This is a genomic window from Neobacillus sp. GCM10023253, from assembly GCF_042653105.1.
Lineage (GTDB): Bacteria > Bacillota > Bacilli > Bacillales > Cytobacillaceae > Neobacillus > Neobacillus citreus.
In genome coordinates this window covers 519,045-576,715 of sequence record NZ_JBHSHV010000003.1, presented here as the reverse complement: position 1 = coordinate 576,715, position 57,671 = coordinate 519,045, and the positions used below count along the sequence as shown (strand labels likewise).

The 57,671-nt window shown below is 39.3% G+C and carries 52 protein-coding genes, 1 tRNA gene and 1 pseudogene (2 of these 54 cut by a window edge); 13 read left to right on the top strand and 41 right to left on the bottom strand.

Features of this window, described 5'->3' with window-relative positions; translation table 11 throughout:
• From ACFPA1_RS03235 to ACFPA1_RS03195, 9 genes and pseudogenes are all read right to left on the bottom strand, one after another.
• A protein-coding gene (locus ACFPA1_RS03235) for a (2Fe-2S)-binding protein (RefSeq protein WP_378581238.1) crosses the window boundary here: on the bottom strand, positions 1–285 show its 5' portion. The gene continues 192 nt to the left of window position 1, outside the view; only the first 285 of its 477 coding nucleotides appear in the window; its start codon is at positions 283–285; its stop codon lies off the left edge, out of view.
• A gap of 20 nt (positions 286–305) precedes the next feature.
• A complete protein-coding gene (locus ACFPA1_RS03230; RefSeq protein WP_378581236.1) occupies positions 306–2,444 on the bottom strand; it encodes a xanthine dehydrogenase family protein molybdopterin-binding subunit in 2,139 nt (712 codons plus the stop codon).
• A 100-nt stretch (positions 2,445–2,544) separates the two neighbouring features.
• Complete coding sequence (locus tag ACFPA1_RS03225; protein WP_378581234.1) at positions 2,545–3,156, bottom strand: nucleotidyltransferase family protein; 612 nt, start codon at positions 3,154–3,156, stop codon at positions 2,545–2,547.
• 60 nt (positions 3,157–3,216) lie between these two features.
• Positions 3,217–4,545 carry a nucleobase:cation symporter-2 family protein gene (locus ACFPA1_RS03220; RefSeq protein WP_378581232.1) on the bottom strand — a complete coding sequence of 443 codons (1,329 nt, stop codon included), beginning with the start codon at positions 4,543–4,545 and terminating at the stop codon, positions 3,217–3,219.
• A 219-nt stretch (positions 4,546–4,764) separates the two neighbouring features.
• Entirely contained in the window at positions 4,765–5,832 is a 1,068-nt protein-coding gene (locus tag ACFPA1_RS03215; protein ID WP_213140629.1) for a Ger(x)C family spore germination protein, read from the bottom strand.
• Positions 5,829–6,944, bottom strand: a complete 1,116-nt coding sequence (locus tag ACFPA1_RS03210; RefSeq protein WP_378581230.1) for a GerAB/ArcD/ProY family transporter — start codon at positions 6,942–6,944, stop codon at positions 5,829–5,831. The genes ACFPA1_RS03215 and ACFPA1_RS03210 overlap by 4 nt, the downstream gene beginning before the upstream one ends.
• On the bottom strand, positions 6,937–8,493 hold the full coding sequence (locus ACFPA1_RS03205; RefSeq protein WP_213116181.1) for a spore germination protein: 1,557 nt from the start codon (positions 8,491–8,493) through the stop codon (positions 6,937–6,939). Before ACFPA1_RS03205 ends, ACFPA1_RS03210 begins: the two co-directional genes overlap by 8 nt.
• Positions 8,494–8,806: 313 nt before the next feature.
• Positions 8,807–8,899, bottom strand: a pseudogene (locus ACFPA1_RS03200) (DNA replication protein DnaD); the annotation flags it as partial.
• A gap of 177 nt (positions 8,900–9,076) precedes the next feature.
• Positions 9,077–9,880 (bottom strand): enoyl-CoA hydratase/isomerase family protein, encoded by an 804-nt coding sequence (locus tag ACFPA1_RS03195; protein ID WP_378581228.1) that lies wholly within the window; start codon positions 9,878–9,880, stop codon positions 9,077–9,079.
• 457 nt (positions 9,881–10,337) lie between these two features.
• On the opposite strand from ACFPA1_RS03195, the gene ACFPA1_RS03190 reads away from it, so the two are divergent.
• The 3 genes from ACFPA1_RS03190 to ACFPA1_RS03180 are packed head-to-tail and all read left to right on the top strand — an operon-like array spanning position 10,338 to position 12,262.
• A complete protein-coding gene (locus ACFPA1_RS03190) occupies positions 10,338–11,258 on the top strand; it encodes a hypothetical protein (RefSeq protein ID WP_378581226.1) in 921 nt (306 codons plus the stop codon).
• Positions 11,259–11,263: 5 nt separating this feature from the next.
• Positions 11,264–11,998 carry an SH3 domain-containing protein gene (locus ACFPA1_RS03185; protein WP_378581224.1) on the top strand — a complete coding sequence of 245 codons (735 nt, stop codon included), beginning with the start codon at positions 11,264–11,266 and terminating at the stop codon, positions 11,996–11,998.
• 57 nt (positions 11,999–12,055) lie between these two features.
• Positions 12,056–12,262, top strand: a complete 207-nt coding sequence (locus ACFPA1_RS03180; protein WP_378581223.1) for a hypothetical protein — start codon at positions 12,056–12,058, stop codon at positions 12,260–12,262.
• On the opposite strand, the gene ACFPA1_RS03175 is transcribed toward ACFPA1_RS03180, so the two are convergent.
• The 3 genes from ACFPA1_RS03175 to ACFPA1_RS03165 form a co-directional block, all read right to left on the bottom strand.
• Complete coding sequence (locus ACFPA1_RS03175) at positions 12,246–12,680, bottom strand: DMT family transporter (protein ID WP_378581222.1); 435 nt, start codon at positions 12,678–12,680, stop codon at positions 12,246–12,248. The genes ACFPA1_RS03180 and ACFPA1_RS03175 overlap by 17 nt on opposite strands.
• A 129-nt stretch (positions 12,681–12,809) precedes the next feature.
• Positions 12,810–13,328 (bottom strand): GNAT family N-acetyltransferase, encoded by a 519-nt coding sequence (locus ACFPA1_RS03170; protein WP_378581221.1) that lies wholly within the window; start codon positions 13,326–13,328, stop codon positions 12,810–12,812.
• A gap of 17 nt (positions 13,329–13,345) precedes the next feature.
• Positions 13,346–13,798 carry a MarR family winged helix-turn-helix transcriptional regulator gene (locus ACFPA1_RS03165; RefSeq protein ID WP_378581220.1) on the bottom strand — a complete coding sequence of 151 codons (453 nt, stop codon included), beginning with the start codon at positions 13,796–13,798 and terminating at the stop codon, positions 13,346–13,348.
• Positions 13,799–13,913: 115 nt separating this feature from the next.
• On the opposite strand from ACFPA1_RS03165, the gene ACFPA1_RS03160 reads away from it, so the two are divergent.
• The gene (locus ACFPA1_RS03160; protein WP_378581219.1) at positions 13,914–14,357 is read left to right on the top strand and encodes a GNAT family N-acetyltransferase; all 444 of its coding nucleotides are present in this window, start codon (positions 13,914–13,916) and stop codon (positions 14,355–14,357) included.
• Complete coding sequence (locus ACFPA1_RS03155; RefSeq protein WP_378581218.1) at positions 14,354–14,995, top strand: YczE/YyaS/YitT family protein; 642 nt, start codon at positions 14,354–14,356, stop codon at positions 14,993–14,995. Before ACFPA1_RS03160 ends, ACFPA1_RS03155 begins: the two co-directional genes overlap by 4 nt.
• A gap of 71 nt (positions 14,996–15,066) precedes the next feature.
• On the opposite strand, the gene ACFPA1_RS03150 is transcribed toward ACFPA1_RS03155, so the two are convergent.
• Positions 15,067–15,999 (bottom strand): LysR family transcriptional regulator, encoded by a 933-nt coding sequence (locus ACFPA1_RS03150; RefSeq protein WP_378581217.1) that lies wholly within the window; start codon positions 15,997–15,999, stop codon positions 15,067–15,069.
• Positions 16,000–16,206: 207 nt separating this feature from the next.
• On the opposite strand from ACFPA1_RS03150, the gene ACFPA1_RS03145 reads away from it, so the two are divergent.
• Positions 16,207–17,463: an MFS transporter gene (locus ACFPA1_RS03145; protein ID WP_378581216.1), complete on the top strand. Its 1,257-nt coding sequence runs from the start codon at positions 16,207–16,209 to the stop codon at positions 17,461–17,463.
• A gap of 81 nt (positions 17,464–17,544) precedes the next feature.
• Here the strand turns inward: ACFPA1_RS03145 and ACFPA1_RS03140 are convergent, their stop codons facing one another.
• From ACFPA1_RS03140 to ACFPA1_RS03110, 7 genes are all read right to left on the bottom strand, one after another.
• On the bottom strand, positions 17,545–19,032 hold the full coding sequence (locus ACFPA1_RS03140) for a class I adenylate-forming enzyme family protein (protein ID WP_378581215.1): 1,488 nt from the start codon (positions 19,030–19,032) through the stop codon (positions 17,545–17,547).
• Positions 19,033–19,947: 915 nt separating this feature from the next.
• Positions 19,948–20,400 carry a S1 domain-containing RNA-binding protein gene (locus tag ACFPA1_RS03135; RefSeq protein ID WP_213140637.1) on the bottom strand — a complete coding sequence of 151 codons (453 nt, stop codon included), beginning with the start codon at positions 20,398–20,400 and terminating at the stop codon, positions 19,948–19,950.
• Positions 20,401–20,533: 133 nt separating this feature from the next.
• Positions 20,534–25,003: a hypothetical protein gene (locus ACFPA1_RS03130; RefSeq protein WP_378581214.1), complete on the bottom strand. Its 4,470-nt coding sequence runs from the start codon at positions 25,001–25,003 to the stop codon at positions 20,534–20,536.
• Complete coding sequence (locus ACFPA1_RS03125) at positions 24,981–25,727, bottom strand: DUF6063 family protein (protein WP_213140639.1); 747 nt, start codon at positions 25,725–25,727, stop codon at positions 24,981–24,983. Before ACFPA1_RS03125 ends, ACFPA1_RS03130 begins: the two co-directional genes overlap by 23 nt.
• Complete coding sequence (locus tag ACFPA1_RS03120; protein ID WP_378581213.1) at positions 25,724–27,238, bottom strand: hypothetical protein; 1,515 nt, start codon at positions 27,236–27,238, stop codon at positions 25,724–25,726. The genes ACFPA1_RS03125 and ACFPA1_RS03120 overlap by 4 nt, the downstream gene beginning before the upstream one ends.
• Positions 27,229–28,302 (bottom strand): Wadjet anti-phage system protein JetD domain-containing protein, encoded by a 1,074-nt coding sequence (locus tag ACFPA1_RS03115; RefSeq protein ID WP_213140641.1) that lies wholly within the window; start codon positions 28,300–28,302, stop codon positions 27,229–27,231. Before ACFPA1_RS03115 ends, ACFPA1_RS03120 begins: the two co-directional genes overlap by 10 nt.
• Before the next feature lie 225 nt (positions 28,303–28,527).
• The gene (locus ACFPA1_RS03110) at positions 28,528–29,973 is read right to left on the bottom strand and encodes a DEAD/DEAH box helicase (RefSeq protein WP_213140642.1); all 1,446 of its coding nucleotides are present in this window, start codon (positions 29,971–29,973) and stop codon (positions 28,528–28,530) included.
• Positions 29,974–30,281: 308 nt separating this feature from the next.
• Here ACFPA1_RS03110 and ACFPA1_RS03105 point away from each other — a divergent pair, with 308 nt between their 5' ends.
• Entirely contained in the window at positions 30,282–31,184 is a 903-nt protein-coding gene (locus tag ACFPA1_RS03105) for a LysR family transcriptional regulator (RefSeq protein WP_213140643.1), read from the top strand.
• 93 nt (positions 31,185–31,277) lie between these two features.
• On the opposite strand, the gene ACFPA1_RS03100 is transcribed toward ACFPA1_RS03105, so the two are convergent.
• From ACFPA1_RS03100 to ACFPA1_RS03060, 9 genes are all read right to left on the bottom strand, one after another.
• Positions 31,278–32,558 carry a TRAP transporter large permease gene (locus tag ACFPA1_RS03100; RefSeq protein ID WP_378581212.1) on the bottom strand — a complete coding sequence of 427 codons (1,281 nt, stop codon included), beginning with the start codon at positions 32,556–32,558 and terminating at the stop codon, positions 31,278–31,280.
• Between the two features lies 1 nt (position 32,559).
• Positions 32,560–33,066: a TRAP transporter small permease gene (locus ACFPA1_RS03095; protein ID WP_213140645.1), complete on the bottom strand. Its 507-nt coding sequence runs from the start codon at positions 33,064–33,066 to the stop codon at positions 32,560–32,562.
• A 94-nt stretch (positions 33,067–33,160) separates the two neighbouring features.
• Positions 33,161–34,201: a TRAP transporter substrate-binding protein gene (locus ACFPA1_RS03090; RefSeq protein ID WP_378581211.1), complete on the bottom strand. Its 1,041-nt coding sequence runs from the start codon at positions 34,199–34,201 to the stop codon at positions 33,161–33,163.
• Between the two features lie 11 nt (positions 34,202–34,212).
• On the bottom strand, positions 34,213–35,631 hold the full coding sequence (locus ACFPA1_RS03085) for an MmgE/PrpD family protein (RefSeq protein ID WP_378581210.1): 1,419 nt from the start codon (positions 35,629–35,631) through the stop codon (positions 34,213–34,215).
• 12 nt (positions 35,632–35,643) lie between these two features.
• Positions 35,644–36,429, bottom strand: coding sequence for an enoyl-CoA hydratase/isomerase family protein (locus tag ACFPA1_RS03080; protein ID WP_378581209.1), 786 nt, complete (start codon positions 36,427–36,429; stop codon positions 35,644–35,646).
• Between the two features lie 27 nt (positions 36,430–36,456).
• A complete protein-coding gene (locus tag ACFPA1_RS03075; RefSeq protein ID WP_378581208.1) occupies positions 36,457–37,617 on the bottom strand; it encodes an acyl-CoA dehydrogenase family protein in 1,161 nt (386 codons plus the stop codon).
• Positions 37,618–37,661: 44 nt separating this feature from the next.
• Positions 37,662–38,594, bottom strand: a complete 933-nt coding sequence (locus ACFPA1_RS03070) for a hydroxymethylglutaryl-CoA lyase (RefSeq protein WP_378581207.1) — start codon at positions 38,592–38,594, stop codon at positions 37,662–37,664.
• A gap of 15 nt (positions 38,595–38,609) precedes the next feature.
• Positions 38,610–39,866, bottom strand: a complete 1,257-nt coding sequence (locus ACFPA1_RS03065) for a CaiB/BaiF CoA transferase family protein (RefSeq protein ID WP_213140651.1) — start codon at positions 39,864–39,866, stop codon at positions 38,610–38,612.
• Between the two features lie 729 nt (positions 39,867–40,595).
• The gene (locus ACFPA1_RS03060) at positions 40,596–41,279 is read right to left on the bottom strand and encodes a hypothetical protein (protein ID WP_378581206.1); all 684 of its coding nucleotides are present in this window, start codon (positions 41,277–41,279) and stop codon (positions 40,596–40,598) included.
• Between the two features lie 419 nt (positions 41,280–41,698).
• On the opposite strand from ACFPA1_RS03060, the gene ACFPA1_RS03055 reads away from it, so the two are divergent.
• From ACFPA1_RS03055 to ACFPA1_RS03040, 4 genes are all read left to right on the top strand, one after another.
• Positions 41,699–42,274 carry an NAD(P)H-dependent oxidoreductase gene (locus ACFPA1_RS03055; RefSeq protein ID WP_213118725.1) on the top strand — a complete coding sequence of 192 codons (576 nt, stop codon included), beginning with the start codon at positions 41,699–41,701 and terminating at the stop codon, positions 42,272–42,274.
• Between the two features lie 179 nt (positions 42,275–42,453).
• Positions 42,454–44,325, top strand: a complete 1,872-nt coding sequence (gene shc / locus ACFPA1_RS03050) for a squalene--hopene cyclase (RefSeq protein ID WP_378581204.1) — start codon at positions 42,454–42,456, stop codon at positions 44,323–44,325.
• A gap of 133 nt (positions 44,326–44,458) precedes the next feature.
• Positions 44,459–45,004: an HXXEE domain-containing protein gene (locus ACFPA1_RS03045; RefSeq protein WP_378581202.1), complete on the top strand. Its 546-nt coding sequence runs from the start codon at positions 44,459–44,461 to the stop codon at positions 45,002–45,004.
• Between the two features lie 120 nt (positions 45,005–45,124).
• Complete coding sequence (locus ACFPA1_RS03040) at positions 45,125–46,030, top strand: TIGR01777 family oxidoreductase (protein ID WP_378581200.1); 906 nt, start codon at positions 45,125–45,127, stop codon at positions 46,028–46,030.
• Between the two features lie 170 nt (positions 46,031–46,200).
• Here ACFPA1_RS03040 and ACFPA1_RS03035 read toward each other — a convergent pair.
• Positions 46,201–46,297, bottom strand: a tRNA-Sec gene (locus ACFPA1_RS03035).
• 242 nt (positions 46,298–46,539) lie between these two features.
• On the opposite strand from ACFPA1_RS03035, the gene ACFPA1_RS03030 reads away from it, so the two are divergent.
• Positions 46,540–46,971: a DUF2621 domain-containing protein gene (locus tag ACFPA1_RS03030; protein ID WP_378581198.1), complete on the top strand. Its 432-nt coding sequence runs from the start codon at positions 46,540–46,542 to the stop codon at positions 46,969–46,971.
• Positions 46,972–47,211: 240 nt separating this feature from the next.
• Here ACFPA1_RS03030 and ACFPA1_RS03025 read toward each other — a convergent pair whose 3' ends face one another.
• The gene (locus ACFPA1_RS03025; RefSeq protein WP_378581196.1) at positions 47,212–47,691 is read right to left on the bottom strand and encodes a CcdC family protein; all 480 of its coding nucleotides are present in this window, start codon (positions 47,689–47,691) and stop codon (positions 47,212–47,214) included.
• Positions 47,692–47,858: 167 nt separating this feature from the next.
• Positions 47,859–48,566, bottom strand: a complete 708-nt coding sequence (locus ACFPA1_RS03020; protein WP_378581194.1) for a cytochrome c biogenesis CcdA family protein — start codon at positions 48,564–48,566, stop codon at positions 47,859–47,861.
• A 254-nt stretch (positions 48,567–48,820) separates the two neighbouring features.
• Between ACFPA1_RS03020 and ACFPA1_RS03015 the strand changes: the two genes are divergently transcribed.
• Entirely contained in the window at positions 48,821–49,003 is a 183-nt protein-coding gene (locus tag ACFPA1_RS03015; RefSeq protein ID WP_213140660.1) for a Spo0E family sporulation regulatory protein-aspartic acid phosphatase, read from the top strand.
• Between the two features lie 56 nt (positions 49,004–49,059).
• On the opposite strand, the gene ACFPA1_RS03010 is transcribed toward ACFPA1_RS03015, so the two are convergent.
• The 9 genes from ACFPA1_RS03010 to ACFPA1_RS02970 all read right to left on the bottom strand — a co-directional run.
• Positions 49,060–50,853, bottom strand: a complete 1,794-nt coding sequence (locus tag ACFPA1_RS03010; protein ID WP_378581191.1) for an ABC transporter ATP-binding protein — start codon at positions 50,851–50,853, stop codon at positions 49,060–49,062.
• Position 50,854: 1 nt separating this feature from the next.
• Positions 50,855–52,606, bottom strand: a complete 1,752-nt coding sequence (locus ACFPA1_RS03005; protein ID WP_213140662.1) for an ABC transporter transmembrane domain-containing protein — start codon at positions 52,604–52,606, stop codon at positions 50,855–50,857.
• A 329-nt stretch (positions 52,607–52,935) separates the two neighbouring features.
• Positions 52,936–53,136: a cold-shock protein gene (locus ACFPA1_RS03000; RefSeq protein WP_213116216.1), complete on the bottom strand. Its 201-nt coding sequence runs from the start codon at positions 53,134–53,136 to the stop codon at positions 52,936–52,938.
• A gap of 426 nt (positions 53,137–53,562) precedes the next feature.
• The gene (locus ACFPA1_RS02995; protein ID WP_213116217.1) at positions 53,563–53,775 is read right to left on the bottom strand and encodes a YneF family protein; all 213 of its coding nucleotides are present in this window, start codon (positions 53,773–53,775) and stop codon (positions 53,563–53,565) included.
• A 79-nt stretch (positions 53,776–53,854) separates the two neighbouring features.
• Positions 53,855–54,295 carry a sporulation inhibitor of replication protein SirA gene (gene sirA, locus ACFPA1_RS02990; protein ID WP_213140663.1) on the bottom strand — a complete coding sequence of 147 codons (441 nt, stop codon included), beginning with the start codon at positions 54,293–54,295 and terminating at the stop codon, positions 53,855–53,857.
• A 204-nt stretch (positions 54,296–54,499) separates the two neighbouring features.
• Complete coding sequence (tkt, locus tag ACFPA1_RS02985; protein WP_213140664.1) at positions 54,500–56,506, bottom strand: transketolase; 2,007 nt, start codon at positions 56,504–56,506, stop codon at positions 54,500–54,502.
• 178 nt (positions 56,507–56,684) lie between these two features.
• Positions 56,685–56,915, bottom strand: coding sequence for a DUF896 domain-containing protein (locus tag ACFPA1_RS02980; RefSeq protein WP_213140665.1), 231 nt, complete (start codon positions 56,913–56,915; stop codon positions 56,685–56,687).
• An 82-nt stretch (positions 56,916–56,997) separates the two neighbouring features.
• The gene (locus ACFPA1_RS02975; protein WP_378581187.1) at positions 56,998–57,645 is read right to left on the bottom strand and encodes a YneB family resolvase-like protein; all 648 of its coding nucleotides are present in this window, start codon (positions 57,643–57,645) and stop codon (positions 56,998–57,000) included.
• Between the two features lie 14 nt (positions 57,646–57,659).
• Positions 57,660–57,671 carry the 3' portion of a cell division suppressor protein YneA gene (locus tag ACFPA1_RS02970; protein ID WP_378581185.1) on the bottom strand. The gene runs 312 nt beyond the window's last position, so only the last 12 of its 324 coding nucleotides appear in the window; the start codon falls outside the window, past its right edge — the gene reads right to left on this strand; the stop codon is at positions 57,660–57,662.

Genomic DNA, 57,671 nt, shown 5'->3' with positions numbered 1-57,671 from the left:
CACGCCTCCGGCACTGGAATAGCTCTCATCCAAAATCTTAAATTGTTCCGATTCCATGATCCCTTCTATCGTTACAATATCAGCTCCATCAATCGAACCAATTGGAATAAGGCAGCTGTTTTGCAGAAGATTATTGACAAACACACTGCAGGCCCCGCATTCTCCTTCACCGCAGCCTTCCTTTGTTCCGATTAACGCAAACTCATCTCTAATAAAATCTAGTAATCTTGCTGTGGGAGGAGCATCCGTTTCTACCAATCTTCCATTAAGCGTAAATTTTATCAACCTTGTTCACCTGCTCTCATTCATAGACTTTCGATTATGACTTCCGGTGTAATGGGAATTTGCTGAAAAGACGTTTGCAGTGCATCCTCGATCGCCGCTTGAACCGCTGGAGCGCCGCCGATTAACGTCAATTCTCCTGCACCCTTCGCCCCGTACGGACCATCTGCATAAGGATTATCAAAGACCTTACTTTCGATAGAAACCACGTCCATGGAAGTCGGCGGTCCATAATCCGAAATGCTTTTTTGTTGGATTCTTCCTTCCTTTGACGTCATCTTTTCTAAATACCCGTACGCTAACCCTTGAGCCAAGCCGCCGTCAATTTGGCCTTTCAAAATCCGGTTATCAATGGCTTTACCCACTTCATAACTGCCGTATACTTTTTCCAACTTTACATTCCCTGTTAACGTATCCACTTCCACTTCGACGATATTAACGCCCCAGGAATAAGCTGGGTAGGCATCCCCCGTAAAGGTCTTCTCATCCCACGGAATCATTTCACGGTGAACATAGTTCTCCACTACTTCCTGTTCCACTCCGGTTTGCCACTGTGCCTTCAGTTTTTTCGCAGCGCGTTCAAGCAATTTCCCGACAATCATGGTCGTCCGGGAGGCTACGGTTGGACCGGAGTCGGGCACCTCTTTCGTATCGGGGTCAGGGTACAAAACTCTGTCAAACGGGAGATCGAGTGCTTGGGCCACAATTTTACTCAGCGTTGTATAAATTCCTTGTCCCATATCAGAATTGGAGATCTTTAGTATAACGTTGTCATCCTTTGATTTAACCAGCTTGACTGTTGCTTTAATATGATCTCTTTCGCCGCTGCCTGTAAATCCGCAGCCGTGGAGGAACAGCGAAGTTCCGATGCCTTTTTTATAGCGCAGATTTTGTTGATTGAAACGCTGGAACTCCCCTTTTTTCTTTTTAAAATCTGACGCATTAAGCAAATCCTCAATCATGTCTTCCATTAAGATTGGGTCGCGGAATTGGCCTTTGGTAATGGTGGGGTCTCCTTGTTTGACGAGGTATTTTCGTTTATATTCAAGTGGTTCGATGTTTGCTAGTTTACTAAGATGGCCCATATGACTTTCGATTCCGGCAAAACTTTGCGGAGCTCCAAACCCTCTGAAGGCCCCATTTGGAACGGTATGGGTCTTTAAGACGTATCCTTTTGCATGAAAATGTGGAATTTTATAAACGCCTGCGCTGTTTAATAAGGCACGCTGCAGCACGACTGAGCTTAATCCAGCATTTGCTCCTCCATCAAGAAAGACATCCACACACATGCTCAAAATATTTCCTTCTTCATCAATAGCCGTTCGATATTTAAATTTGGCCGGATGCCTTTTCGTGGTTACCACCATATCTTCAGAGCGGTCGAACACGAGCATCACCGATTTCTTGACGGCATTTGCCGCAACCGCGACGTGACACGCCATCATTGAAGGAAATTCTTCTTTGCCGCCAAAACCTCCGCCAGTGGGGCTTTGAACCACTCTGACTTCATCATCCCCGCAGGCTAAAGCGCTTATTAACGCATTTTTTATATAATAAAGGCATTGCATCGAGCCTTGGACGACAATTTCATCTTCCTTATAGATGCCGAGCATTCCTTGCGGCTCTAGGTAGACATGCTCCTGATAACCCGTTGAATATTCTTCTTCAATGATTTTGTGGGCTCCCTGCTCGATCGTTCTAATCGCCTCTAAGCTTTCTCCAAATTCATAGCTTGCCATTGTAACCCCGGGTGCTGATTTTTGTTGGATGGCATCGTCCAATGTGTAAATTGCCTGATGTTCTTCAAATTCAATCTTCACTTCATTTAGCAAACGGTATAGGATATCCAGCTCTTTTCCAACGAGCATAAGAATCGGTTCCCCAATATAATTGACCCACTCATTGGCAAAAATGGGCTGATCTTCTTGGATGATTTTCACAACATTTGGACCAGGGATCTGCTCTGCCCCAACTGCTTCATACCCTTCAGGAAAGTTTGGCAATTGAATGGATTTGATTTTTCCATAAGCAATGGGCGAACGAACCAAAACGCCATAAACCATGTTTTCCACTTTCACGTCACTAATATAAGCCAACTGGCCCGACACTTTACCACTATGGTCCTTTTTGGGCACTGCGGTGCTTATGTCTTTGAGACTCATTAAATACAACAACACCCTTCGACTCATTATTTATTAATAGAAACCTCTTCCTACAATTTTATAAATAAGAAGGATATTTTATGATTCATTTTTGCCACCATTACGTTGTATAAGCCATTTTAGTTTTAAAATAATCTATGGCTTCTTGGTAATCCTCCGGCGTATCGACATCCATTAAAACACCCGGATCATTTACATTCAGATAATTCTTATCGTAATTGGCGAGGACCATCCGTAAATTGCTTGTTGGATCGGTTTCAAGAATTTTCCGTTTCACATCACTTGATAATTTAATAGGGTGACCACCTTTATAATTAAAGCTGGGAATAACTACATCCTCTTTGTGTTTTGCGATTAGCTGAACGGTCTCTTTTTTAACAAGCGGACAATCTCCCGGAGTTAGTAAGATGGTTTGGGCATTTACTTCAGAGCAGCCCTTTTGGATGGAACTAAACATTCCTTGGTTAAAGTTTTCATTATAAACAAACTTCATCTCGAATGAATAGGCATTTTTACTGCTGATTTTTGCTATTTCCGCTTGGATGATTTCAGCTTGAAACCCAGCTACAATGATTACTTTGCTGATTAATCCTTCAAATTTAGAAATCGTTTGCTCCAATACGGTCATATGCCCTAGTGGCAGAGTCATTTTATAGGCATTCGCCCGGCTGGAATATCCAGCTGCTAGGATGATAGCTTCTATATTGGTCACCTCCTAGAATAAAACGTAAAGGATCACAAAAATGAACAGTGATCCTTCGGATTTATTTATTCAAATACTTGCGTCTGCCGAATGATCCGATTTGAGATCTTCTAATATATCATTATTCTTTTGTTCTTCCCTTTTATTTAAAAATAGGTTAAGCACAATAGCGGTAAAACTTCCAATTACTATCCCGTTTTGGAAAAGCAAACGCAATCCCTCGGGCAATTTAGCAAATGCATCAGGGATAACTGCGGCTCCCAACCCAATTCCTACCGAAATCGCTATAATCAGCAGATTTTCATTTCTTTGGAAATCGACACGGGAAAGCATTTTAATACCAGAAGAAATTACCATACCAAACATCGCAATCATTGCTCCCCCAAGAACAGGATTTGGGATAATCATTGTAAGCGCTGCCACTTTTGGTACCAATCCTAATATCATCAGAATCACACCGGCTGCAATGACGACATTGCGTGTTTTTATTCTCGTAAGGGCGACCAACCCCACATTTTGGGAAAATGTCGTGTATGGAAAAGCGTTAAAGATTCCTCCAATAAAACTAGCCAAACCTTCTGCCCTCAATCCTTTTTTGATATCAGACGATTCCAGTTTCTTCTCGCAGACATCCCCCAATGCCAAAAATACACCTGTTGATTCAATCATGCTTACGATGGCGACGAGAATCATCGTTAAGATAGCAGTTATATGGAAAGTGGGAATCCCGAAGTAAAACGGCTGCACCATATGAAACCAGGAAGCCTGGCTAACTGATGATAAATTCACCATTCCCATCCCCATCGCAACCAGAGTACCTAAAATCATGGAAATTAGAACAGAAACAGCTCTCATGTAGCCTGAAAGGTAGCGGTTAATAACGATAATGAGGACTAGGGTCAATGCCGCCAGTAATAAATTTCTTAGGTTCCCAAAATCCGGTGCCCCTACTCCTCCTGCAACGTTGTTCATAGCCACAGGAATGAGTGAAATCCCAATAATTGTTACAACAGATCCTGTTACGACAGGCGGAAAATACCTCATTACTTTACTCATAAATTGAGCAAGTATCATGACAATGATCCCGGAGACGATGATGGCACCATAAATAGCGGTTATACCCTGAAGTTTCCCAATTGCAATCATCGGTCCAACTGCCGTAAAAGTACACCCTAATATAACTGGAAGCTTAATTCCAAAATACTTTCCTCCCACTACTTGAAGTAATGAGGCAATTCCGCAGGTAAACAGGTCGATAGAAATAAGGAAAGACAATTGCTCCGGGGTCATACCTACCGCAGGTCCAACAATAAGGGGAACGATAACGGCCCCAGCATACATGGCCAATACATGTTGAAGACCTAAAGTCCCAATTTTCCATGGAGTTAACTTTTCCATTATTTTGCCTCCCTTGGTAACGACTTTTTGAGCAGAAATAATTTTCAGACGTATGATCATACTCTTTAAATCTTTCCTATTGCTGTGCCCCCCCTTTTCAAAAGATTTTTAATAATTTTTTCTTTAAATTATATTTCTGATAATAATAGTTATACCGTTCTACAACATTAAGATTAACAATGAGCATTTAACTAAAATAAGGAACCTATCAAATATTTGTTACTCAACTACACCGTGTCCAATCAAATGAACATCTGCGGTAACCTTAAATTTGGCATTTTTATATTCCGTATTCCACTTTTTAAAATCAAAATTTCGTGTCCTAGACTTTGCAAAGTGGCCAAAGCCGACTGGGTCAATGCCCTTTCTTTGAAAATCTTCAATTAACATTTTGCATTCCCGAGCGATTTGTTTCGCCAATTGGTTCTCAACTTTTTGAATCTCGCCTTCCTTAAGCATCTTTTCCTGGTGTTCGGTGAGATCTCCCTTCAATTTAATCTTGATCGAGAATGTATAGGGGTCCCTTCTTATCAGCCTCATTTTTTTCTTTAACCCAATACTTTTGACAGTAGATTCACCATGAGCCTCCTTTACTTTAACTGCCCCCAATATGTGATTGTCAACAAGGAGTTTGAAGTAAAACATTTTATTCTCATGGAGAATATCGACAACCTTTTCATCTTTAAAAAGGGCTAATCCAGTTATGGTCACTAAACTATGATTACTCTTCTTAAGCATTGGTAAATATGGATCCTGCCCTCTCTTGTAAAAATTGGCTAAAAAACGATGAAGATTGGTTATAGGCAAATTTTGTTGATTCATATTATGTTCTAGTAACTGTGTCAGGTATTGGGAATTCCCGCGGTCCCCATATCTTCCTTTAAAAATATCGATGGCTTTCCCATCTACTACAGCCAACTGAACCCTTGCTCCCACGCTTGGATCCCGCAAAAAGACGTCTAGAGTTTTAATTAGTCCCTCACGTGCGACATCCTCGCCAAAAAGGGCAATATCAAGACTTCCACTGACAATTGGCTGTGATGCCTTTTTCTGCATTTCAGATACCAAATCCCGGATAACATTTCCTTTGGAGACAAACGTAAAATTCCCGAATGACTTGTCTGGCTTAAACACGGGGATCATGATACTTCCAAGGAACTGGTTACCACTTTTATCAATCCCGATCCCAGTGGCAATATTTACATCATCAATCACTTTTCTATCCACGCATCCAGACAGGATTGTCATGCAAAACAATACCGCAACGATAAAGTGGCTCTTTTTCACTTCGCTTTCACCTTCTTTTTAATCAGTAGTGAAAAATATAGCAGCGGTGTGTAAACATAAGCTAAGGCAAAGCCAACAAGTGCCGTATAGTCGAAAAGAACGTTCAGTCTTTCTCTAGTAGAAATGAGCACCACAATAATCAGACATGCCGACGCAATAAAAATAACCGATTTTTTTTGACTAATATGAAAAATGCGTTTGGTCACTCTGCTGGCTACCCATAAAGAAAGGGCAATATTTGGGAGTAAAATCAAAGCCCAATTGGCAATTCCCAAATACTCAAACCTTTCTAGAATCGGAAGCCGGACAATTTTCCACATTTCCAATGTTGCCCAAATCGATTTTTCAAGCAGACCAAGAGGAAAATAGGCAAAGGTAATAACTGCTAAAGCAGCATAAATAAAAGTGGTTGCCAAAAGCCCGATATGAACAAATTTTTTTGATTGCTCAGGTTTCTTAATGAAAGGATAAAAAAACAATAAAATGCCATAGCCAAGGTAACTCAGTGACATATGGTAGCCGCTTTTTACTAGTTGAATAAAGGAATGATCAAATATTGGCAATAGATTGGTAAAATCCCCATACTGTAAGGCAAATCCGAAAGAAAAAAGTAAATAAAAAGGAATAACTAGTCCAAAAAAGGAGATTCCGGCTACGGTCCGAAAGCCTCCGTATACGATATAGATTCCTAAAAGTAAATATACAGTTGCGAACCAAAACGAGCTTAAACTTTGAAACATCCAAGTACGAATAATTTCAAACAGGCCGCCAAGTACCGCTGCACAAGTAACTGTATAATAAAAAATAAAGAGGGTATTTATACTGTTGCCGATTATTTTTCCAAATAAATAAACATTGGCATCCAGTACATCCCCATTTACAGTCTCACAAATCTTATACATAATCCACACGATGATGTGGATGGTTAATCCTGCCCCAATAACCGATATCCAGGCATCAGTGCCAGCATCTTTGGCAATAATGCGCTGAAAACCAAGAACTCCTATTCCAATCTGCATCGAAATGATGACATAGGCGGCCATAAATGGTGATATTTGGAGTCTCTCCTGGACGGGTCCCTGAATCATTACTCCTCTTCCTTCCTTATTCATCAATGTCCTTCTTTTTATTAGCCTTCTCCTTGCTAAACCGGGTGGAGTCTTTGGTCCTTAGAAACTGTGGACGTTTCGCCTGACTTTTGAAAGGCAGACGGAATAAAGCATCTTTAAAATCCTTCACTCTAAGCGGAAAGACTGGTTCCATAAAGGGGAAGCCCAACGATGTAAGCCGCAGCAAATGTGTAAGCAAAAAACAAAAAGCAATCGTAATCCCTACTAACCCCCATATTTCAGCCATGATCAGAAACGGAAAACGCAGAATCCGGATGGTATTGCTCATTTGATAGACAGGTGTGGTAAAGGAAGCTAGTGCAGCAAGGGCAATTAAAATTAACAGAACATTACTTGTAAGCCCGGCTTCCACTGATGCTGTCCCCAAGACAATACCGCCTACGATACCGATTGTCTGGCCGACCTTGGTTGGAAGCCTTGCCCCTGCTTCCCTTAGAAGTTCAATCGTTACTTCTAAAAACAATACCTCAAGAATGGGCGGGAAAGGCACAACACGCCTTGAGGTAACTAAGGTAATTAATAAGTCTTTTGGAATCATTTGATAATGGTAAGTCACCACTGCCACATAAAGAGGTGTAACCATAATCGAGAAGATAACGGAAAATAAACGTATTAATCGAATAAAGGTTGCAAGAATCCAGTTAAGAAAATAATCTTCGAAAGAGTTAAAGAACTCTGTCAAAGAGGTTGGCCCAATCAAGGCATGCGGTGAGCCATCAACTAAAATAATCACTTTCCCCTCAGCCAAACTGGAGGTCACCCGGTCAGGCCTTTCTGTATCAAGCAGCTGTGGGAAAGGAGAATTCCCATTATCTGAAATAATCTGAGTAAAATAGGAACTGTCAGCGATTTCATCCTTTTCAAGATCGCTAATCCGCTGTTTGACAGTATTAATGATTTCCTTATTCGTAATCCCTTTGATATACAGGACACATACCTTGGTTAACGATAATTTTCCAACTATAAATTGTTCCGCGATGAGTTCCTTAATTGGCAAACGCTTTCGGATCATATTTATGTTTTGGTCAATGGCTTCTACAAAGGCTTCTTTAGGACCTACAACACTAAATTCAATCTCTGGTGCAGAAACCGACCGGACAACTTGTTTAGGTGAGGAGATGAAGGCAAACTCCTTTTCCCCTTCTAAGGTAAGCATGACAAAACCTTTCATCAACATTTCCGGGATATCATTAGAGCTGTTCGATAGTTCTACATCTGCTATAGGAAGAAGCTTTTTAACATCGGCAATTGTGTAAAACTCACCCTCGAGTAGAGGGGGAACAGCATTATTATCCATCACCTTTTCTTCAACAAGTGTAGAAAAGTATGTGAGTGTAAATTTCTTTCCTGACTTTTGATTAAAGTAATAGCTCTTTTGATAATCCTTTGATTTAGTAAGTTCCTTTTCCCAGTCTTCGGTTTGGTCCTTGCTATATTCACGTTTTACCAGGCTGCTTTGGTGGTCTTTTTGGTTAGTTGGTATATTTTTTTTGTTAATAATGTGTTTAATTGATTTAAAAAGATTAGCCATATTAGCACCATTTGGAAGTTTTTCTCTTATACTTTCCTAAATTGGCTAGAATATCCTGCATTAACTGAAAAACCACATTTTATATTCCTTGTTTTTCACGGGTCCATTTTGCAAGAGTAACCGAATCTGTTAAGGTGCTCCTTCTTTTCTTTGACATCATCTGTTTTTTGATTATTCGCTGTATGTGGAGTGAGATGCAAAGCTTTTTGTTTTTGTTTTTCTTTTTTATTTTCTTTTTCTTTTTGTCCACGTATCGGAAAACAATGCGTGAACGTATCGTCTATCGCTTCGTATTCCTCATCGATATATGTATCATTTTCATTTTCGTAATTTTATAGATTCCAATTTGTGTTGTTTGTGGATTGGTAAGGAGATAGAGATAAAAATACCTGTCCTCCGGGGTCATCCCTTCCAAAACAATCGGATTGAAACAGAAGTCTGTACGAAAACAAAAAAGATTTATTGTAAAAAAAATAGCTGTCAACATTGTCGACAGCCCTAAACTAGCTAATACCCTCTTTTTTATTAAAATTTAGATTGATAGTTTTCGATTTTACATATGCATGGCTTTACAATATTCTTTTTACTTTTTGTTTTTTCGGTTCTCAAACCGTTTGATGGCATCTTCGAATGTTCCGCTTAAGACACACAACACCTGCGATCTGTTCTCGACTTGAAGACTAGCCTCCAGGTCGTGTTCAAGAGTTGTGTTTAATATTTCTTTTGTCATTTTCAAACCAAGTGCCGATTTTTCCAACATTAAATTAGCCATTTCAAAGGCAACCGGAAGGACCTCACCCTCTCCAGTTAGCCGAGATACTAAACCGATTTGCAGTGCTTCTTCAGCTAAAACTTCGCGCCCTGTCAGCAGCAATTCTGAGGCCCGGGACATTCCGACCAAACGGGGCAAAAAATAGCTGGCACCCAACTCACCCCCGGAAAGTCCAACGTTAACGAAGGAGGCGATAAACCTGGTATTGGGACCGGCTATTCTCACATCGGAAGCTAAAGCAAAGCACATCCCACCGCCTGCTGCCACCCCGTTTACCGCAGCTATTACCGGTTGCGGAATTTGTCTAAACCTTACAATTAAATCGGACAACCTTTTTTGTGAATCAAAAAGCTGTGGCGCTCTTTCTTTTATGTTTCCTTCAAATTGCCGCTGTTCTTTTAAATCAGTCCCTGAACAAAATGCCTTACCCGCACCCGTAAGCACCAAAACCCTACAGTCCGTGTCGTACTTTAAACTGTCCAACACAGTTGCCACTTCATCCATGAGCTGATACGAAATGGCATTGTATCTTTCAGGCCTGTTAAAGGTCAATAAACCTATTTCCCCCTTCTTCTCCCATGTAATCGTCTCAAAACGTGCTGTTTCATTTATCATTGCCTGAACACCCCTTATTCTAATAGTATTACATATTCATATACTCCTTTACTTTTGAAACAATTTTTGGCATGTGTAACCATTGTGATACATCGGGCACATAATTACATAGAGTTAAAACCACCATCAATCCTTAAATCAATCCCATTTTTTGAGTAAGGATATCAGAAAATTCATATCTAGTAGGATTGGGAGGTTTCAAAATACTTCAAGTAGAATATACATAATTTTCTGATAATAGGCAAGTGAAAGTTATATACTAGTTCAGCTATGTCCAAATGCGGATTAAAAAATAGATGCTGAACTCGCTTGTCAAAAATAAGAATAATGGAACAGTCAGTTTATCATTTGGTATGGGGTACCTTTTTCCTATAACAAAGATATAGGGGCTTTTCTGCAGATTATCTGCATAGAATGTAGACAAGTATAAGTGACCTTAACCGGGAGGAGATACCTAATGAATTTTATTGAAGACATTAAAGACGTGAAATTTAGCTTTTTGGAAAAACCGCCGGCGTCATCTATGTCTTATGCCTTTGTTTATGTTAATAACGACAATGAACACCTTGCAGTTAAAAATGGAGAGCGTTTGACACGCAGTGAATTGCGGATGGGCAAATATAAAAGAGTTTATACCGTCAATATGCAGCAGCAAACCTTCACCTACAATGAGGAAGTTCCCTCGGCCACAAGAGGAAGAAGCTTTTCTGTCAATTTTTCTATCGATATTGCCGTTGAACACCCCGAATTGTTAGTTCAACAAAATGCTGGAGAAATTGGTGACATTTTTCACAACAATCTTCCCTTCTGGGTGGAATCGGAAGCAAGATTTTATCCTATTGAAGAGGAACTGAGTTTTGCCCGGCATATTGGAGAATTTTTTCAAACATCAAGATTGGTGAAGGTGTTACGAGAGGCTGGGATTGTGGTGCGAAATGTTCGTGTTTTGACCCGGCAAGGTATTCGGGACCAGCACCATGATGAGGCGATTGCCGATTTAGACCGGAACGCAGAACTATCTGCCTATCAAGAGGCTCTCGACTTGGAGGAAGCACGTCGGATTTCTGCCTCCATTAAAGAAGCCCTTCAAGCGGGTGATTTTATCACGGCAGGGAAGCTTGGAGAAAAGAATGAAATGGCAAAACGGTTAGTGGAATCTGAGTTTAGTCAAAATCGATCCTTTAAATATGAGGTAAACAAACAACTTTTAAACTTGATTAACGATCACTCTATTGATCAGTTTGAGGCAGAACAAAGATTGGCCAAGCTAAAAAAACTGTTCCCCTATCTCCCTGTTAATCTGGAAAACAGCAATAGAAAAAAACAGATTGATAGTCCAAGGAAAGAACTTCAATCCTATCTAAATAAAGGAGATTAGCGATTGTGGAATCCATTTTAAAACAGCTGTTTTGGATTTGGTCACCTATTTCTGCCCTGCCGGAATGGTTGCGTATTTTTTTGGTTCTCTTTGTTCTACTGCAGCTTGTAAGGCTGATTTTGTTGTACTTTGTTCCGCCTGTTTTAAACCTGTTGGCCCATTTGTTGAAAAAAATGCTGTATCTCATGTCTTATCCAATCATGGCATTCATTTGCACGATGCAAAAAAGACGGAGAGAAACAGGAGAAGCTGGCATACCTGTTTGGATTGAGATCATTGAAGGAATGTTTGCCTTGCTCGATGGTTTTTTCAACAAAATCATTCAGCTTTTCATGAAACGGAAAAGGAATAGGACAAGGTTGAAAAGATGGACCTTCTACTCTGCCACCACATTAGTAATTTTGCTGACAGCGGCAATCATCAGCAATCCAAATAAGTGGTATACAGAAAAATGGAAGAAAGCTGAAGCTTGGTTAAACCAAGAACCTGTACCCGTACAAACAACCTTGGCTTCCCCTGTTCAAAAAGAATTTATTTTAAATAAGCAATATAAAGACGGAGGAAACATTCGGGAAGCTCCCACACTAACCGCACCACGTCTTTACACGATTACAAATGGAGAAATCATCCACTTTCTAAATGAAGAACAAGTAGATTCAAAAGGAATTAAGTGGCTAAAGGTTGAAACCGCAAACGGAGTCAAAGGCTGGATTTCTGCCTTGATTGTCAGGGAAAAATAATAAATTTGATCCTTTTTCCAATTCATAGAACAACCCAAATTAGGAGAGTAGACTCCAATGGGAATAGTCCGCTCTCCTTATTTAAAGCTCTTTCCAATTTTATCAAACTGTGAATCTCCAACTAAAACAGAAAGTTCTCTTCCATATAAAAAAAGCACAGAAAAGGGAGATGAAATAAAAAAATATGATTGCTTTGAGGAAATAGAAATGTATGGGTTCAGCCCGGCAATTGGTATATTTAAACCCGTTATTTTTTGTACATAAGAAATAATGAAACTCCTAGTAAAAGAGCGGCAATACCTCTTTGCCAATCAAAAGGAATTTGTTTCCCACCAAAAAGACCGAAATGATCAATTACTCCACTTATTAATACTTGGCCTAATATAACGGATACAATTGTTGTAGCTACTCCTATTTTCGGTACAGCTAATACCATAACCAGCACATATATAGCTCCTAACAATCCGCCTGTTAATTGCCATTTTGGAACTGAGAACACGTTTAACAGGTTCCCCTTACCTAGAAAAATAGTACACACTAATAAGATTAATGTACCAATAGCAAACGAAACAAACGCACCCTCAATTACCCCGATTTTCTTTCCTAAACCTCCATTAATTCCCGCTTGAGTACCAATAGATATACCTGCTATAACAGCGAGAAGGGTCATAATCCAATTCATAATCAGCCTCCATGTTTTTTAGATTATTCAAAAACTAAGAAAACACCTCATTTTATCTATTCAACTACAAGAAATTATAACAGAAAAAGGACGTGCAGCATTGGCCGCAAATCCACCTTTCCAAAAAAGTTATATCAGTGTTTTGGCCATTATAAAGTCCGTTTGTTCTTCATCCCCCATATAAAAAGAGTGTGCCCCCGTTTGAACAAACCCCATTTTTTTATAAAAAGCAATAGCATTTTCATTCTTTTCCCATACACCTAGCCAGATTTTCTTTTTATTACGTTCCATCGCAATTTCCAGCGCTTTATTTAGTAGGTCTTTACCAAGCCCATGTTTTTGGAATTCTTTCTTTATATAAATCCTTTCAACTTCAAGCGATTCCTCACCCATTTCTTCAGACTGAGCATCATTGATATTGACCTTTAAATATCCAGCCACGTCATTATTAAAATAAATGAAAAAGAATTGCGAAGAAAGATTAGATAATTCTATTTTTAATTGGTTTAAGTTAAATGCCCTTTCTAAATAGGCAATCATATTTTCGGGTGAATTCTGATCCTTAAATGTCTCGTTAAATGTTTCATAACTAATTTCTTGAAGGGTGTGTAAATCTTCTAGGGTGCATTTTTTAATATTGATAGTCATTTTTATATTTCGCTCCTTTAATAAAATCTCTTGTTTCCCTTTTTGACAAATTCCCAGTCTTTTTCTACATTTTTTCTTACTCTTTGAAGAAGATTGAAAATGGTTTCTACTTCACTTTCGGAAAACCCCTCTAATGCAACGGTGTTGGAATAATCATTTTCACGTCTTATAAAAGGATAAACATTTTTCCCTTTCTCTGTTGGAAAGAGCTTCTTAATTTTCTTGTTATGTTGATCGTCTTTCTTTTCTATAAAACCATTCATCTCAAGTTTTTTTATCGCACGGGCTGCTGTTGTTCGATCTACTTTTGTCATTTCAGCTAACTTTTCTTGAATGATTCCCGGATTTTCACATATTCGCACTAGGTACAAATATTGCCCCTTTGTAAGGTCATATTCTTTAAATTCTATATTACTGATAGAATCTAACGCCCTTGCAATCATACCGATTTCACGAAGAATTTCCTTCATTATAAACTCCTTTGCACATATTTTTGTTGCAAATGCAACAAAAATGATATAGATTAAATTTAACTTATCTTTGTTGCATTTGCAACAAAATTTCTTTGTTAAAGGACTGAAAAAAATGTATATAAAAAGAATAACGATTGATGAAGATTTAAGAGCAGCATTTGCTATTCGGAAACAAGTATTTGTAAAAGAACAAGGCGTTCCATTAGAAGACGAATTTGATCAATTTGATACAATTGAGGGAACTTGCGAACACGTATTAGTCCATTACAATGAACAACCCGTCGGAACGGGAAGGATAAGGTTTATCAATGGAGTAGGTAAATTGGAGAGAATCTGTATCCTTGAACCTTTCCGTAAATTTGGCATTGGAAAAATCATTATAAAAGCGTTAGAAGAAATCGCTGAAGAACGGGGAGCCTCACAGGTTAAATTACATGGACAAACGCAGGCAGAAGGATTTTATAAAAAACTTGGCTATCGGACTTCATCGGCAATCTTTATGGAAGATGGAATCCCACATATTCTCATGCTCAAAGATTTATCTACTATAAAATGATAATGAGATCGAGATATGTTTTTTATGTAATAGGAATTTTAATCTTAACCCTTGGTATTTCTTTCACGATACAATCCGACCTTGGAAAATCTCCTTTTGATGCACTTTTAGTGGGATTGTCCAAAAATGTGGGGCTTACTGTAGGAAGCTGGGAAATCATAATAGCTTTAATCCTGATATGTTGTAATTCCTTTTTAAAAAGACAAAAACCAGAGGTTTTGGGGTTGTTAACAGCATTGATAACGGGCATTGGTATTGATATGTGGCTTTTTCTATTGCACAATTTGATAACACCTGAACTATGGTACAGCAAAGTGGTTTGTTTTGGACTCGGCTTAGTTGTGATTGGATTAGGAACGGCAACCTATTTACACACAAATTTTGCCCCGATTCCAGTTGACCGGTTAACCTTAATCATCCAAGAATTAACTAGAACAAATCTATTTTTTTCGAGAACATTCATTTATCTCGTATTCTTGATCATGGCAATGATGTTAAATGGACCCATTGGCGTGGGAACTTTATTAACCGTTTGTTTAGGGGGACTAATCCTTAATTACTTTATGCCAATTACTGAAAAAGTATTGGTCCGCATATTGACGCGTCCTAGTACATCACCAAATTATGATAAAGATTGAAACTGAGGGTCAGTCCCCCGCCAGATTAACGTAGAAAAGTAACTAGGGACTGACCCACTAGCCCTATCCTCTTACCTCACTCCGTATTCTTCCCCTGCTATTTCAGAAGCAAGGTATTTCTCCACAAAACGCAAAAAAATCTTCGCGCACGGTGATAGATATCGTCCCTCACAGTAAAAGACAGAAACCCAGCGTGAAAGAGGAGGGTCCAAGTTCAAAATAGAAACTGATGGTCCCGGGGACTCAGCCATTAAACGCGGGAGAACGGAAACTCCTAGTCCCTCAGCCACCAGTGTTCTGGGAGAAGCACACTCGTATGCAATAAGTGGCTCAAAACCTTCTCTAAGGCACGCCGCAATTAATTGCGAACGGATTCCGGACCCTTCCTTAAAGGATACAAATGATTCTTCTCTAAGCTCATTAATGGAAATTGTTTTTTTATTTTCCAGTGGATGTCCGTTGGCGACGGCCAAAACCAATTCATCTTGATATAGTGGTTTGGAGCAAATCCCCTTTAGCGTAACTAAATTTAGTAAATGCGGTGAGTATTTAACATCCAAGCCGTGGGCCAAGGCAAGCTCTAATTCTCCCTTTTTCAGAGCATCTAGCAGCGGTTCAGTCGTATTTTCCCTTATAAACACTTTAATCCCAGGGTACGCTTTCCCAAACTCTACGAGCAACTTTGGCAGCCTAGTTTGTACTAGGGATTCTAGCGCTCCTACCATAATGGTGCCGTGCGGGTCGTTTATAACCTCTTTAACTGAGTCTTTTGTCTTTTGCGCTTCAGCTAAAGTCTTTTCAGCACCAATAAAGAATTGCTCCCCTGCCTCTGTTAATGCTACTCCTCGTCCAGTTCGTTTAAATAGTTTTACGCCAAGTTCTTGTTCCAAATTACGTATCTGTTGCGAGAGAGCCGGTTGAGCAATTTTTAGTCGTTCGGCTGCTCTTGTAAAATTATTTAGTCTCGCCACTTCGATGAAGTAAGTTAACTGTCTTAGCTCCATTAATTCAAAAACCACCTTATGATATAAGAAATTCTTATACCTACAATAATACAAATATATTTTTCTTATCAATTATACCGTATTATAATTTTTTCTATAAAGAAGGGGAAATGATAAACCATTTATTTATCAACAGGAGGGGTTTGGGATTGGCTAGAAAACAAACATTACTCGCTTCCTTTAGCGAAAAACAAAGAAGTATTGAACATGGATAACGACAAACGTCCTTATTATGGTTGGTATATTGTTATATCTGCGACCATTATTGTTTTGCTTTCAAATGGAATACGGATGGGAATTGGCCCTTTTATTAAACCAGTTATGAACGATTTAGATCTGTCTCGAACTGAGCTATCGGTCATTGTTGCCCTTGGAATGATTGTTTATGGGATCGGAATGCCAATCGCGGGACTTCTTTTGAAAACTTTAAGCACGCGTTTTATGATTTTAACGGGATTAACGATTGTTTGTTTATCAATCGTGTGGACGGTCAACAGCAAAGAGCTTGTTTCTTTTCTGCTTTCTTTTGGTGTTTTTCTATCACTTGGGCTTTCCTTTTTAAGCAATGTCTCATTATCCCCTATTGTCAGTAAATGGTTTGTTAGGCAAAGAGGAAAAGCACTTTTTTATCTGGCAACAGGTGGAATGGCCGGTATTGCCGTTATGACCCCTCTAGAAACGTGGCTAATCCAGCTTGTTGGGTGGCAGCATACTCTTCTTATATTTGCAGGCGTATTCATCTGTATCACTGTTCCTTCCGCCATTTTTATTATGCGGGAAAATGTTCCAGAAGGGGCTGACATGATAGGACCTGTCGGCATTCTAGAAAAACAAGAACCATCAGAAATTAATATGAGAGATGCAGTAAAGACAAATGCTTATTGGAAAATCGTTCTAGGCTTATTCGCTTGTGGGTTTGGGATGAATCTATTAGGTTCTCATGGGGTACCTATGTTAATGGATCATCATTTTGAGCCAATGGTTGCCTCTTTTGGTGTTGGAATGATTGGGATTGTAGCCATGTTCAGTACATTTATTTTAGGTCACATCGCAGATCGTTTCCCTAGAAAAAATATTTTATTTTTAGTGTATTTTGTTCGCGGCCTTGGATTTTTAGGTTTAGTTTTGGCAGCAACGAATTTGCAGCTCTTTATTGTAGCATTTAGCGGCGGATTAGTGTGGTCAGGGTCTGTTGCTATGTCTACCGCTATTTTAGGAGATCTTTATGGAACACGTTTACTTGGCATCTTAAATGGCTGGGCATACTTCGGACATCAAATAGGGGCAGCCTTGGGTTCGTTTCTTGGAGGCTGGTTATATGATGCTTTTGGCACTCATTTATATTCCTTTATTACTGCTGCTGCACTTGCGATTATTGCTAGCTTAACTTCCCTTACATTGCCAAAACATCTATCATTTAATAAGCAAGTAAAGCTAATTGAACAGCATACTCTCGTAAAATAATATAATTGGGCGAACAATTGCCCATAATTGCTAAGTACAGTAGAAAGGAAGCAGAAAACCATTCTTCTGCTTCCTCCATGCTTATCCCCGTAAAACGTGTTTCAGGACTTTTCCACTCGCATTACGTGGTAATGTATCGAGAAAGTCTAGTTCCACGGGCAGTTTGTATTTAGCCAGTTTTGTTTTGCAGTAGGTGAGGACGTCTTCTTCTGTAAGTGTCCTTCCTTCTTTAGGGACCACGAACGCTTTTGGGACTTCACCGTAAATAGGATGTGGGACGCCGACTACAGCAGCCTCCAAGATTTCCGGAATTTGATAAAGAACTTCTTCGACCTCCACGGGATAAACGTTTTCGCCGCCACGGTTAATCATATCCTTTTTCCGGTCTACGATATATAACAGTCCATCCTGGTCAAATCGGCCTAAATCTCCGCTGTATAACCAGCCATTTTTTAATGCCTGCCGGGTAGCTTCTTCATTCTTCAAGTAACCCTTCATCACAAGCGGTCCTTTTACAACGATTTCTCCTACTTCCCCGGTTGGTACTGGCTCGCCAAACTCATCAACCACCTGCACCTCAAGCCCTGGCAATGGTTCGCCGACAGAACCGACTTTGTCCAGTGCATAATGGTCCTTTAAGGTTGTAGCTCCAGGTGAATTTTCTGTCTGGCCATATAAGTTTTGTACTTTTACATCAGGATAGCGTTCCTTTACCGTACGGACCAGCTCATATGGCATAGGAGCCGCCCCGTACGTGAACAAACGGAGCCTAGATAAATCAGTTTCTGCCATTTTAGGAGTATTTAATAGAATACTATAGATGGCCGGGACTCCAAAGAAAATGGTCACCTTTTCTTTTTCCATTGTCCTCAAGGTTTGCTCAGGTGAAAAAGCCTCCTCAATTACCACTGTACCTCCCTTATAAATAGTAGGAACCGTAAAACAATGGCTCGCAGCACAGTGGAACAGCGGGGTCACGATATGCATGCGGTCAGCTGCGGTTATTTCCATTACATCTGACCAAATTTGAGCAGCCGCACGGACATTTCCGGCTGATAACATAACCCCTTTGGGCTTGCCAGTCGTTCCGGATGTGTAAAAAACAACCGCTGTATCATCCTGATCAATCTTGACAGGCTGAAAAGGGATTTTGTCGTCCGCTAAAACTGCCAGTAACGAATCCTCGCCGCCAACTGCTAAACGGTCCTTAAACTGCTCAAAGGAAATCTGATTCAGTTGGGCTTCATACCTTACATCATAAATGATTGCTTTCGCTTCAGAATGGCTGAAAATATACTCCACTTCCGGTGCAGTTAATTTCGTATTGACGGGCATCACCGAAAACCCGCCCAGCTGGCAGGCATAATAACAAATCACAAAATAATCAGAGTTGGGCAGATAGACCGCAATGATGTCATCCTTTTGGTAGCCCTTCTCCTGGAAATACCCAGCTAAATTTTTCGCCTGCTGGTATAATTGGCCGTAGGTCATCTCCCTGCCCTGATAAGCGGTAATCACCTTGTCCGGCTGCAGCTTTACATGTTCTTCTAATTGTTCTGAGACAAACATTTAATACAACCCCACTTCTTTATTAGGAATTTTCCGAATAAACTAAATAGTTCTCTATATTTTCTAAAATTCCTCTTTATTCAACAAATTCCCGCAGGTTTCTGCCGAGCTCAGAATCTACTTTGTTCCTGTCACATTAGAATAAAAATAAAAAGCTCCTTTCGTAAATATTGTGTTTTTTTCCTAGGCGACTGAACCTCTGATTTTTTCAAGAATTGGGAACATAGGATGGCTTTATGCGACTGGACCGCTGATTTTTTCAAGATTTGGGGAGCATAGAATGGCTTTATGCGACCGAACCGCTAATTTTTTTAAGAGTTGGGGAGCATACAATGGCTTTATGCGACCGGACTGCTGATTTTCTTAAGCGTTGGGGAGCATACAATGGCTTTATGCGACCGAACCGCTAATTTTTTTAAGCGTTTGGGAGCATACAATGGCTTTATGCGACCGAACCTCTGATTTTTTAAAGCGTTGGGGAGCATACAATGGCTTTATGCGACCGAACCTCTGATTTTTTAAAACGTTGGGGAGCATACAATGGCTTTATGCGACCGAACCTCTGATTTTTTAATGCGTTGGGGGGCATACAATGGCTTTATGCGACCGAACCGCTAATTTTTTTAAGCGTTGGGGAGCATAGAAAGGCTATATACGACTAGACTGCTGATTTTCTTCAGCGTTGAGGAGCATAGAATAGCTTTATGCGACTGGACAAATTATTTTTCCGAGTGTTCGGTCGCATATAACAAGGCAATAAGTTATTCCTTCTTACTTGGTGCAGTTTTTAAATTCGGAAAGCAACATTCATTTAGAAAAGAGCCAAATAAAAAGCTGACCCAAAAGTGTAGTCTTTCAACAACCTTTTGGATCAGCCTCTCTACCTATATGATGAAAGATAAAAATCGCAGCAAATTATCCGCGTCTTCCACCTCTACCGCCCTGTTTTGCAGTACTGTTACGTTTTAGGGTAGACAAATTTTCTTCACTAGTCTTTAAAAATTTAGCCATTTTATCTTCAAAACTTTCCTTTGGTTTGAAATTACCTTTTGAACGAAAGTCTTTGGAACGGTTATCCCCTCTACCACCCGGACGTGATGGGCGTTGAGAATAAGAAGAGCTTTGTCCTTCGGGTTTATCAACCGCCTTTTTAATGGACAAGGAAGTTTTCCCGTCTTTCATACTAATTACTTTTACTTCAACTTGGTCGCCTATTTTAAGATGGTCATTTACATCTTTAACATAGCTATCCGCTACTTCACTGATATGCACAAGACCTGTTGATCCATCCGGTAATTCCACAAAAGCTCCGAAATTAGTAATGCCTGTTACTTTACCTTGTACTTTGCTGCCAATTTCTACTGACATATTAATGGTTTTCCCCCTCAAGAATGTTAAAAACACTTAATTATAACAAATTAAACAAACTGAAACAATTGATATTGATTGCTTGGTTAATATTCTACTAATTATAAATGGTTTCAAAGTATTTTTCAATATTTCATCTTACCTGAGCTGCTTCAGTTCCCTGATAAATTCGATATGCTGGAACAATTGTGTCGGAAACAATTTCTTTTCCTTTTTCACGAATGAAGTCCAATTTATAATAGGCATCGAATCTTCGGCTGATTTCCGTCTTCACCAGTTCGGGCGGAGTGACGACGATGAATTGGAACTTCAGTTTTTCGGCGACTGAGAAAATCGGGTCGAGGACATGTGCTGATGCGGCTTGTCCGAACGGATTATCACAGACTAAAGGAACCCAGCTTTGATCTGACTCATTTTTAACTGACAATAACATCATCATCATAACCATTCGGGCAGACAGCTTTTGTCCTCCACTGCCATCTGATTTCGTCTTTGAACCTTGATTAATGGTCTGCCAGGTTGAATAATGTTCTCTTTGCGGTTTTCCGTACATAAAGGCATTATCCGTCCGCATGTTATAGACGAGAAGCTCCGGGTATCTATTTCGTAGTGATACAAACAAAATCTGCTCATCACTAATAAGTTGTTTTATTTCTTGGTCTACAGCAAGATTATTGTGATCAATCGTATCAAATTGTTTGGTAATTTTGTTGATGGCAGCGACAAAATGCTGCTTCAGCAGCGGCTCGATATCTTCGGGCTTTTTAGGTAAAATATCTTCTTTTAGCTGCACAAGCGGGAAGGATCCTCGTTCATTTTTCAGCTTCATCTTTGCAATTATCGAACGGATCGCCTCTGAAATACTCATCACCTTCATGCTTGCCCGGCTGGCCCAGAAGTTTTGAGCCTTTTCTGCCCGTTCTTTGTCCCGTTCTAATTGTTCCAAACCACCTTGTGAGAAGCGCTTCATATTTTTAACGATGCTTTGAATATGCGAATAATGCCTTGTATCCATATGGTCTAATGTTGTTAATACTTCATTTTTAAAACGAATCTCCCAATCCTTTCCTTCAATCGTCTGCTTTACATTACGTAAGGATTGTTCGATTTTCGCATGCTTCTCTTTGCCTTCTTCCTGAATCGCTTGATGTTTTTCACACCAGGATATGATACATGCTTTCCCTTGACTCCTGATTTTTTCTACATCCATATCAGTAAAGGCTGCCGCTTCCTCCTTAAGGACCACGGATAATGTTAACAAATCCCCTTCGAAACCCGCAATGTTGGAGTCTATTTCTTTTTGGCGCTTTTCAGCCTGCTTTACTTCCTCTAGCGTTTGTTTCGTTTGGTCTTGTATTTCTACACCCTTTACTTCTAAGTCAAGCTCTTCCCATTCTTCAGGCGGCTTTTCATGTTTGGCCACTTTCTTTCCTGACTTATCACGCTGAACAATTGCATGCTTTAAGGAAGTTTCTGCGACGGTTACAGCCGTTCCTTGTTCCCGTTCTTCTTTTTCCGCCGTCTTCGCTTCCTTTTGGGCTGTTTGCAGCATATTTTCTAATATGCTTATAGGTTCATCTGGTTCCGGAGCGTCTTTCCACTCCTTATTATAGGTATCTAGTTTTTTCTCTAATTTATTTTGCTGCTTTTGTTCTGTTTCTTTTTTTGCTTGAATAACCAGCAATTCTCTTGCTTGTTCTTCTTTTGATTTTTGGAGCTGTTTTAACTCTTCAATACTGCCATTTAGCTCCTCTAATAAATGAGCTGACAACCGTGGGATGTCTTCACACTGCTCTACTTTTTCATCAGGAGGAAATACCGCTGTTTCAATAAAGACGCCAATCTCTTTAATCGTTTGCTCGGTTGTAACCTTCCATTCTAAATACGTTTGATGCCACTTGGTTTGCAGGTCAATGATATGTTGGTGCTCTTTTCCTATTTCCTGCTGCGCTAAACTCGCGGCTTCCTTTTGTTTCTCTTTCTCTAACTTCAAACGTTTATTTTCTTGATGAATTAGCTTTTCACGCTCATATTCCGTTAATGTTTCTACATCTTTTGTCAGCGTTTCAATTTTTACTTTTGCCGTCTCAATCTGTTCTTTTAGCTGGAGCTGCAATTCTTTTTCTTTTTGCTGCTGTGTTGTGATTTCCTGTAATTTCGTCTTCATAGAATGAAGAGTATACTGTTCCTGATTAAGCTCTCTCTCGATATCCACCGCAAGCTCGTGTGATAAAAATCGATCCATTTCTTTTAGAATACGACGCAATGAAGTTTCTGTCTTTTCAATTTCAATAAGTGTTTCTTTCTTTTCTTCTATTTGCTTAGCAATACTAATTTTCCAGTTGGTAAATTGATTTTTATCCGTTAATAGCTCTTTCTCAGTTCCGTTAATTATCACAAAGGTTGGCTGGTGATTTTCACTGTTCATTTCCTCACGCAAAAAGATCGGAACAGGACTTTTGAACATTCTTCCGGAAAGAACCTGCTGATTAATTTTTTGCCATTGCTGTCCGCTAACAACTAACCCATACGGAAGGAGCGGATAGGATTCAAGGTGATTTGCAAGCTCTTCTTTACTTAAAGATTGGAGAAATTGCGTTCCATAAAACACATCGATGCCAGTTTTTTCATCAATCCATTCTTTTAATTCTTTCACATCTTTATTCGGAATCCAGAAGTGCTCATCATTTAAGGAATGATCCAGTTGAATTTCCCATAAATCTTTTTTAATTTGTTCAGCTTGTTCCCTATTATTGCCTAGTATGTCTTCAATTTGGATGACATATTTCGAAAGAAGCGCATGAGTTAGTGGTGCCGCGACATCATCTAACAATCCACGAAGACGATCCAACAGTTTTGCTTCTTTTTGTGTTTGCTCCTCATTTGCTTGCTTTAGTTTTTCACATTTTTCTTCCGAAAACTGAATCGATTGGACAAGCGTACCATGTATAGTGGCTAATTCGTTTTGCGCTTCACTAGATTCTTTATCTTTTGCTTGCAGCTCTTCTATCGAAACCTTTTTGTTGTCAATTTGTTTAGAAAGAAACTCGATAAAGCCCTTTAAATCATAGGTTATCCGGTCACCAAATTCTTTAATGAGGTTTTCTTCCTTAGACTCAAATGTATGCATTTGTGTATATAGGAGATCAATTTCCGTACTAAGCCGAGCAATCTCACCAGTCTTTAGTTTCTCCTGCTGCGACAGGTCGTTTCCTTTTTTCTTCAAGAACTTTTGATAGCCCAGATACTGCTTAACAGCTTCTTTAATGGAAAGATAAGACTGATCCCATTGCTTACCTGCTTCTTTTTTGATTTCATCCATTCGTTGATTTACTTGCTCTAGGCCGCTATTTTGTTCTAATGTAGCAATCTGCTGTGAAAGAGCGCGAATACTTTGCTCGTTTTCACTCCACTCCTTTAATAATACCTGAAAGGCTAGCTGTTCTTTTCGTTCTTGTTTCTCCTGAACAATTGCTTGTAAGGAAGTATGCTTATTCTTTTCTTCTCCTAATTTCTTCTCCCAATCCAGTACCTCTCGGTGAGCTTTTGCAAATTCTAGATTGTCTTTTTGATAGCGTAAATCAGCTTGCCTTATCGTTAATTTTTCAATGTCTTCCTTTAAAACAAGCAGCATTTCCTCTTCGGATTGCTTTAAATGTTCCAAAGCACCTAATAGTTGTCTTCCTTCCTTTATACTTGCTTGCACAATGTCTTTATGTTCGGCACCTTTAGCCAAGTTCTCTTCAAAAGGGACAATGTCTTCTAAAAATTCCTTATGTGCCTGCTCTCTTTTTAGAAGAATAGGCAAATCCTTTGCGATACTCGCCTGACTCTTGAAAATCTCAACAAGATCGTTCTTTTGCTCTTCTGTCCGGTGCAACACTTGACTAACCGTAGGAATGATTCGTTTTTGGAATAGGGAATGATCATCCTCGGCCCCCTCAAAGTATTTGCCAACGCCGCCTTCATCCTTGTTAATGTCCTTCATAATATCCCAATCTTTACGGTTAATTCCGTATGTATCAAGAATGCGATAGTGTTTCTTGGTATCTCGGTAAACATCGTAGCCATTCCATTTTAAATAGTCCTTCAGGCTTTCAGTATCAGCAACTTCATCATTTTCAAATAATGGAATATGCTCTAGCGATACCTCTTCTTTCCGTTCAAATTCTCTTGTGTAAAACGTAATATTAGGGATGATCTTGGCTTCCTGTTCCAAGGTTTTGCGATCATTGCCATTTTCTTCATTCATCGAAATCCGCTGTTCGGCTGAGAACATTCCTCCCGTTACCAGATGCCTGCGGTCTGAACCGTCCAATTCCCATTGAATGAGAACATGAAAGGTATAAGGAATAAATTGCTCTTTATTATTAAAAAAGAACTGCTGATAATAACGATTGTTTTGTTTTCCCCATGAGGTTCCAGGTTTAAGTATTTGGAAGATGGTTTGCAGAAATACTCCTTTCCCGCCCCCATTCATCATTGCAATAAGGCCATTTGTGGATGTCTCGCCATTATGAAAGTGAAAGGTGGTATCTTTATATTGCTTTTGCATGCCATCATACTTCAGGCCTACAATTCTAATTCGATGGATTTTCGGCATGCTCCCCCACCTCCGCAGTCATTAATTTTTTGAATAATTCATAACGATCATAATCGTGATAGAGGTATTCAATTCGCTCAAACAGCTCCTGTTTCGGGATTGCCTTTGGAATATCATCCCGGTCCAGAATGACGATCAGTCCCTCCGTCTCTAATAAGCGCATGCTGCTTGCTATTAAACCGATTCTAGTTCGTCTATTGCCTTTTTTAGCCCCATAATCATCCGTTTCAACCTCCATGTATTTCCAGGTTGTCACAACATCCTTCATATCAATTCTTTCCTCTTCTCCGAAGGCAGAGTTCGCTTTAAGAATGCTATCCCATTTCATGATCAGATCGTTGACAAGACGCTCTAATGCGTAATAGCTAATTCCTTCCCGCTTCGTACGGATTTTAGCAGCTTGGTTGCTGTCAATGGCCGCTAAAAATGCCATGATGACAATACTAACAAGATGAAAGTGCTTTTTCGATTCGATTTGCTTATGTTTATCTTTCAGATGCGTAAAATTCGTCGCAAAGATCGAGCCAGTGGGCTGGACAACCAAATGGATCCGTTTCGGCGATTCAATAATATATGTACCTGATTCGTCTGCTAATAAAAGAACCGTCTGTCTCACTTCCGGATCAAAATACGTCTCGAAATGTTCGCTATTTTCGTCAATTACTTTTTCTTTTAATAGAGTAAAATAGACTGCTGATGCTTTTTTTATGGATTCTGCATTCATCTTTTTTCCTCCAGTACACAGATCTTAAACGGGGTAATTTTCGTTTGATACCAAAGAAAAGACTCCGCCCGATGGTCAAACATGGTGAAGATTTTCAAGCCTTCAAACACTTGAAATTGTGGATATTCCTGCATTAGTTTATAAAGAAGAATTTCCCGCTCGTCACTTAATGTTTCTTCTTTCCGATGCAGCACCTGAACCTTCAGCGGCTTTTTATCAAACATCATCCATAAATCAATTGATTCAGATTCTTCAAACCATAAATCCTGTACTTCTAATGGAAGCGTCGATAAATCAGCTAATGAAAACTCCCCGTATGTTTGTAAATGCTGAAAAACATAACTCCATGCCTTAACAACTGAATCCCAGTTCGTCACTCGCACTCGAGTAATGCTTTCTTCTGATTCTTCTTCGATTACAGGATCCGTTAGTTGATTTTCATCAAATTCTTGTTCGCCCCAGATCCAATCAAGCGGCAGAATAAATTCATTCTTCGGTGAAAATAAGGGAGAAAGGACTCGTTCGATCGCCTCGAAACTGTTGACCCCTTCTATCATTAACCAATTTTCATAAAACTGTTCGCGAAATGAAACCAGACTGGTTTCCCAAAACAAGGAGGGATTTTCCGCTTTTAATTTCATCTCATAGGAGATATTTTGGATGACTAGCTTGGCAAAGCGGTCATGCAGCTGCCTTGTATGGCCAATTTTTTCTTGGAGCAGGAACAATTCCTTTTGGATAGGATGGTCCTCTTCATTTCTTCGTTTCGATTTCTCTATCATCCTAGTAATGGTCCGGAAGTGATTTTTTTCTTCCTCAAATTGCTTTTCAATTTCAACCCGATTGTCGGCCCTTTGCCATTCTTCTTCCATCAGCAAGATTTTGGGATTATTTATCATTTCCTTTTGGAAAGTGAATTCCTTTGCCATTAAGCGATTTACCCGTGAAATAAGGTGATCGAGGTTTCGGGTAGCTTTTCTAAAATTACCGTTCTTAATTAGCTGCATACTATAGAGTTGTTCGATTGTAATGGAGAATTCTTCGGCCATCTCCCTGCTCATAAAAATCATTTCCTGAGAGACATCCGTAAGTTTATAAACGATCGATCCCCCCAACTCTAAATTCGTATAGATTTCATCCATCGTGACATAACGGAAAACCTGAGTTTCCCATGATTGTTTTATTTCATCGTAATATAAGGCTTCAAACGGTTGGCTATACTCTTCTTTTCCCTGATATAATAACCCGCTTGTAATCCGTTCAATTTGTTTATCATCTGCCAGCAGCTTCATTTGCTTAATGGTGTCCTCTACCATATACTTGATATCTGATTTGCGTCTATGATCATCATCATTTAATTCCCGGTAAAAGATGGTCAGGAGCACTTGCATGAGAATCGTTTGGACATAAGGCTTCAGCGCCCCTACTTCCATTCCCCTGCCAAGCTCAAACAGAGGATTTAATCGTTGCATCCGCTGGGCAAAACCTTCCCATGATTCGTTCAAGTCCATCTCCTCCATGTTTCAATCGTTAATACCTCTTGCGGGATTCGCTTTTTTTCCTGCCATAATTGATGTAATAATGCTTGCTCCTCATCTGTAAACCATTGAAAAAATAAATCACGGTATTTGAGGTTTTGCGTTTGCCCCATTTTCTGGTCATTTTTTTGATCTCGACATTCTAGCATTTTCCGATAAATTTTTAAGGCAGGCTGAATGCTGTTATCCGGGTATTTTTCGATCAGCCGGATGAGGATACCGTACCCCGCCGCATCAAGATCACCTGCGTAGTAGAATAGATAGGATTTGGGCGGAAACATTCGAAAGAAAAAGGAAAAGCTCTGTTCAATTTTCGTGCCTTCCCCGTAAATAATGAGTTCTGGCTCATAATCGAGTTGATTCGCTTCCAATAATTTAATAGAAGTATGAAAGAACGATAGATTTTCGATGATGAGTACTCTATGAATATCTTTTATTTCTTTCCCTTGTTTCATCCAAAATACAAAAGGCTCCCCATACTTCACCATTTTAAGTTGGTCCTCTGATATTCCTATTCTCGTTAAAAAGCCTTTTCCATCAGGAAATTCATCACTATCCAATAAGAATTTTTCATGGCCAAAGAGCTCCAGGCTTCTTTCTTCGAATGATACGATTTCCCGTTCCTGGCTGGACTTTAGAAACGTATATACATTCTGGATTCGCTGCCACTCTTCTTTCGTCTGCCATTCGGGATGCCGCTCATAATAGGAAAAATCAAACCGATCACTTAATTTCATCATCTCAAGACGATCCCATTTGTCGGCCTGAACTTTTATATTTACCCAGTAATATAAGGAAAGAGCTGGTGTTTTACCATTGTATTGATTATTTTGAATAGGGATTAGCTGTCCCTCAGCCTGCAGTGTTTCGATCGCGCGATAAAACAACGAATATCCGTCCATTTCAAAATAATCATCCACTAACTTACGCAACTGAAATTCTAAATCGTTACTATTAATTTTCTTTTTTTGCTTAGGGTGTTGAATATCGCTAATAAACCCTCTTACCCTTGTTTCAATGATGTCGATTGTACTCACCTACTTATATCTTCTTAGGGTCATGAAAAGACTCCTATTAATATTTTAGACATCCTTTTATTATAAACTAGTTGCGTGATTGTTCGTAAATGAAATTTTTCTAAAATAATAGATTGAAATAAACAAAAAACGAATCAGTGAAAAATTCACCGAAAAATAGTGCCTGACCCCCGGCGCTGTAATGCTTTAAATGTCGGGGGTCAGGCACTAGAATTCAGTGTGAAATTATTTTAGGGCTTTACTAACTTTTAGCTTCTTCCCTTTTATGGTTGTATTCTCCATGGCTTGTAAAACGAGAGAGCCTTTTCCATTCAGAATATCAACATAGGACATTTGATCCTGGATCGTAATAATCCCAATATCATCGGCAGTTACTCCAGGAATTTTCGCAATCGTTCCAACAAAATCCACCGCACGAAGCTTCTTCTTTTTTCCACCGCTAAAATATAGTTTCATGATATCTTGGTTAATTCTGGCGGTTTTATTATTTCTGACGACTCGTCGGCCGCTGATTTTTTCCTCGAAAGAAGCTTTCATATCAGCAACTTCGTTTGGCTTAGGTGCATCCATTATTGGAATTTCAAAGCCAATATACCGTTCAATAGCTTTAACCAATTTTCCTTCATAAGGTGTCACAAACGTAATCGCTTTTCCTTCATTTCCCGCGCGGCCGGTTCGGCCAGTACGATGGACATAACTCTCTTTTTCCATTGGAACATCAAAGTTGATAACAAGTGTCACATTATCAATATCAATCCCTCGTGCTGCTACGTCGGTGGCAACTAAATAACGGAAATTCCCCATTTTGAAACCATCCATTACAGCAAACCGATCTTGTTGTTCTAATCCGCCATGGAGTCTTTCACAAGAATAATTGGATTCTTCCAATTCGGTATAGACAGTATCAACGTGTTCTTTTGTTCGGCAAAAAATAAGGCAGCTGTCTGGATTTTCAACGACGGTAACATCTTTCAAGAGTGGAATTTTTTTATCTTCCGTCACTTCAATTAAACGATGTTCTATTGTATCCGCCGTGACACCGGTAGCCTCAATCTCGACATTAATAGGATTTTTCATATACTTATGGCAGAGGTTTTCAACATCCTTAGGTAATGTTGCCGAAAATACCATTGTTACTCTGTTTAAAGGGAGTTCATTGATAATTGATTCTACTTCATCGATAAAACCCATATTAAGCATTTCATCAGCTTCATCAATAATTAGATACTTTATTTTATCAAGAATCAGAGTTTCTCTTTCAATATGATCTATAACACGACCTGGAGTACCAACAACTACATGGTTTTTTTGTTTCAATTCTTCTTTTTGTTTCGTAAAAGGTTCTTTTCCGTAAACAGCCATAGCTTTGATCCGTTTAAACCTTCCAATATTCGTAATGTCATCGCGAACTTGAACAGCCAGTTCTCTGGTTGGTGTAAGGATTAAGACCTGTGGCATTTTTTCTTCCCATTCAATCAGTTCGCAAATAGGAATTCCAAAGGACGCAGTCTTACCGCTGCCTGTTTGAGATTTTACAACAAGATCTTGATTTGCCAATGCTAACGGAATGACCTTACGCTGAACCTCTGTCGGAGCTTCATATTTTAATACCTCTAAAGATCTTCTTATTTCATCGCTTAAATTATAAACCTCAAAACTAGTTTCACTCATGTATTAACCTCGTTTTTATGTATTATTCGGCTTATCTATAGGATTCTCTCGAACAAAAATCATATGCATAATCTGAATATTAGTCATTATACTTGAAATGCGGGCAAAAACGAACAATGAAAAACACTGTTGCAGCTGGGGGATTCAAAATGGGCAGTAAAACCCAAAAATGGCTTTAGTAAATTCCACAAAAATTAAATATTTCGATTTGTATAAATATTTAATTTCATTTCATTGTATTTCCATAGAGTCTAAGATAAAATTTTGATTAATATATATCTAAATTCTATAGGTGTGGGGTGAGAGTCTTGGAACCCAAAATCCTTCGCTATGTGATTATGCTAGCAAATGAGAAAAATTTTTCAAAAGCGGCGGAAAAACTTCATATGGCGCAGCCTTCCTTAAGTTATCAAATTATGAAATTAGAAAATGAGCTTGGTACTCAATTATTCAATAGAGGTCATGGTGAAGTCCAACTGACCTATACAGGAAAAGTTTTTGTCGAACACGCCTTAAAAATAAATGATCAATTCAATCAGTTAAAAAAACAAATCGATGATGTAACCGATATGCAGAAAGGTCAGTTGTGTATTGGGAGTTTGGCAACAACAGGTGCATACTTATTACCTGAAGCCATTTCAGCATTTAAAAATAAATATCCTGGAATAGAACTTGTCCTACTTGAAGATAATGCTCCCAACCTAGAATTACTGGTGTTACGGGGGCTGGTTGAAATTAGCTTACAATCTATGCCCATAACACATAAAGAACTTGAAATAGAAACCATACTAGAAGACGATGTTTATCTCGCCATTCCTCCTTCACATCCTCTAGCCAAATCTAAAAAGGTGAATTTGAATGATTTTCAAGATGAGTTCTTTATCCTATTAAAAAAAGAGTCTTCATTTAGAATAGAAACGGAGAATCTATGTAGAAAGGCTGGTTTTGAACCAAGGATTATATTCGAAAGTATTAATATATTGACTTGTCTTTCTCTAGTATCAACAGGGATGGGAATTACCTTCGTCCCGGGTATGGTAATAAAAAACACGCCGGCTCCCCAACCGTTAGTTTATTTGCCAGTTCGTTTGGCTAACAACCATAAGAGAAAAGTCGTGTTTGTCTACAAGAATGGAAGGTATCTTTCTAAAGCAGCGCGTTCCTTTATCGACATTATGAAAAGAGTTACCAAATCGAAATACACCGGTTAAAAGAAGACTAAATTAAAAAAATGTGGATAATATTCTTGAAAGACCCTTCGAAATTATCCACATTAAAGTGTATGAACATTATATTTTATACCATTATAGAATACCAATTGCTACTGAAGGGAAAATCCAAACAATAACAAGTACTAGTACAGCAAATAACGCGAATGGTAAGACACTTTTCATGATTAATTCTAAAGGTTCTTCGGGCATGATAGATTTGATAGCGAATAGGTTCATCCCCACGGGTGGAGTAATTACAGCAAGTTCCATATTTAATACCATAATAATTCCGAACCAAACAGGATCAAATCCCATAGCCATTGCAATCGGAAAAAAGATAGGTGTCGTAATTAATAATATAGAAACCACCTCTAAAAACATACCCATAATGATCCAGATGATATTCATAATGAGCAGGACCAGTACTGGACTTACTGATAGTCCAATTAGTACATCTGATAAATACTTTGGAAGACCCACTAAAGTTAGAGCGGCACCAAAGACGAGTGCGCCAACAACGATGCTCAGAAGCATAGCCGTAGTTTTTACAGATTCCACTAGAACATTCCCTAAGTCCTTAATACTTAAATTTTTATGAATAAAGACTGTTAAAACTAAGGCATAAATCACACCAACTGCAGCTGCTTCTGTAGGTGTGTAAATTCCTTTATAAATTCCACCAAGAACAACCACGGGCAGCAACATATCAGGAAGAGCTTTAAGCGTGTTACGCAGTCGATCACTTGTCGAATGAGATGAATCAATATTGAGACCCCGAGGTGCTTTCATTGCCGTCCAAACGGAAAGAATGAAAGCTAAAATTAATCCAGGAATAATACCCGCCATAAATAGCTTTCCCGGTGATGTATTAGTCAATGATGCATAAAGAATAAGCGGAATACTAGGCGGGATAAGGATACCTAAAGAACCACCGATAGCCGAAAGACCATAGGTAAGTCCCTTGGAATATTTTTGTTTTTTCATTTCAGGAATAGCAATTTTTCCAATTGTCAGTACGGAAGTCATACTCGATCCAACAATGGCAGCAAAAAAGGTATAAGCTGCAACAGTAGCAACACCGGTTCCACCACGAACTCGGTGCAACCATGAATTAGCTACCCAAAATATACGTTCTCCACTTTTACCCTGATATAAAATCTCCCCCATCAGAATGTATAGTGGGATGGCTACAAAAACAAATTCAGATAATGACTTGTATAGAGTCATAGGCACTTGAATCATAAATTGATCGCCTACCGTGAAGAGAATCGTTAACAAACCGGACAGTCCTAGTGAAAACCCAATAGGTACACCTAAGATTAAACAAATCAGTAGAACAGCTAGCAATATAAGTATCGATGTTAAAGATATCATTTTATACACCCCTTTCCGTTTTAAGCTGTTCTGGCATCCAGGCTTGGATTACTGAACATACCGCTGCAATTACAAGAAGAACCCCACCAATACAGATAAATGAATAGGGTATCCATAAAGGGATTTCAAGGAGGGTAGGTGACCCCATACCTAATCTAAAAGCATTTTTGGTATATTGATATCCGTACACTACAAGTACAATGGAGTAAGGAAGTATTAGAAATGCTGAAAAGGCTTCCAAAATTTTTCGTGGAGTCCCCTTCAATCTTTCAATTAAAAACGTTACACGCAACTGCTTTCCTTCCATTTGAATACAACCCATTGTGAAAAACACAATAAATTGTAAAATATAGGTTGAAACTTCATTTGCCCAGATTGTAGGAGAATTAAAAATATACCTTGCTACTACATCATAAAAAATAGAAATAGCTAAAATTGCCATTAAAGATGCTGAAATATAGACGCAAGTATGTTGAACCTTATAGATCATTTTTAAGAATATATGCATTTGCTTTTCACCCTCCTTGTTTAAAGTTTTGGTACGGGAGGATCCATCCTCCCGTACCTATTATTCAATGAATGTAGCAATTTACTGATTCGTGTTAATTTGCCTTTTGAGCTGCATCATATAGCTGTTTCCCCATATCTCCTGATTTTTTTAAATAATAATCATAACGGCCCTTTACTGAATCTACCCATTTCTTCCGATCTTCCGCAGATGGTTTATAAAGCTCCAATCCCTTAGCTGAAAGTTTTTGTAGATACTCTTCAGCATCACTTTTAGCCTTTTCGCGAGAAGCTTTCTGCGCTGTCTCGGAAGCTTTTAGCACTGCATTTTGTACATCCTCTGGAAGCTTATTCCACCAATCCATATTTACAACCGACTGGAAGGGAAGGTAATGTATTTGCATATCAGTCCCATATTTTGTTACCTCGGTAAGTCCCCGGTCTACAACAGATGATGGTCCAGTTGAGTATCCATCTATGGTCCCTTGCTGCATGGCCTGATAAACTTCTTGGGAACTCATACTAACGGGCGATGCCCCTATTTCTTCTAACATAAGGGCGTTCCCTTTGCCAAATGCCCTCATTTTTAATCCCTTTAGATTTTCAGGTAACTTTATTGTCTTATTCGCATATAATTCCACCGTTCCGTATTGTGCAAAGCCAATCATTTTCATGTTATACTTTTCTAACTGCTTACCAAATAGTTTTCCATATTCCCCATCCTCAGCTGCCCACTCTGCTTCCCATGAATCAAATAGGAAAGGTAAGTCAACAATACGCAGAGGCTCTGCATCTTCCCCTGCAAGAAAACCAACGTTTAATTGTCCAATTTCAACCGCTCCGTTACTTACCGCATCTGGTAATTGCTGGTCATTATATAACTGACCGTTTGGAAAGGTTTGAGGATTCAATTTAATAGAGGTATTTGCTGTATTTTTCTTAATTTCATTTGCTAGCTCTTCAAAATAAATCCCTGTAGAATGTTCGGCTGGCAAATTATAAGAAATTCGTACATCCATCTCTTTTTGTGCGTCCCCATTTTGTTTTGAAGAGGTTTCCGAGGATTTACCGCATCCTGCAAGGATGAGAAGCAAAATCGTACCAATTAGTATACTTTTATTCCAAAATTTAATCATATTGAGCCTCCCTATTTTTTATTAATTAAATGAAATTCACGCAACTCTCTCAACCAGCTACCAAATTTATCATAATCCTCTATTAATAAACCTTTATTAAATAGGTTGCTAGCCCTTTCACCCAGATAAGCGGAATTATCTATACCTGATTTCTTTATCCAATGAGCGATACAGTCCTGCCATTTCAAACGAAGATCCTCTTGACTTAACGGGCTTTCCTTAGACCCTGGTGTAAGCAAAATGTCTTTTTTCAATATTCCATTCTTCGTTGTGACAAGAATCTGGATTGGATTTTTTTCTAAATCATGCCCTAGAAGTATCTCACCTTCCTCCTCGATGGCTTTAACCTGTGGTAAAAGTTGTTGAATTTCAGGCGTTTGTACATGATCATCTTCAAACGTAGATAATCCTACATGACCATCTCTGATTGCAGCTAAAACGGTATATTCAGCACTAAACTTTCCTTGCAAGCCTGTTTTCGGGAGATGATGTATTAATGCGACCAGCCCGGCTGGCGGCGTTACAATTTTTATTCCCATTACATCACTTAATTCAAGTTGAAACTCATCCTTTAGATCCAACGCCCCTTGAATCATTCGATGTGTGAGGTAACAGCATGGGAACTTCTTAATAGAAAGACCTGTTTCTAGTATGCTATACGGTTTTCCAAACTGAATACCATCTTTTAAATTCACCTTTTCCATTCCACCGCTAAACGAAAAGAAAAAGCCTCTACTTTCAAAAACATCCTGATTTGCGGTTAACCCTTGTTTAGCTAGCCATGCTGCTTGAAGACCATGTGAACTAGCTAGTCCTACATGGAACGGTTTAGTCATCGTACCAAAGTTTTTCTGCAACCCTCCGGACATCGAGCAGGCGATTCCAATTGCATAGGCAATCTGATCACGATTTAAATTCATGAGGTAGGCACAAGCAGCCGCGGCTCCAATGGTCCCAAGCGTATCTGTAGCATGCCATCCTAAGTCATAATGCCTGTGCCCCATGACAAGTCCTAACTTTATCATTACTTCAGTTCCGATAGCATAAGCAGTTATGACATCTTTACTAGAACACTGTAGATGCTCTGCAAGCGGAATGACTGCTGCTAGAATCGGTGCACTTGGATGGGCAAGGATACTTGGAGATACATCATCATAGTCTAAGGCGTGACTCGCTGTCCCATTAATAAGCGCCGCATATTCCAAGTCCGTTAAACTTGGTTCTCCTAAAAGCGATGCTTTTTTAGATGGATTCTCTGACATGTACCCACGTTTTACAATCTGAACAACGGGTTCGTTCCATCCCGCCACAGCAACACCAACCGTGTCCAAAATGGCATATTTAGCTTGTAATATCAATTTTTCCGGCAATTGTTGATAATGGCATGTTGTTATATATTCTACTAATCTATCCATTAGGGAAGATGGCATTCATCACCCCTCCTATCTGTTTTTCCATTTTGGTTTTCTTTTTTCATTAAATGCTGCTATCCCTTCTAACCTATCCTCGGTTGGAACCAACACATTATAGGCAGCAATATCAAGAGCATAAGCGGTATGGAAATCTACTTCAGTTCCTCTATTCATGGCCATTTTTGCCATTTTTATAGATAATGGGGCACTTTCTGCTATTTTGACAGCCAATTCTAGCGCTGTTTTCATAGTTTCCCCTTTTGAAACAATACGATTGACTAAACCCCATTCATAGGCAAGTAGAGCGTCAATCTGCCGGCCTGTAAAAATCATTTCCTTAGCTCTTCGTATCCCTATGCTTCTTGGCAAGTTTTGCAATCCCCCTCCGCCTGGCATAATACCTCTGGTTGTTTCAGTCAGAGCAAATTTAGCCGTTTCAGAAGCGATAATAAAATCACTCATAAGCGCTAGTTCACAGCCACCCGCAAATGCATAACCCTCGACTGCCGTTATCACTGGGATTGGAAAATCTCTAACGCATAGGAACAATTCTTCTATTAAATGATGCTGCTTCTTCCAATCTTCATCTGACATGCCATTCCTTTCTTTTAAATCCCCACCTGAACAGAAAGCCTTTTCCCCTGCTCCGGTTAAAACAATACATCTTAAATCCTCATTATGTGATTGTTCTCTAAAAAGTTGCAGTAACTCCTTAAAAAGCTGTGTATTTAATGCATTCATAACCTCAGGTCTATTAAGTGTAACGGTCAAAATTTCATTTGCTGCTCCCTTATATTCTATTAGAAGGTCACTCATTCTATTTTTTCTCCTTTTCCACCCATATTAATAAGATCTTGGTAATTTCAAACTATGCTCAGCGATATAACTCAATACTAGGTTATTGGAGATCGGGGCCGTGCGGAATAAACGAGTTTCTCGCCATTTCCGTTCAATATGATATTCTTCCGCTACACCGTATCCACCAAATGTAGTCATCGTTACGTCTCCAGCTTCCCAGGATGCCTCTGATGCCAAATATTTAGCCATATTCGCTTCCTCTCCGCAAGGAAGTCCTTTATCAAACTTTGATGCTGCTTTAAAATTCATCGTTTCAGCTGCTTGGACAGCCATGTAAGCTTTCGCAATAGGGAACTGGATACCCTGATTTTTCCCAATAGGACGATCAAAAACGACTCGTTCATTTGCATATCTTACTGCCTGTTCTATGAACCACTTTCCATCCCCTATGCATTCACTAGCAACTAAAATTCTCTCTGCATTAATTCCATCTAGTAAGTAGTAGAATCCTTTTCCCTCCTCGCCTACTAAACAGTTCTCGGGTACTTCCAAATCATTTATAAAAAGTATATTTGTCTCATGATTTATCATGGTCTTGATCGGTTTGGCCTCAATTGCACTTCCTACTTTTCTTAAGTCAATTAAAAAAAGACTCATCCCGTCAATTTTCCTTTTTACTTGTTCTAATGGTGTTGTCCGTGCAAGCAATAAAATCATGTCCGAATGCTGATAACGAGAAATAAAGATTTTTTGCCCATTAATGACATATCCATTATCTGTTTTTCTCGCAAACGTTTTAATCTTAGTTGTATCTGAACCAGCATCGGGTTCTGTGATACCGAAGGCCTGTAAACGCAGGGTTCCGTTTGCAATTAACGGTAAATATTTTTCCTTTTGTTCCTTACTTCCATGCCTGAGAACAGAGCCCATAGTATACATTTGTGCATGACAAGCCGCTCCGAGGCCGCCTGAACGATTAATCTCCTCTAATACAATCGCTGCCTCTGTCATACCCAAACCAGCCCCGCCATATTCCTCTGGAATAAGTATTCCTAACCATCCTGCTTCGCTCATTGATCTTACAAATTCCTCTGGATATGCCCCCTCTTTATCACAATTGCTCCAATAGTTCAAATCAAATCGTGAACATAAAGACCTCACACCTGAACGAATCTCATTCTGTAAGTCATTAAATTCAAAGTTCACCTTAAATCCTCCCATTCTTAATATAAAATTATTAAATAATGAATCTATCTTCGTAAAAGTCCTCCTCTTAAAAGATGCCCTGGCAGTGAATGACCAACGATCATTTCTGCCGCGGAAACGTTTTCAATTAATAAATCAAGATTGATCCCTGTGTCGATTCCTAGTTCCATACACATAAAGACAAAATCTTCTGTGGCAATATTTCCAGCAGCTCCTTTGACTGCGGCAAATGGACAGCCGCCTAACCCGCCAAGTGCGGTTTCAAATTCATTCACTCCTTCCTCCATTGCCGCATAAGCATTGGCCATTCCAAGACCACGTGTATCATGAAGGTGCAAAAGAATCTTAATTTGCGGCCATTCATTTCTAATCGTATAGATCATATTTTTTATTTGTTGCGGGTTCGCCCACCCCATGGTATCAGCCAACTTAAATTTTTGGATTGTTTCCCCATTTTCCTCTGCCATTTGGATGGTTTGCCTTAGAATATCCAATATTTTCTGTTGTTCTATATCCCCTTCAAAATTACAGCCAAATGCTGCCATAACTGCAATCTGTTCTACCGGAATTTTATATTCCTTATATGCTTGTATCCAGGAAGGAATAGTTGATAAGGTTTCTTTAATGTCTTTATTCGTATTCCTTTTTGAGAACGTATTACTTGCCGTAAGCATTAACACTCCATCCAATGTCACATTGTTCTGATATGCCCTATGTAATCCCTTTATATTAAGATATACAGTCCTATACGATACCCCTTCTTTCCTTTTTATTTGGGATAATACTTCTTCTGCATCTGCCATTTGGGGTACCCATTTTGGGCTAACAAAGGAAGTTACTTCGATGCTAGTGAGTCCGGTTTCGGTTAGACCGTTGATCAAATTCACTTTATCACTAGTGGAAATAGGGCCATCTTCTATCTGGAATCCCTCTCGGGGGCCAACTTCATAAATAATGACACTTTTAGGTAATCCCACTTTTTATTCTCCTCCCTACCCTCCAACAACTTTTTCAGTTTTAAGTAATTCAATTTCTTCTGAATTGTATCCAGCTTCCTTTAAAATCTCTACGGTATGTTCACCAAGCAAAGGTGGCGGCAAACGGAAAGTACTTCTTTGATTATTAATGCGGATAGGTAGATCAATTATTTTAAAATTTGAAATTCTGAATCCATCTATTTTCTTTATTATTTCTAATGAATTAATTTGTTCGTCTTCATATACATCGTTAGTCGAGTTAATAGGACTACAAGGGACATTTGCTTGTTGGAGAATTTTGATTATAGTTGTAGTATTAAACCCAAGGCAGCGCTCTTCTATGGTCTGATGCAATTCTTTACGATATGCAACTCTATTTTTATTACTTTCAAATCTCGGATCATTTAATAGCTCAGGTATACCAAGGGCATGGCATAAAGATGAAAAGAGTCGATTGTTACCAGCGGCTATAATAACCCAGCTATCCTTGGTTCGAAAAGCCTCATATGGAGCTACCATGGCCGTACCAGTACCTAACTTCTCAGGAACCTTTCTCGTAGCCATATAGTTCGTCAAAGGTAAGTTCATCCATCCTAATCCTGTTTCTAGCAAACTCGCTCCAACTACACAACCTTTACCCGTATTAGAACGATTGATAATCGCAGAAAGAATGCCGGTAAGTGCCCACATACCAGTTGCCATGTCAATAAGAGAAACCCCAACTCGAGCAGGATCATCACCGGGGTTCCCAGTAACACTCATAATTCCCGTATAAGCTTGAATAAGAGGATCATAACCTGGATATTCCCGTAATGGACCTGATTCACCAAATGCACTGATTGCGGAATAAATTATTGAAGGGTTAATTTTTGCTAGTTGTTCATATCCTAATCCACGCTTCTCAGCGCTGCCTGGCTTTAAACTGTGAATGAATACATCTGCATGTTCCACTAATTTTTTTATGACTTCCTGACCTTTTGAATCATCTGCATCTATACAAATACTTTTTTTATTTCTGTTGAATGCAAGAAAAGCGGTCGCTTCATCCTCCCATGAAGGGGAATTCCATTGTCTAGTATCATCTCCGGTACCTGGACGTTCAATTTTTATGATCGTTGCTCCAAGGTCTCCCAATAACTGGGTACAATAAGGTCCTGCAACATTTTGCGTCCAATCGATCACCGTAATATTTTTAAGAATGTTTGACAATGTTTTGCATCTCCTTTCGTTTAATTTACATATCTTTAAATCTAATACAGTTTGTAATTTCACTACTTTCTTCCCTATTATTCTGTATTAACTTAATTTCAAACGCGTGTAATTGTTACACTATTTTTAACATTCTGAAATATATAAGTCTAAGATATAATTTCTATTATCATTATTAAGATTTTCTATAGCTTATATTTAAAAATGTGAAAGTGGATGATCATCACTAGTTTTATTTTTACTACTTTCTCTTATCTTACCTAGTTTTGAGTTAACATTCGTTTGCATAAAAATAACCTCCGATAAAAAATTATTCGGAGGTTGAAGAAAAAGTCCTCTACAGTCTCGGTATCAACCTCTCTACAGACTTGCAGCAGATAAGTGTGAAACTGTGAAGGAATATGTAAAAACTATAATCAATGTAAATCTGCTAATACCCTTGATACAATTGACTTAATGGCGGGAATGCGTGGGAATCAAACCTACCAGACCTAGCACGCAAGACTCAAGCTTTTTTGAAGTTTGCTGAACATGTTTTTCTAGTACCTTGCAGTTGCCGGAAATGCTGTTATATCAAGTTTTTTACCGTTTTTGTATTTTCTTGTGTTCCGTAATTTCAAGAAATATGGCACCAAGTATGGCATCGCTCACCTTTTTATAATAACAAAATTAAAAGTCTTACCCTAACAGTTTTTCCTTTAGTAAAATAAATGAAAGTATTGATGGTAGATGATAAGATCTCTTACGGGGAATCACTTAAAACGTAATAGTAGGGTGTGGGAAGAGAGACTCTTACTCCTCCCCACCAAATCGAAGATTCAATAGAAAACCATACATAAGGATGAAAACCATAATTCCCAAAGTTTGAAATGTTCCTACCATGATCTTAATCGAGAAACTTCCTCTTAGTTTATTCCTATATGTAACAATATAATTTCCATCGGCAGAGTTCGCCAACACTAAAAGGATCCAGCTGAGGACTATTATCACAGCACCCAGTCCAAAAAGAATAGGATGTAATTTACTTTTATCCAAATAGATTAAGAGATTAGCTATTAGGAATCCGAGGACTGCTGCAGCAACATAAAACCACCATAAGGATTCAGCACCAACTTTAACTAACAAAACCATATACTGAATCGTAAATCCTAAACTCATTAAAAAAATAGGAACACTATAGAAACAGGATATCATGAATTCCCTTTTGTTCCCTTTTACTATTAATATTAAAGCGACAATGACGCTAGGAATTCCTATGACCCAATGTATCAATGCCATACCATATACTGGGTTCGCATAGCTTTCCTTTAAGGGGAGCTCCACGACTCCATGAAAAGTTTCCCCATCTAAATGACCCACCATCATATACCATCCTAAACACAATACGACGAAAAAACAGCCTAATAGCTTTAGTGCTGTACCGAACGTACTCGGTTCCTTCTTCCTTGCTTTACGTTTTTGTTTCTTTTTACTCAATCGTTACACCAACTTTTATTCGTCCATTTCTTGCGCTATTTCATCCAAATCATCGTTAACAAGATCAGAATGGAAATACACAGCCTTTATCGGAAACTTATTTCTCATTTTTAAATTTCCATCCTTTTTTTTCTTTATTTTTCAGGATCGTGTCCAGTAATTGCTTAAGACCTTCATATTTAATAAATCTATCTGGAGGAGTTTTTGCCCGTTCTCCGAATTTATTGGACAGCTCTTTTAATTCGTCTTCACTTAGTAACACTCCCACCTCAATGGCCGAGCGCATATCTCGAATCCCAGAAGGTGAACATAGAATCCCATAAAGGATGTAAACTTAGCGATTTACTTAGAATATGATATGTCTAAAACCGCCAGTGTTGGCCTAAGGAAAATTCATTATCCATTAATGGAGGTACCATATGACTACCTTAATTATTTATGCCCACTCAAATAAGGATAGCCTTAATCATGCGATATTAGAGAACGTCATGAAAGGATTAAAGGAAGCCAAACGGAAATTTGAATTAATTGATTTATACGCTGAGAAATTTGATCCTGTTTTAGTCATCGATAATCAGCATAAACCAAGGGATTTAATCCATGATCCATATACTGAAAAGTATCGAAAAAAAATTGAGCAGGCTGACCAGTTAATTTTCATTTACCCGATTTGGTGGTATGGTGTACCAGCGATTTTAAAAGGCTTTTTTGATCGCGTGTTTGTTTCCGGATTTGCGTATCAACACAAAGGAGCATTTCCGAAAGGGTTATTGAAGAATAAATCGGCATGGGTTATTTACACCATCGATGCCCCCTCTTTATTTATTCGATTGTTTAGAAAAAATGTCGAATGGATTGTTGTAAGAGATTACATTTTAAAGTTCTGCGGCATAAAAAATATCAAAAGAACTCGATTAACTTCTGTTAAACATTCTACCTATAAAACTCGCCAGAAATGGCTTCAAAAAATCTACCAGCACGCAAAAGTGATTTGAACATATGGGATTGCACGTAAAAAAAAGAAAGTTAAAAAGGAGCGCGAAATAAAATTTGCGCTCCTTTTCTATTAAAATTTTACTAATCGTTTTGATTTTTTTACTCATTAAATAAATGCATATTCATATTTCTAGATGAATATGAATACATAGTGAGTTTTTGAAAGAAGGTGGGTATCATGATGGATCGGGTAAATGCGGAAATCAACCGAATCACCGATCAGCTCATTAAGGACCAATCAGCTGATGGGTCCTGGCAATATCCCTTCGAGACCGGAATCGCAACTGACTGCAGTATGATTATCCTATTACGGACATTGGAGATAAATGATGAGGAGTTCATAAAAGAATTGGTTGAACGTATCGCAGGAAAACAGCAGGAAGATGGGTCATGGAAGCTATTTCATGACCAAGAAAAAGGAAATCTGACAGCCACAGTGGAAGCTTATTTTGCCCTTCTTTATTCTGGTTACCGCGATCGAAAAGACCAGGACCTCCAAGCTGCAAGAAGGTTTATTTTGGCCAACGGAGGGGCTACGGAAGTCCATATGTTTTTGAAAATCATGTTGGCTATAACAGGACAATGTGAGTGGCCGCACTTCCCTATTAATATTGAAGTGATGCTTTTACCAGACTCCTTTCCCATCAATCTCTTTGACCTCTCCGTGTATGGAAGAGCGAACATTATCCCTTTTTTGATTCTCGCCAATACGAATTTTCGTAAGAGAACGCCTCGATCGCCCAATCTCTCCGATTTGTTTCAAAAAAAAGCTATTCGTTTTTTTACAGAGGATCAAGCAGAAGACGCCCGCTCGGTGATCAAATGGATTAAACAGGGGATTAAGGGTCTGAAATCCCATGTAAATCTTCGCGAATTGGCATTATTTCGTGCCGAAAAATATATGCTGGACCGAATCGAACCGGACGGCACCTATTTAAATTATTTCAGCACTACTTCTCTCATGATTTATGCCTTACTGGCGAGGGGGTATTCGAATTCACATCCGGTAATTACTCGTGCCGTGCAAGGTTTAAAAGCGATGACCTGCCGTATTGAGGGAGAACTTCATTGCCAATATACGACGGCTACGGTATGGAACACAACGTTAATTAGTTATGCTCTGCAAGAATCGGGTGTTCCCTATTCAGCCGATACCGTCCAGAAGGCAAACCAATATATCCTCTCCCGCCAACATATCAAATACGGGGATTGGGTCATTCATGAACCGAACTTGCTGCCTGGAGGCTGGGGCTTTGCGGACTTGAATACAATCCATCCGGATATTGACGACACAACGGCAGCACTCAGAGCGATTCGAACTTTGGCTATCGAACAGGCAGATTGTCGGCAGGCATGGGATCGCGGAATCAACTGGCTCATTTCCATACAAAACAATGACGGTGGCTGGGCAGCATTCGAAAAGAACGTGAACAAGAAAATATTGAACCTGTTACCGATTGATGGCGGAAAAGATTTGTTGATTGATCCTTCTACAGTTGATTTAACAGGAAGGGCATTGGAATTCTTCGGTAACTACACCCATTTGGATTTTCACCATCCCATGGTAAAACGTGGGATTCGTTGGCTGTTAAAGAAACAAAATTCGGATGGTTCTTGGGTAGGTCGCTGGGGCGTCTATATTTATGGAACATGGGCGGCTGTAACGGGGTTAGTTGCGGTTGGGGTTTCACCTAATCATCCATCCATTCAGAAGGCAGTTAACTGGTTAAAATCCATTCAAAATCAAGACGGGGGTTGGGGAGAATCCTGTAAGAGTGATATCGATAACTGTTATGTGCCGCTCCGCGAAAGTACCCGTACTCATACAGCATGGGCCCTTGACACACTTATCTCGGCCGCGACTGATGTTACACCTGAAATTGAACACGGTGCAGCTTTTTTAGCGGACGGAAAAGAAAAAGATTGGACAAAGACCTATCCAAAAGGAAGGGGAATGGCGGGATCCTTTTATCTCAATTATCATTGTTATGAATACGTTTTTCCATTACTGGCACTCGCGCATTATAAAAATTTAGCTGAAGGGAGTTAAAAACAAGGCGAGTTGGCTGTTAGGGATGCCAAAAAGAGTGATAAAACATATAGGCTGGCATATTTTTATTTCCTGTCCCATACACTGAACAAAACTACAACCATACAAAGTCTTAACAAGCAGGAGGTAAAATATGCTTGAAACTTTACTCCAATTTTTCGACCTTAATACAGTCATTTGGTTGTTCCCTATCATCTTTATTTTCCATGACCTAGAAGAGATCATAACAATTGAATCTTCCATGAGTAAATACAAATATAGTTCTCAAAAAACTCCATTCGTCGAACTAACATTAAAAATGCGGAGAAAACTAGGTTCGACCGCTGCCCAACTTTCTGTTTCGGCTACATGGATTTTGCTGATTATCTCATTCACCACATTGATGACTGCCCATTTCTCCTTGAACGGAAGGGGATTTCTTTTATATACAGCAATTCTCAATTTATTTATTCTGCAGGCGACCATGCATATTGTTCAGTCCATCTTTTTTAAAGGATATACACCTGGTATCATAACGGCGCTGTTCCTCCTCATCCCTTACTGTCTTATTGCGTATTACAGTTTGTTCGAGCGCGGCCTGATAGACTTGCATTTAATTTTCGCAAGTATTCCCGTCAGCCTATTAATGATCCATATTTTTCTTGTTGGCAATCTCTTAGGCCGTTATTTTATTCACTAACTGGTCCTCATTCTTTTATTTACTTGGTCTGTATTTCATATTCGAATAAGATGGTTGCTTTTCCTCATTTAACCGATAAGTTAATCCATAATAAAAAGGTAGTTGCTGGAGGCGAGTAAATTGCATGTTGTCTTAACGGGAGGAACCGGGTTTATTGGTCAAGCCTTAACACACCTGTTGATTCAAAAAGGCCATCGGGTAACCATATTAACACGACGTCTTCCTGATAATTCTAGAACAGATGAGTTCGTTAATTATGTTGAGTGGCTTTCTGAAGATAATCAGCCTGAAAACGAACTTGAAGATGTGGATGCAATGGTCAATTTTGCCGGGGAATCAATCAATAGCGGGCGATGGACCAAAGGTAAAAAGGAGGCTATTTTGAATAGCCGTCTCACCGCCACTAAAGAGGTAATTCGAATTCTAGGACATCTTAATCCCAAGCCAAAAGTTCTTGTTAACGCCTCAGGTTTAAGTTACTACGGGATGTCAGATTTCAAGACGTTTAATGAGACCTCACAAAGTAATGCAAATGATTATTTAGCAAAAGTTGTAAGGCTGTGGGAGAATGAAGGGGCTGCGGCCAAAGAATTTGGCATTCGAACGGTCTTCGCACGCTTCGGTATCATTCTTGGTCAAAAGGGTGCCTTACCGCTAATGGTGCTGCCGTATAAATTTGGTATTGGGGGGACAATCGGCAATGGAATGCAATGGATTTCCTGGGTTCACATTCAAGATGTGGTTGAGATGCTTTACTTCGCCATCATTAATCCCGAAATAGATGGACCGTTGAATGTGACCTCTCCGAATCCAGTTCGCATGTCATCATTCGGAAGGTCAATTTCAGACGTCCTTCACCGCCCACATTGGCTCCGTGTGCCTGAGTTTTTTTTAAAAGTGGCATTTGGTGAAATGAGTCAGGTTGTATTAAAAGGGCAGCGTGTACTTCCTCAAAAAGCACTTTACCACAATTACTTCTTTCATTTTACAGATGTAAAAAGTGCTCTTTCTGATATTCTAGGTTAACGTTACTTCTACCTTCTTCATCTCATGTGTTACCAATTATGCAAAAGAAGCTACCCATCAATTCGAGCAGCTCATTAAATAACCTATGTAATATTTTCAGTTGTTGTCCAATAACTTTAAACCTCAATTTAATTACTCGAAAACGTTCAAAGAATCTTATATATCAAAGTTGGCGGGAATGCGTGGGAATCGAACCCACCAGACCTGGCACGCAGGTCTCAAGCAGTTTTGAAGACTGTGGAGGACACCAGTACCCCATCCATCCCCGTATTAAAAGTAGACTTGTTTAATTACCTTGTTCGTAACACTATATTACATTGAAATATAGTATTAATCAATAAATTGAACCCCATTGTCATTTTTTCGACAACTTTTTTAATAGAAGGAACTTTAACAATTTCCTTATCAAATAGACTTTTCCATTATTGTGGTTTTATGATAACTTGTCAATTCCCTTAAAAACCGACTATAATGAAGGTTGAATATAACGTTTATGTAGGTGAAATAACATGTTTCAACTTCAAGGTTGGTTTTTGTGGTTTATCCTTTTTTGGACATTCTTTTTAATAGGATCATTTTCTATTGGTGGATATTTTATGTTTCGAAAGTTCTTAAAAAAGATGCCAAAAGAAGATGGGAAATCAGTTATGGATTGGGAGGAGCATTACGTTAATGAATCCCGCCATTTATGGGGACCTGAGGAAAAAGCGCTGCTTGAGGATTTAGTCAGCCCTGTTCCGGAATTATTCCGTGATGTAGCACGGCACAAAATTGCGGGGAAAATCGGCGAGATTGCCCTTAATGAAAAGGCTCCAAGGATAACCGAAGAATTGGTCATTCGCGGCTATATCCAAGCTACTCCTAAACGGGATCACAAGTTTTTACGGAAAAAGCTATTTGAGAATAAAATTGATGTTGCTCCATATGAGCATTTATTTTAGGCCGTTCTTAGGAACGGTTTTTTAGTTTAATTAGAAATGATACGTGACGAATTCCTAGCTTCATTTACCTTTTCGGGTAGGTAGAACTCTCCTACGTAACCTTCCCTTGACACCTTCACCCTTTTCGGGCACGTAGATCTCCCCTACGTGACCTTCCCTTAGCACTTTCATCATTTTCAGGCACGTAGACCTCTATTAAAATAGAAAAACACCGGCCCTTAAAAGCCAGTGTTCCATAAACTACAACAATTTTATCCCATGCAATTCTTTATAAAGCTTTTTATAAGACGTATACATCGCAACACGCCAAGGCACAATCATGCTAAACGCTAGCAGGAAGAACATGCCACTTAATTGACCAACGTCAATCGAGCTGCTTAGGATTGATTTCAGTACAATACGAATAAGTAGGAGGCCGACTAAGATAAAGACAAACGCTTTTGACCTCTTTAAATAAATATCATTGTCACGAATCTCGAACTTCGATGTTTTAATGAGGAATATCGAGAAAAACATCCCCACCACCACAGCCTCGAGTATTTCCATTGGCGTTAACCTGAATTGCGGAACTACATACATTAATGCCCCACTCGACATAAATACTGGCGGTAAGATAATCTTTTTTACACTGGTTGGCTTTGCGGCAGCTTTCATCCGTACAAAAAATGCTAAAGTGCCCATAAAAACGGCACCGATTGTTGAAATAAGAACGTAATTCATTGGATTCATTCCTTACCCTATAATTTACTTTCCCATTATACTTCATATTTATGAAAATGGATAAAGATTTTTACTGTTATCCTCGTGGAAAAATTGAATGCACAAGGAAACCAGTCCAAAAAAAGGAAACCATTTTTAACAAAATCAAAAATGGTTTCATAAAGTCATTAGAATCCTGTAAACCCGCCGAAAAGTGGAGATACGATTTGAATAATTTTTGTCATCCAGTCAAAGAAAAGCATAACCCCCATGATAATCATTAAGGTGCCGCCTATTTTCATAATTTTAACGCTGTGTTTCTTGATCCAATTCATCCGGCCGACAAAGAATGATAAAATGAAGAATGGAATCGCAAACCCTAGCGAATAGGCCGTCATGTATAAAACGCCTGAGCCTGGATTGGACGCGGCAAGCAGAATAACCGATGAAAGAATCGGACCAGTACAAGGGGTCCACCCTGCTGCGAACGCCATCCCAATTAAAATCGAGCCAATATAACCGGATGGACGGTTTTTAAATTCAAACCGGCGATCCCTCATCAAAAATTCAGGATTTAAAATGCCGACAATCACTAATCCGAAGAATACGATAAATATGGCGCCTAGCTGCCGGATTAAATCCTTGTATTCTTGAAAGAAGCTGCCAACGAATGATGTACCAAAACCAATCGCAATAAAAATAACGGAAAAACCAATCAGGAAAAATAATGTATGTAAAAGGCTCCGTTTCGTCAGCATCGCATTTTCGCTTTTTAATTCACCCACTGACATCCCCGTAATATACGACAAGAACGCAGGATAAAGCGGTAAGCAGCATGGAGAAATGAAGCTTAAGAACCCTGCCCCCAGCGCTAAAAATAAATTTACATCTGCCATATTAACACTCCCAATATAGTCGATACCCTTTCATTCTAACAAAACTTAAGGCTAAAAGATAATGATTATCATGAATATTTTGTGTCTATCATTGATATTAGTAAATATCGCCATTATAGATGGATATTTATTTACAAATTATCTTTGAAATAATTTACAACTTAGGTTATACTAGTAAAACAGTTCCATTTAATAGTTTAGAAGTCAGACCTCTAAGTAAAATTTTTGGGATTTTTCCAGAAAGGATATCAGCCGTGGTTAAACAAGATATAGTTACTTTAATTGAAAAAAAACGTGCTGAGCTTTATAAAGTTGCGACCAAAAACGGCTTGACCTCCTCCATTGCCATTCGCTACAGTCAGGAGCTTGACCATTTAATAAATGAATACAATAGAGCATATATAACAAAAATCTCGTCATCGTTCGTTGCTCAATAACCATACAAACAAATAAAGAAGCCTGGCATTCCAGGCTTCTTTATTTGTTTACCCTTCTAGTTGATGACATCCTCCATTTTTTCTACCAACCCGTTTTGCAGCAGGAACATTTTATGATAGAGTCCTCGTTGCGCCAGAAGCTCCTGATGGTTCCCCCGCTCAACAATCTCACCTTGATGCAGCACAAGGATTAAATCGGCATCCTGAATCGTTGATAGCCGGTGGGCAATCGCAATGGTGGTTCGCCCTTTCCGCATTTTTGCCAAGGCCGTCTGGATTGCTTCCTCTGTCTCTGTATCAATATTGGCAGTCGCTTCGTCAAGTACCAAAATTTTCGGATTCGCTGCAATCGTCCGGGCAAAGGCAATTAACTGCCGCTGCCCGCTTGAGAAAGTTGCGCCCCGCTCGACCACTTTATGCTGATAGCCATCCTCAAGCTTTTCAATAAACGTATTAGCCTGAACAAATCGGGCAGCCTCTTCAATTTGCGAGTCAGTCAAGTCGGTATGATGGAGACGAATATTATCCTTTACCGTCCCATAAAACAAAAACGGATCCTGAAGGACTAGGCCTAGCTTCTTTCGTATCTCAACCTTTGAAAAGTTGCGGATGGATTCCCCGTCTACCAAAATTTCACCATGTTCAAACTCATAAAACCTCATCATCAAATTGATAATCGAGCTTTTCCCGCTTCCTGTATGACCGACAAGGGCAACTGTTTCACCAGGATTAGCGGCAAAGGAAATATTTTTTAAGACATCTCGTTTCCCATCATAGGAAAAACTCACATTCTTAAACTCTACTTTCCCTTTTTCAATCTGGTTGACCCCCTCATCATTATGGGCAGGTGCCAAGCTGTCTTCATCGAGCAATTTAAATACCCGTGAGCCTGCTACAATCGCCTGCTGATATAATGACAGGCGCATCATCATCTGATTCACCGGTTCAAAGAAACGATCCAGATAATTGATAAAGGCGTAAATAACACCAATTTTCACACTAGTATCAAAGGAAGTAATCCCAAAGTAACTTAAAACGATGATTAAGGCAAAAATATAAATTAAATCAATAGCCGGCCTTAACAGCAGACCGTCTATTTTTATATTCTTCATTCCCGCGTTATAGTGCTTTTCATTGATTTCTCCAAATTCATTTCGCAGGCGCTTCTCTTGCCGAAAGACCTGTATAATGGCCATACCCTGAAGTGATTCGCTCAATTTGGCATTCAACTGGCTGAGCCGCTCCCGCATATCCAAATAAAATCGCGAGCTCATCTTTCTGTATAGAGCCATTACAAAAATAAGAATCGGAATAATAATCACACACATCAAGGCTAGCTTCACGTTTAAGATAAACATGGCTATGAAAATACCAAACAGCAAAAAACCACTCTGAATAAAGGTTGCCAGCACCGTGACAAACATGTCTTTAATCGCTTCCGTATCATTGGTAACCCGTGAGACAATACTCCCCGCCGGTGTTTTATCAAAATACTTCAATCCCAATGCCTGCACTTTTGAAAAAACATCGATTCTGAGCTGCTGGATGATATATAAGGCTATCTCCTGAAATTTTACCAATTGAAAAAATAAGAGAATCGCTTTCACGATCTGTATTCCCATATACAAAGAGCCAAGCAGCAACAATGGCTTAAACTCCAGATTTCCCGGTGTCAAATAATCGTCCAGGAAGATTTTGACGAGAATCGGCAGAACAATATCTCCCACTGTTGTTAGCAGCAGCAGGACGAAGGCAAGAGAAATCGTCTTTTTATGTGGTTTGGTATAGGAAAGGAGACGGAATAAAACTTTCCTTTGTTCGCGTTCCGATAATTGAACTTTTTCTTCCATATTAATGTCCCCCATGCTCAACCAGCTCTTCTAGCTGCTGGTGTAAATACATTTCCTGATACCAGCCGTTCTGCTCCATCAATTCCTCATGTGTGCCTCGTTCAATGACTTTTCCGTCTTCTAAAACCAGGATGAGGTTGGCGTGCTGAATCGCGCTTAATCGGTGGGACGTAATGATGGTTGTCTTCCCCTCACGATTTTCCTTAAGCGCTGAAAGGATCGCTTCCTCCGTTTTCGCATCAACGGCCGATAAGGAATCATCAAACACCAGCAGTTCTGGATTCATCAACAGTGCCCGGGCAATCGAAATTCTCTGCTTTTGCCCGCCTGATAACGATACTCCCCGCTCACCGACAATTGTCCTATATCCGTCCGTAAACTGGAGAATATCTTCATGGATATTCGCTAATTTTGCTGCCATTTCAATTTCTTGACGGTCTGCTGATGGATTTGTGAAGGCAATGTTTTCGGCAACAGTTGCAGAGAACAAGAAGTGATCCTGCGGTACATAACCAATCGCTTCTCTTAATTTTTCCAGTTTATAATCCTGTAGAGCCCTACCGCCAAAGAGGATTTCCCCTTTGTAGCCTTCAAACTCGCGAATCAGGAGTTTTAAAAGTGTTGTTTTTCCGGCGCCAGTTTTTCCAACAATCCCTAAAGTTTCCCCTTTGTTTAATTTAAACTGAATTTCTTTAAGAATGGGCTGCAATTCACCTGGATACGTAAATTCATGGATTCGATACTCTACATCACCACATGGTACCATGTCCGTCGCTTGTTCATGATCGGTAATTTCGACCTTTTCGCCAAGGAGCTTTGCAACACGGTCATAGGAAGCCCGGCCCCGCTCCACAATGTTAAATAGCCATCCGAATGCCAGCATCGGCCAGATTAATAAACCTAAATAGGTAGTAAAAGATATTAATTCACCAATCGTCAACTCGCCATTCAGCACATACTTGGCACCGAATACAATGGATAGGAAAAAGGAAATTCCGACGATGATGGAAATAGTCGGATCGTAGAGGGAATCAATTTTGGCGACGACGATATTTTTCTGAACGACATCATCTGATTGTTTTTTGAAGTCTTCAATATCCTCTTGTTCCTGGCCGAATGTCTTGATGACCTTTATTCCAGTAATGCTTTCTTGCGTTTTATCATTTAAGGATGAAAAAGCTTCCTGGGCTTTATGAAAGCTTCTGTGCAGCATAGTCCCAAACCAGCTTGTCAGCATCGCCATAATCGGCAGCGGGATTAAACAAATGAGCGTTAATTTCCAGCTGATTGTAATGGCCATTGTCAGAATAACAAAACCGCCGGTTGACAATGAATCTACTAAAGTCAAAACCCCCGCCCCTGCTGTCTGCTGAATAGCCTGAAGGTCATTGGTCGCATGTGCCATTAAATCCCCAATCCTGCTTTTTTGATAAAAGGCAGGGGACATTTTTGTAAAATGATGATATAAACGATTTCTTAAAATTTTGCTTAGCTTTACTGAGGATCCGAAAATCATGATCCGCCAATAGTATCTAAGGATGTAGGTAGCAAGTCCGACACCAACAAGTACAAAAACCCACTCCGTAAGTTGTCCTTTCGTCATCGTCCCTTCATTTATATGGTCAGCCACAATTCCGATGACTTTAGGCGGAACCAGCTGCAGCAAAGCCACCACTAGTAAAAAGAAAACCCCTGATATGTATGCTTTTTTCTCTTGTTTAAAAAACCAGCCCAGCTCTAAAAAAACCTTCATATGACCTCCCCCAAACGGATTAAAATCATGTACCGTTCATAACTGGTAAAAAATATTTAGCCTGACGAAGATTTATTTTATCAAATTTTTCTAAAATAAGGAAGATTAGGAAATTAACGCTTTAACGCAATAAAAAAGACACTCAACGCTATGATGAGTGTACTTATCAACAAATTTCCGAAAAAACTAGGTAATTTCAAGATTATATGTTACACTTGGTTTACCATTTGATTTACTGTTTTCATGACCCTATTCATTCGTGAATAGGGGTTTTTTTTATGCATAAAAAAAACAGACCCTTTACAGAGCCTGTTTTGTTTTTGGTTTAATTAAGCTTTACGAACGTTAGCTGCTTGAGGTCCGCGTTGTCCTTGCTCAACATCGAAAGTTACTGCTTGACCTTCTTCTAAAGTTTTGAAACCTTCGCCTTGGATAGCTGAGAAATGAACGAATACATCGTCTCCACCTTCGCGCTCGATGAATCCGAAACCTTTTTCGCTGTTAAACCATTTTACTTTACCGTTTTCCATTTTTGTTGCCTCCTGAAATGTGTAAACACACAATGTAATACTATCCTTGCTCTCAGTGATCATCAAGACGAAAAGTTTTCCTTATACTATCCTTTACACCGAACAAAAATAATTCTTTACTAGTGTAACACGCTTCGATAACAAAAGCAAGCATCTAAAAAGTAAAATAATAAGCCAGTTTGTAAAAAACCCCATTTAAATATTAAGAACCTTCTAAACTTGTCCCGAAGACTTTAATTACATCCTCTAATAACAAAAAAACCACCTTCCTTTGGTTAAGCTTCCAAATAGAAAAGTGGTTTTGTGTTGAAATATTTAAGGATTAAGCAATTTTATAAGAATTTATGATGAAGGATTAAGTCGTAAACTTATCCGATTCTTAAAAATTGCTCTCAACCATCTGACTAACCTTGATATATCAACGTGTTACTTGCCAGTTTGCTTATTCATGGCCTGCATCATTTGGTTGATCTTCTTTTGTGAAGGCTTCATACCCATTTGCATCATCATGGTTTTAAGCATTTGCTCATTGATTGGCGGATTTTTCTTTAAATAGCTCATCATATAACGGCGAGCAATGAAAAATCCTAGTGCTACACCAGCGACAAGTGCCAGTATACCAACTAGAACGTACATCATATAATAATTTCCTCCTTCATGTTGTCTACCATACAACAGTGTACTAAATAAAACGAAATTAGACAATATTCGATTTTAATTAGACATATTTTCTTTCTTTAATTGGCTTTAACCAGCCAAACCGCTCATGTTCTAGGTCAATTGCCAAAAAGGAGGATTCACACTTTCTCAGCACTTCAAAAAACGCTGTCTCCGCTTCATAGCTTCCATGTGCCTCCAGAGAGATTAAATCCTGGTAGACTTCCAATTTTGCCCTACTTATTTTTCCACTAAGATCGATCGTATATGCACCATGGTCTGCTTTAAAGCCCTTTATTTTTCCAAGCTGTCTTTGAATCAGCTGGTGGATTTTTAATACTTCTATTTTCTTTGTTATATAGGCAATTTGTTTTTTTGTAATAAATTGAAGCTCGCCCCGTGCGTGCTGATGTTCTTGGAATAGTTGAAAAAACAACCGTTCTCGTCCGAAGTAATGGGTGGCAAATTCATCTTCTATTAAATAAAGCTGATATTTCCTCATTCCAACCTCTCCTCCGCTGACAATCCTTTTATCTATTATAAAGAATCGCTCCGAAAACATTTGTCTTATCGCGGCAAAAACTTTCACTAATTTTGTCGATTTGCAATTTGAGTCCTATATCAGTTATTTATTTCGATAGAAGCTGACGGATTTCCTCCATATAAAAAAGAGAGAGCGAAATTTCCGCTCTCTCTCGTCATTTGATTATTTTTGTAAAAGTGCTTTCACACGAGCAACGACGTTTGGCACACTAAATCCGAACTCTTCCATGATTTTTTCACCTGGTGCAGATGCTCCAAAATGATCGATGGCTAATACGTCACCTTCATCACCAGCATATTTGTGCCAGCCGAAGGATGCTCCGACTTCCAGAGCAAGACGCTTCTTCACGCTCTTTGGAAGGACAGAGTCTTTGTATTCTTGAGATTGCTGTTCGAAACGATCCCATGATGGCATGCTGACAACAGAAACCTGGATTCCTTCTCCAGCAAGTGCTTTCTGTGCTTCCACTGCAAGGCTTACTTCGGATCCAGCTGCTAGCAATAGGGCATCTGGAGTATTATTTCCTGCTGGGGAAACAACATATGCTCCTTTAGAAACTCCATCATATGCGTTTTTATCTGTGTCTTTTAATGTTGGTAAGTCCTGACGAGTTAATACTAGAGCTGTCGGCTTGTTTGTTGATTCAACTGCAAGCTTCCACGCTGCTGCTGTTTCATTGGCATCAGCAGGACGAATTAGTGATAGACCTGGCATTGCCCGTAATGCCGCAAGCTGCTCGATTGGTTCGTGAGTTGGTCCATCTTCCCCAACGGCGATACTGTCGTGTGTAAATACATAGGTAACAGGAAGACCCATTAATGCGGCAAGGCGAATTGCCGGACGAAGGTAATCAGAGAATACAAAGAATGTTCCTCCAAAAACTTTAACCCCGCCATGCAGGGCAATACCATTCATGGCAGCGCCCATAGCAAATTCACGAACACCGAACCAGATGTTGCGGCCTTCATATGCGCCTGGCATGAAGTCAGTTGTCCCTTTAAGCATTGTTTTGTTAGAACCAGCAAGGTCAGCAGAACCGCCAATTAAAATCGGCAGGTTTTTAGCGATGCCGTTTAACGCTTCACCTGAAGAAGCACGAGTTGCAAGCCCTTTGCCTTCAGTGTAAACCGGAACATCCTTATCCCAGCCTTCAGGAAGTTCATGATTTAATGCTTGTTCTAGCTGGCTTGCCAACTCTGGATATTCGTTTTTATACTGAGCGAACATGTCGTTCCACTCTTTTTCTTTTTTCTCACCATTTTCAACAATTAGCTTTTTGAAGTTGTCGTAAACTTCTTGTGGAACATGGAAGTCTTCCTCGAAAGTCCACTTATAAGCTTCTTTAGTAAGCTTTAGCTCATTTGCACCAAGTGGTGAGCCATGAACACCAGATGTGCCGGCACGGTTAGGTGAACCGTAACCGATCACTGTTCTTACTTCAATCATGGTTGGTCTGTCTAAATCATTTCTTGCTTCTTCAAGTGCTTTAGCGATTTCTTCGAAATTGTTGCCGTCTTCAACGCGAAGATATTGCCATCCGTAAGATTGGAAGCGGTCCTTCACACTTTCAGAGAAAGATTTATTCAAGTCTCCGTCCAAGGAAATATCATTTGAATCATATAATACTACTAAACGGCCTAACTTTAGGTGGCCGGCAAGTGATGCAGCCTCAGCAGATACGCCTTCCATTAAGTCGCCGTCTCCACAAACGCTGTATGTAAAATGATTCACAAGTTCATATTTGTCTTTGTTATAAACGCTAGCAACATGACGTTCTGCCATAGCCATTCCCACTGCCATTGCAATACCTTGACCAAGCGGACCAGTCGTTGCTTCTACTCCCTCAGTATGACCATATTCAGGATGTCCTGGAGTTTTGCTTCCCCATTGACGGAATTGCTTTAAATCATCCATGGATAAATTATAGCCGGATAAATGAAGCATGCTGTATAGCAATGCAGAGCCATGACCTGCGGACAATACGAAGCGGTCACGGTTGAACCAATGCGGATTTTTTGGGTTGTGGTTCATAAATCTTGTCCATAATGTATAAGTCATTGGAGCGGCACCCATCGGCATTCCAGGGTGTCCAGAGTTTGCTTTCTCGATAGCATCAATTGAAAGCGTACGAATCGTGGTGACAGATAAATCATCAATTGTGTTAAACATCTTTTTACAACCTTCCTTCTTCGGAAAATACAAACAACTTTAATATTATAGTGCTGTGGATTTTTATTCAACAAATTACTACTTATTTTGTAGCAAAATTCACTTTATTATTTATTTTGACACATGTAAGCGCAGTATATGTAAAAAGGAATACAAATAAATTGTATTCCCAGATGCATTAATGAAGATTATTTTTTTTCCTGATTTTTATTTTCTCAGGTGTAACGTCATTCCCAAGTGGATCAATTATTTTTGTATTTGTCAGGGTATCCAGCATTTGCGACCGAAAAGCAGCTAAATATTCACTTCTAAGTGATGACTGCTCTTTTGCTTCCTTTTCTGTTAAACCCGTCGCTTTCTTTTTCCTTGCCAATTCATTGATTCTGGCCATTTTTTCCTTGGATAGCATTCAAGTACATTCCTTTCCAAAAAACTGCTAACATTAAGACAAGATTGTACTAGAAAAGAATCCACCTGGCAAGGATGAAGGTTTATTCCTCCTGCTCTTCAATGAATTCCTGGTATCTTCTATGTACAGTGGCTTTCGAAATGTTATAACCAAAGCCTCTTAATGTTGCGGCAATTTCTGAAAAGGTCAGGCCATTTTTTCTCAACCTGACTATTTCTTGAACAGGGACTTCAATTTTATCCCGGCCCGAATGCTCTCCTAGATTCTTTAAATTTTTTTCTGGCTTGTAGCCTTGTTCAACAGCCCGCTTCATGCCGCGTTTTATTTTTACATTATGAAGCTTGCGCTGGTACTCTTCCACCATGCTGACGATTTTAAGCACCATTGAATCCGATTCGGAAAGCTGCAATTCACCATTATGCGAAATGCTGTATAGTTTAATTCCTTCTTTTAAAATGCAATGCAGGATGGCGATCTTGGCATTCCCTCGGCCGAGCCTTGTTTCATCCTGGATTAGGACAGCTTGGACTTGTTTATCTTTAATGCGCTCTAAAAGCTGCAGGATACCATCTCTGTCGAAATCATAGCCGCTCGCCTGCTCTTTAATAATTGAATCGATATGGAATTGATATCGATTGGCGAGCTGGACAAGCTCGTCTTCCTGGCGTCTCAATGATGTTTCCTGCGTTTCCTTATTCGTGCTTACGCGGCAATATATAATTGCGTTCATTTTTTAGGTCCTTCCTATTTCTCTAA

What these genes read in the sequence shown, in the direction of transcription:
- ACFPA1_RS03230 (WP_378581236.1), bottom strand. Translation starts at nt 2,444, where the DNA reads ATGAGTCTCAAAGACATAAGCACCGCAGTGCCCAAAAAGGACCATAGT.
- ACFPA1_RS03220 (WP_378581232.1), bottom strand. Translation starts at nt 4,545, where the DNA reads ATGGAAAAGTTAACTCCATGGAAAATTGGGACTTTAGGTCTTCAACAT.
- ACFPA1_RS03210 (WP_378581230.1), bottom strand. Translation starts at nt 6,944, where the DNA reads ATGAATAAGGAAGGAAGAGGAGTAATGATTCAGGGACCCGTCCAGGAG.
- ACFPA1_RS03205 (WP_213116181.1), bottom strand. Translation starts at nt 8,493, where the DNA reads ATGGCTAATCTTTTTAAATCAATTAAACACATTATTAACAAAAAAAAT.
- ACFPA1_RS03195 (WP_378581228.1), bottom strand. Translation starts at nt 9,880, where the DNA reads ATGATAAATGAAACAGCACGTTTTGAGACGATTACATGGGAGAAGAAG.
- ACFPA1_RS03190 (WP_378581226.1), top strand. Translation starts at nt 10,338, where the DNA reads ATGAATTTTATTGAAGACATTAAAGACGTGAAATTTAGCTTTTTGGAA.
- ACFPA1_RS03180 (WP_378581223.1), top strand. Translation starts at nt 12,056, where the DNA reads ATGGGAATAGTCCGCTCTCCTTATTTAAAGCTCTTTCCAATTTTATCA.
- ACFPA1_RS03175 (WP_378581222.1), bottom strand. Translation starts at nt 12,680, where the DNA reads ATGAATTGGATTATGACCCTTCTCGCTGTTATAGCAGGTATATCTATT.
- ACFPA1_RS03170 (WP_378581221.1), bottom strand. Translation starts at nt 13,328, where the DNA reads ATGACTATCAATATTAAAAAATGCACCCTAGAAGATTTACACACCCTT.
- ACFPA1_RS03165 (WP_378581220.1), bottom strand. Translation starts at nt 13,798, where the DNA reads ATGAAGGAAATTCTTCGTGAAATCGGTATGATTGCAAGGGCGTTAGAT.
- ACFPA1_RS03160 (WP_378581219.1), top strand. Translation starts at nt 13,914, where the DNA reads ATGTATATAAAAAGAATAACGATTGATGAAGATTTAAGAGCAGCATTT.
- ACFPA1_RS03155 (WP_378581218.1), top strand. Translation starts at nt 14,354, where the DNA reads ATGATAATGAGATCGAGATATGTTTTTTATGTAATAGGAATTTTAATC.
- ACFPA1_RS03150 (WP_378581217.1), bottom strand. Translation starts at nt 15,999, where the DNA reads ATGGAGCTAAGACAGTTAACTTACTTCATCGAAGTGGCGAGACTAAAT.
- ACFPA1_RS03145 (WP_378581216.1), top strand. Translation starts at nt 16,207, where the DNA reads ATGGATAACGACAAACGTCCTTATTATGGTTGGTATATTGTTATATCT.
- ACFPA1_RS03140 (WP_378581215.1), bottom strand. Translation starts at nt 19,032, where the DNA reads ATGTTTGTCTCAGAACAATTAGAAGAACATGTAAAGCTGCAGCCGGAC.
- ACFPA1_RS03135 (WP_213140637.1), bottom strand. Translation starts at nt 20,400, where the DNA reads ATGTCAGTAGAAATTGGCAGCAAAGTACAAGGTAAAGTAACAGGCATT.
- ACFPA1_RS03130 (WP_378581214.1), bottom strand. Translation starts at nt 25,003, where the DNA reads ATGCCGAAAATCCATCGAATTAGAATTGTAGGCCTGAAGTATGATGGC.
- ACFPA1_RS03125 (WP_213140639.1), bottom strand. Translation starts at nt 25,727, where the DNA reads ATGAATGCAGAATCCATAAAAAAAGCATCAGCAGTCTATTTTACTCTA.
- ACFPA1_RS03120 (WP_378581213.1), bottom strand. Translation starts at nt 27,238, where the DNA reads ATGGACTTGAACGAATCATGGGAAGGTTTTGCCCAGCGGATGCAACGA.
- ACFPA1_RS03110 (WP_213140642.1), bottom strand. Translation starts at nt 29,973, where the DNA reads ATGAGTGAAACTAGTTTTGAGGTTTATAATTTAAGCGATGAAATAAGA.
- ACFPA1_RS03100 (WP_378581212.1), bottom strand. Translation starts at nt 32,558, where the DNA reads ATGATATCTTTAACATCGATACTTATATTGCTAGCTGTTCTACTGATT.
- ACFPA1_RS03095 (WP_213140645.1), bottom strand. Translation starts at nt 33,066, where the DNA reads ATGCATATATTCTTAAAAATGATCTATAAGGTTCAACATACTTGCGTC.
- ACFPA1_RS03090 (WP_378581211.1), bottom strand. Translation starts at nt 34,201, where the DNA reads ATGATTAAATTTTGGAATAAAAGTATACTAATTGGTACGATTTTGCTT.
- ACFPA1_RS03085 (WP_378581210.1), bottom strand. Translation starts at nt 35,631, where the DNA reads ATGCCATCTTCCCTAATGGATAGATTAGTAGAATATATAACAACATGC.
- ACFPA1_RS03080 (WP_378581209.1), bottom strand. Translation starts at nt 36,429, where the DNA reads ATGAGTGACCTTCTAATAGAATATAAGGGAGCAGCAAATGAAATTTTG.
- ACFPA1_RS03055 (WP_213118725.1), top strand. Translation starts at nt 41,699, where the DNA reads ATGACTACCTTAATTATTTATGCCCACTCAAATAAGGATAGCCTTAAT.
- shc (WP_378581204.1), top strand. Translation starts at nt 42,454, where the DNA reads ATGATGGATCGGGTAAATGCGGAAATCAACCGAATCACCGATCAGCTC.
- ACFPA1_RS03045 (WP_378581202.1), top strand. Translation starts at nt 44,459, where the DNA reads ATGCTTGAAACTTTACTCCAATTTTTCGACCTTAATACAGTCATTTGG.
- ACFPA1_RS03030 (WP_378581198.1), top strand. Translation starts at nt 46,540, where the DNA reads ATGTTTCAACTTCAAGGTTGGTTTTTGTGGTTTATCCTTTTTTGGACA.
- ACFPA1_RS03025 (WP_378581196.1), bottom strand. Translation starts at nt 47,691, where the DNA reads ATGAATTACGTTCTTATTTCAACAATCGGTGCCGTTTTTATGGGCACT.
- ACFPA1_RS03020 (WP_378581194.1), bottom strand. Translation starts at nt 48,566, where the DNA reads ATGGCAGATGTAAATTTATTTTTAGCGCTGGGGGCAGGGTTCTTAAGC.
- ACFPA1_RS03010 (WP_378581191.1), bottom strand. Translation starts at nt 50,853, where the DNA reads ATGGAAGAAAAAGTTCAATTATCGGAACGCGAACAAAGGAAAGTTTTA.
- ACFPA1_RS03005 (WP_213140662.1), bottom strand. Translation starts at nt 52,606, where the DNA reads ATGAAGGTTTTTTTAGAGCTGGGCTGGTTTTTTAAACAAGAGAAAAAA.
- ACFPA1_RS03000 (WP_213116216.1), bottom strand. Translation starts at nt 53,136, where the DNA reads ATGGAAAACGGTAAAGTAAAATGGTTTAACAGCGAAAAAGGTTTCGGA.
- ACFPA1_RS02995 (WP_213116217.1), bottom strand. Translation starts at nt 53,775, where the DNA reads ATGATGTACGTTCTAGTTGGTATACTGGCACTTGTCGCTGGTGTAGCA.
- sirA (WP_213140663.1), bottom strand. Translation starts at nt 54,295, where the DNA reads ATGAGGAAATATCAGCTTTATTTAATAGAAGATGAATTTGCCACCCAT.
- tkt (WP_213140664.1), bottom strand. Translation starts at nt 56,506, where the DNA reads ATGTTTAACACAATTGATGATTTATCTGTCACCACGATTCGTACGCTT.
- ACFPA1_RS02980 (WP_213140665.1), bottom strand. Translation starts at nt 56,915, where the DNA reads ATGCTATCCAAGGAAAAAATGGCCAGAATCAATGAATTGGCAAGGAAA.
- ACFPA1_RS02975 (WP_378581187.1), bottom strand. Translation starts at nt 57,645, where the DNA reads ATGAACGCAATTATATATTGCCGCGTAAGCACGAATAAGGAAACGCAG.